Genomic DNA, 57,671 nt, shown 5'->3' on the forward strand with positions numbered 1-57,671 from the left:
CACTTTGATAAAAACGGTCGTAATCCTGCAGACTTGCCAATTCAATGCTGTAATGCTCTGGCGTGTATGTCTGAAAAATCACCTCACCAGTCAATTCATGCCTGCCAGCCCGTCCGCTTACTTGGGTTAAAAGCTGAAATGTTTTTTCAGATGACCGGAAATCAGGTAAATGAAGCATGGTATCTGCTGAAAGCACACCAACTAGAGTGATTCTAGGGAAGTCCAACCCTTTTGCAATCATTTGTGTGCCAAGCAATATGTCGGCGTTTCCGTCTTGAAACTCTTTGAGCAGCTTTTCGTGTGAGCCCTTGCGGCTAGTCGTATCAACATCCATGCGAATAACTTTTGCTTCTGGAAGGACTTTCGTAAGCTCTTCCTCCACCTTTTGCGTTCCTGTACCGAAATAGCGGATATGCTCACTATTGCATTCTGGACACTGCAGCGGTGTCTGGTCCTCATATCCACAGTAATGGCATTTCATTTGGTTGCTATAACGATGGTATGTCAGGCTAATGTCACAATGTGGACATTTTACCACATAACCACAATCACGACACATGACAAAAGAAGAATGTCCGCGTTTATTCAAGAATAACACCGTTTGCTCTTGTTTCTCGATCCGATCCTTCAGTTTTTCAAGGAGGACTCTTGAGAACATGGAGCGATTTCCTTCTTTAAGCTCATCTCGCATATCGACGATTTCCACTTCCGGCAATGGTCTGTTATTCATTCTGCTTGGAAGGGACAATAACGTATAAACTCCCTTATGCGCCCTTGCAAAGCTTTCAAGGGCAGGTGTTGCACTTCCAAGGACAACCGGACAGTTATGAATTTTTCCTCTTTCAATGGCTGCATCTCTTGCATGATATCTTGGATTTTCCTCTTGTTTATATGTCATCTCGTGCTCCTCATCAATGATGATGATTCCAAGATTTTCAAATGGAGCAAATATAGCCGATCTGGCACCAACTACTACCTTCACTTCTTTGCGCTGAATTTTTCTCCATTCGTCATATTTTTCTCCGACAGATAAACCACTGTGCAGGACAGCTACCTGATCTCCAAAGCGACCTTTAAACCTGTTTACCATTTGGGGAGTTAACGCAATTTCCGGAACTAAAACAATTGCTTCTTCGCCTTTTTCGAGCACGTTTTGGATGGACTGCAGGTACACCTCTGTTTTACCACTACCTGTTACGCCGTATAGTAGAAAAACTTCATGCTTCTCATTTCTAATGGCTGCATGAATGGGAGCAATCGCTGTAGATTGTTCACCTGTCAACGGCAGCGGTTCTGTTTTGGCAAACTGTCTCTGTTCATATGGGTCACGGTATATCTCAAGATTTTTTTCAGCAAGAACCTGCCTTTCCACAAGGCCTTTAATGGCAGAGCTTGAAATATTCAAGCTTTCAAGCAATTGCCTTTGTTCAATCGGTTCCCTGTTATGGACAAAATACTCAATCACCTGTTTTTGCTTACTTGCTTGTTTGGTCAGTGACTCAGCATAGCTCAGCATTTCCTTTGCACTCATTAGCGGAATTATATGCTTTGTTTTTTTCTTTTTCCCTTTTGATTGAACTTCATAATGGACTTCTACAACGCCATCTTTCACCAGCTTTTGAATGGTATGAATAGAAGCAAGCTTAACCGCCTCATCCCATTGTACCGATCGCTCACTAGCAAAAAGCTGCTTTAGCCCATCTGGCAGCATGAAGTTAGCATTCTCGCTAACAAGCTTAAGCTTTCGTTCATATTTGGCCTTTAATGCAGGCGGCAGCATTGCTTGATAGGCAGAGATTTTATAGCATAATGTCGTTTTAGAAAGCCAATCTCCAAGTAGTAGCAGCTCTTCATTTAATACAGGTACAACATCCATCGGTTCACTGACTTTTTTTAAAGATTTAAAAGATGACGTTGCCCCGACAGATTCTACAAAGCCTTGCACCTTCCGCGGTCCGAACGGGACAATAACGCGCATTCCCGGTTGAATGACTTCTTCTAAATGCTCTGGTATTAAGTAGTCGAATGGCCTGTCCGTTTGCTTTGCAGGTACGTCCACAATTACCTTTGCAACACTCATACCTCATTTTCCTTCAATAAATAAGCTTGCTCAAGGATTTTTTCTGCTACTTCATCCTTCGTCATAAGCGGCAGCTCTACTTTTTTGCCATCGCGTTTAAAGATTGTCACAATATTTGTATCTGTGCCAAACCCTGCTCCGTCAGCACTGATATTGTTAGCGACAATCATATCGGCATTTTTTCGTTTTAGCTTGTCTTGCGCATACTTATCAATATCTTTAGTTTCAGCAGCAAAACCAACCAGAATTTGCTTTGTCTTGTGCTTGCCTAATTCCATCAAAATATCTTTTGTTCTAGTAAATGCAATTGTTTCTGCTCCATCCGTCTTTTTCACTTTATGCTCATGTGTCAAAACTGGCTTATAGTCGCTCACAGCTGCTGTTTTCACAATAATATCGGCAGCACTGCTGAATTGCATTACCTTTTCATACATTTGCTCAGCACTTTCCACACGGAATACTTCCGCTTCTTTCGGTGGTGTCAAATGTGTTGGACCTGTAACAAGAATAACTCTTGCTCCCATTTTGGCTGCTTGCTTTGCAACACTATAGCCCATTTTCCCTGTAGAATGATTGGATACAAAGCGTACAGGATCTATTTTCTCTCTTGTCGGTCCTGCTGTCACTAATACTGTTTTCCCTTCAAGCAGCTTCTTTTCTCCTCTGAAATGGGCTTCCATATGCTCGATGATTATTTCAGGCTCCTCTAGTCTGCCTTTTCCAACATAGCCACATGCTAAATAGCCTTCTCCCGGATTAATGAAGCGGTACCCGTAGTCATATAATACGGATATGTTTTTTTGAACAGCTGGATGGTCATACATATGCACATTCATGGCCGGGGCAATCCAAACATCAGCGGTTGCCGCAAGCAAGGTAGTTGAAATCATATTATCTGCGATGCCGTTCGCCAATTTCCCAATAATATTAGCAGTCGCAGGTCCCACCAAAATTAAATCAGCCCAGTCAGCAAGATCAATATGTGCAATTACTTTTGGATCCTTTTCATCAAAAGTATCTGTATATACCTCGTTCTTCGACAGCGCCTTAAATGTGAGCGGGGAGACAAATTGCATAGCTGATTCAGACATAATAACCTTAACATCAGCGCCTTTTTGGGTCAGCTTGCTAGTTAATGCACACATCTTATAAACAGCAATTCCACCTGTCACACATAATAGAATCTTTTTCCCTTCTAACAATTTGCATCCACTTCTTTCTCTCTTTAGTACTCTTATTATGCAAGAAAACAAAAGAATTTTCACCTTGAGAAACTTAAGATTAATAATGCTTATTCATCCCATGAAAAAAGACCGATCTGTTGAGATCCAGTCTTTTCTCTTGTAAATATTCACTCTTGTATGTGAACCAATTAAGCCTTCAAGTAAATATTATTCATTATCCGCTGAATCGATTACACGGTATGTCAGCTGATCTTGATTGATTTCCTCTAATGCTTTTCCTACGTTTTTATGGGAAATATACTTATCCAATTGAAGCTTTTCGTTTAACTGAAGCTTTCTTGCTCTTTTTGCCGCAACAGACACTAAAGAATATTTAGAATCAATTTTTGTCAACAATGAATCAATAGATGGATTTAACATGTTTAATTAGCCTCCAGCATTTTTTTGTATTTTGGCTCTACTCTTTCTCTTCTGCAATGCTCTGCAACAATGATAGCTTTGATTTTTTCGCATGCATTTTCAACCGTATCGTTTTCGACAACATAGTCATATAAATGCATCATTTCTATTTCTTCTCTTGCCACATTCATACGGTTATTAATGATTTCTTCCGTTTCTGTGCCTCTTGTCACAATGCGGTTCTTCAACTCAGACAAGCTTGGCGGGCTTAAGAAAATAAACAGGCCATCAGGGAATTTTTCCCTTACTTGCCTAGCGCCTTCCACTTCAATTTCTAAGAAAACATCTTTTCCATTATTTGTAGTCTCTCTCACATAATCGACTGGCGTACCATAATAGTTGCCAACGAATTCTGCGTACTCCAGCAGTTTCCCCTGCTCGATTAATCCTTCAAATTCTTCTCTAGACTTGAAGAAATAATCAGTTCCATCTACTTCACCAGTACGGGGAAGCCTTGTTGTCATGGAAATAGAGTATTCAAAAGAAGTATTCTCTTGAGAAAATATCTCCTTGCGGACCGTTCCTTTACCTACACCAGAAGGCCCTGACAAAACAATTAAAAGTCCTTTATCTACCAAAACTTTCTCCTACCCTTCATCCAAAATTTCATCACGGTCATTTAATCGATGTGCAACCGTTTCAGGCTGAACAGCTGAAAGGATAACATGATCGCTATCCATTACAATTACAGCCCTTGTTCTCCGACCATAAGTTGCATCAATAAGTGAGCCTCGATCTCTAGCATCTTGAATAATGCGTTTAATTGGAGCTGATTCAGGACTGACAATCGAAATGATCCGGTTTGCAGAAACAATATTACCGAAACCAATATTAATTAGCTTGATGGACATTACTCTACCCCAATCATATTGTATTATTTTTGACGAGTTAGACTTAATCTAAACGTTCCTTATTCAATGTTTTGAACTTGCTCCTTCATTTTTTCCAAGGAGCTTTTCAGGTCGACTACGGCCGAAGCTATATCTGCTGCATTGCCTTTTGAACCAATGGTATTAACTTCCCTGTTCATCTCCTGCAAAAGAAAATCAAGTCTTCTGCCAACAGGTTCAGATTCTTCTATTATAGAAGCAAATTGATGGATATGGCTATACAAGCGCACCAATTCTTCATTAATATCGGCTTTTTCGGCGAATATCGCCACCTCTGTCAACAATCTGCTTTCATCAACGAGTCCTGAAGTATAGCTTTCAAGCTTCGCCTTTAATTTATCTCGATATGACTCAGCCACCTTTGGAGCAAGATGATTTACCTTGTCTGTAACTTGATGGACGCTCTGCAGGAGTGCAAGGATATTTGTCTTTAATTCCCTGCCTTCTGCTTCTCTCATCGCTGCAAGCTGGATTGCTGCTTCCTTAACGGCTTCTAGAAGCATCGACTCAATCTCTTCCACATTTACAGGATCATCCACTAGTTGAAAGCAATCTTTGTTTTCCAATAGCTCACTTACCGATACCGGTTCCTTAATTGTGAACCTTGCTCTCATTTCCTCAAGCACCCGATAATACTCATCAAGCAATTGCCAGTCAACCACCATCTTTTGATTTTTGGCTTTATCGCCAACAATCGTAATGAACACCTCAGCCCTGCCTCTATGTATATATTGCGAGATTAACTTTTTCACTGCATCTTCCAGTGTCAAATATTGCTTAGGCATTCGAACAATCTGTTCGCAAAACCGATGATTGACTGTCTTCATTTCAGCAATAATGGAAATACCATTACCCTTTCGTGAACCTGCTCCATAGCCTGTCATGCTTTTCACCATATATTAACACATCCAATTTAATTGGCAATAAGTTTTAAAGTTAGTACAGCTGCCATGTAATCCGTTGCTATTTTTAGAGATATCCGCATAAAAAAACAAAAGGCATAGAGTTATCTCTAGTACCTTTTGGATTATAACATATTTTATTTTGATTTACTTAACAAAAATGATCCTGCTAGTAAAAAAGTTGGAACAGAGGCTAATCCTAATATCATCAGCCAATCCTTCGGCTGAATGGCAACAGTATGGAAAATGCCTTGCAGTGCTGGTACATAAATAACAACAAGCACTAACAATAGGGAGGACAGGACAGCCCAAACCAAGTACATGTTTCCAAATGGATTGCGGGACAAAATTGATTTTTCACTGCGGCAGTCAAATACATGGATGAGCTGCGCTAGTACAAGTGTTGCAAAGGCTACGGTTTGTGCATAAGCAAGATTATCTGGATTATCATTATATGCCAGTATAAAGGCAGCAATTGTTGACAGCCCGATCAATATTCCTCTTGAAATGACCTTCCAGCCCAGACCTCTTGCAAAAACACCTTCATTCGGACTGCGCGGATCACGCTTCATCACATTATCTTCCGGTCTATCAAGACCTAAAGCCATCGCTGGCAGTCCATCTGTCACTAAGTTGACCCAAAGTATTTGGATCGGAACTAATGGCAATGGCAGCGCCAAAATCATCGCAAATAGCATAACCAGAATTTCCCCTACATTTGATGCGAGCAAATACCTGATGAATTTACGGATGTTTTCATAAATATTTCTTCCTTCTATAATTGCTGCTTTAATGGAAGCGAAGTTGTCATCCATTAATACAAGAGATGAAGCTTCTTTGGCAACATCTGTTCCTGTTATCCCCATAGCAATTCCTATATCTGCTGTTTTAATAGCTGGTGCATCATTGACACCATCACCTGTCATTGCGACAATATGGCCTCTGTTTTGGAATGCCTGAACAATTTTAAGCTTATGCTCTGGTGAAACCCTTGCAAAAACAGAAACATGATCAACGACATCCTCTAATTCTTGCACACTCATATTAGCAAGCTCTTTACCTTCAAGGACTTTTGACTGGTTGTTAGCAATGCCAAGCTGCTTGGCGATTGCTTTGGCAGTGATAACATGGTCACCTGTAATCATAACCGTCTTAATTCCAGCTTCCTTACACTCTCTAACAGCTTGTTTCACTTCTGGACGCGGAGGATCAATGATACCTTGCAGTCCGATGAACACAAGCTCGCTTTCTGCTTCCTTTTCCTGCAAGATGATTGTATTGGCTGAAATTTCTTTATAGGCAATCGCAATCGTTCTTAATGCTTGGGATGCAAGTCCATCAATTGCAGCTTGTACCGTATTTTTTTCTCTGCTGCCGATATTCTCTGCTCTATTCCCCATTAAGATTGTTTTACTTTGTCCAATCAAGACATCTGGCGCACCTTTTGTGACAACAAACTGTCTGCCTGTAGTATCTTTAACGATGACACTCATCATTTTTCTTGTAGAATCAAACGGAAATTCATTTACTATTTCAAACTGGCTCAACAATTTGCTTCTTGTAAACCCGGCCTTCATCCCGGCTACAATCATCGCACCTTCTGTTGGATCACCATTTAAAACATATTCACCTGATTTCTGTTCGATTTCTGCATGATTGCACAGCATGCCAAATGTTAGGAGCTGCTGTAATACTTTTTCATTTTTAGGATCAATAGCTTGATCGTTTTCATAATATTTCCCTTGCGGCTCATAGCCTGTACCGTCTACAGACCATGTTCGGCCACTGCTCCACACCTTTGTTACAGTCATCTTGTTTTGTGTTAATGTCCCTGTCTTATCAGAGCAGATTACAGAGGCACAGCCAAGTGTCTCTACTGCCGGAAGCTTACGGACAACGGCATTTTTGCGGATCATTTTCTGTACGCCAAGGCTCAATGCAATTGTTACAATTGCTGGTAGTCCTTCTGGAATGGCTGCAACAGCCAATGACACCCCAGCAAGCACCATTGTGTACAGATCATTACCTTGAAGCACACCGATTCCTACAACGAGAACAGTCAAGGCCAATGCTGTCACAATCAGGATTTTCCCGAGCTGCTCAAGCCTGCGCTGCAGCGGGGTTATTTGTGATTCTGCATTTTGCAGAAGGTCGGCAATTTGGCCCATAGCGGTCTTCATTCCTGTAGCAATGACAACACCCATCCCGCTACCTCTGGAAACCATCGTACCCATAAAGCCCATGTTCTCCATATCGCCCAAAGTCAAATTTGGGTTAATAATGGACTCTGTCATTTTTTGAACAGGAACAGATTCACCTGTTAACGCTGACTCTTCTACCTCTAAGCTACGTGATTCAATAATCCGGACATCCGCACCGATTCTGTCACCGCTTGAAAACTTAATAACATCACCTGGTACAAGCTCTTTTGACAAGACTTTCTCCCATGTGCCGTTACGAAGGACTTGAACCTGCGGCTGTGATAGCTCCTTCAATGCGGACAGTGATTTTTCCGCTCTTCTCTCCTGGTAAAACCCAAGAAAACTATTGAGAATGATGATTGCAATTATTGCAATCGCATCGATATATTCGCCTAATAACCCTGAAATCAATGTTGCCGCCAAAAGCACCAAAACCATAAAATCCTTGAATTGGTTAAAGAACAAGAGCAAAGCACTTTGCTTTTCTCCTTCCTCCAATTCGTTTGATCCGAATTGCTTTACGCGCTTGCCGACATCTTCATCAGACAATCCAGCCGAAAAATCAGTATTCAATGCTTCTTCCACTTGCCTCTCATTCATTTCATGATAGTTCATCCGGCCCTCACTTCCCCCTTTTTTAAAAAATCAGGCTCGCCACTTAAAAAGGCGAAGAATTATAGTCGCAGAACATCTACAGCATAGTTGTCCCACACCACTATACAGAAATCATATTCACTTGAATGTGAAATAATGCTATTAATATTAGAAAAGCATCCAAGGGTTTGTTAAGCACATTTACTCCTTAATTCTTGCAATATATAGTTGACGCTTTATATTAGTAGAAAATTAATGTACATTAATAGAAGAACTTATGTTTTTATTCGTAAAGAAAAGGAATGTTTATTATGTCATTTGATGGTTTATTTACTAGAGCAATGGCTTCGGAAATCTCTGCAAATCTTAAAGGTGGGAGGATAAATAAGGTACAGCAGCCTTTTTCTAATGAAATTGTCTTGATTGTTCGGGCGAACGGCAAAAATCAGAAGCTGCTCCTTTCTGTCCATCCAAGTTATGCAAGAATCCAGCTTACTCAAGAAACTTACGAAAATCCAAAGGAACCGCCAATGTTCTGTATGCTGCTTCGCAAGCATTTAGAAGGTTACTTTATTGAAAATATATACCAGATTGAAAATGAACGGATGATTGTCCTTGAAGTAAAAGGACGTAATGAAATCGGTGATATTTCTTATAAAAAACTGATCATTGAAGTAATGGGAAGACATAGTAATGTCATCTTAGTGGATCAAGAGAAAAACACGATTTTGGATAGCATTAAGCATGTTTCCTATGCCGTTAACAGCCATCGGGCGATATTGCCGGGGTACGAATATATCGCACCGCCTGCACAAGAAAAAATGAATCCGCTTGAGGCAACAGAAGAGGATGTTTTAAAAACGATTGATTTTAATGGCGGGAAGCTGGATAAACAGCTAGTTCAGCATTTTTCTGGATTGTCACCACTATTTTCTAAAGAAATAATCTATAAATCAGGGTTGGCGAACAGATCGACATTGCCTGCTGCTTTTGCTGCAGCAATGAAGACTGTGAAAAACGAACAATACGCTCCTGCCATCATGATCACAGAGAATAAGGAATACTTTTATTTCGTTCCGATCGAGCATGTCGGCGGTGAGGTAAAAAACTTTCCTACATTAAGCGAGATGCTCGACCGCTTTTATTTCGGAAAGGCAGAAAGAGATCGGGTTAAACAGCAAAGCAATGATTTAGAACGCTTCATTCAAAATGAACGGGATAAAAACAGCAAAAAAATAAGCAAGCTTGAAAGAACCTTATCAGAAGCTGAAACAGCAGATCAATATCAGCTCCTTGGCGAACTGCTGACTGCTAATTTATATGCGGCAAAAAAGGGGATGGAAAAGCTTGAGGTCATTAACTATTATGACCCTGAAGGAAGCAGTATGGAAATTGAGTTAAATCCAAGACTGTCACCGTCTGAAAATGCCCAAAAATATTTCACACGTTATCAAAAGGCAAAAAACTCAGTTGATATTATTAAGGAGCAAATTAACCTTGCAGAAACAGAGCTTGAGTATTTTGAAGCATTGTATCACCAAATCTTGACAGCTTCTCCTAAGGATATTCAAGAAATTCGCGAGGAGCTTATAGAGGAAGGCTACTTAAGAGAAAGACAGAAAAAACAGCTCAAAAAATCACAAAATGCGAAGCCTGTTCTTGACCAGTATACTTATGATGACACAGAAATATTAGTTGGCAAAAACAACAAGCAAAATGATTATTTGACTAATAAAGTAGCGGCAAGAGATGAAATTTGGCTGCATACGAAGGATATTCCCGGTAGTCACGTTGTTATTCGCAGCAAAAATCCAGCAGAGGAAACCATTCTTCAAGCAGCAAAGCTTGCGGCCTATTTCAGTAAGGCTAGACAGTCTAGTTCTGTGCCAGTAGACTTTACACTCGTCCGCCATGTAAAAAAACCGAGCGGGGCAAAGCCAGGCTTTGTTATTTACGATAACCAGCAAACTGTATATGTTACACCAGATGAAGAAACAGTCATTTCTTTAAAAAAGTAAAAGCATAATCCCGACGAATGGGATTATGCTTTTTTTTGTTTACTTGCCCCACTCTCCAGGGTTTTCCTTCCATGCCTGCAGACTCGCAATATCACTTTCCTTAATATAGCCGTTTTGCTCTGCTACCTCAAGAAGTGCTGTATAGTCTGTCAAAGAATGGCTTTCGATTTTAGCATCTGCAAGCAATTCTTTGCCTTTTGGCAGCTCGTATGTAAAGATCGATACAACTCCAAGCACGTCACACCCAGCTTCACGAAGACTGTTAACTGCTGTGATGACACTGCCGCCAGTTGAAATTAAATCCTCGACAACGACAACCTTTTGGCCTTTTTCTGCTTTGCCTTCAATTTGGTTTCCTTTACCATGCTCTTTTGCTTTCGAACGAACATATGCCATTGGTAAATTAAGCACATCACTTACCCATGCCGCATGAGGGATACCTGCAGTTGCTGTGCCTGCCACTATTTCTGTTTCTGGGAAATGCTCTTTAATTAAATCTGCCAAGCCTTGCGCGATGTCTTTGCGCACCTTTGGATAAGACAATGTTAAACGGTTATCACAATAAATTGGTGACTTTAAACCTGAAGACCACGTAAATGGATCGTTTGGCTGTAGAAATACCGCTTTAATTTCTAATAATTGTTCTGCAATGCTTTGCTTCATAGTGTTACACCTTCCCATTCTGTTTTAAACAATTGATAGCTGTCATACGGGTTTTGCGCACGTGTTATCGATCTGCCGACGACAATGGCCGATACCCCTGATTCTCTTGCTGAGCCTGGTGTTGCTACACGGACTTGGTCTTGTACATCATCTGATGACAGCCTGATACCTGGTGTTACTGTCAAAAAATCCGCGCCAAGACGATCTCGGATCATCCCTGCCTCTAATGGAGAACAAACGACCCCATCCATGCCTGCCTGCTTTGTAATTGCTGCATAATGCGCAACAGACTCAAGTAATGGAAGCTTAATTTGCTGCCATTCCTGCATTTCTTGCTGTGATGTGCTTGTCAGCTGTGTAACAGCTATTGCAAATGGGCGTTTCTGCCCTGCTGGCGTTCCTGCATCAAGACCTTCAAGAGCGCTCTCCATCATGCGGATTCCTCCTGCAGCATGCACATTGACAAGATCTGCTCCAAGGCCTGCAATATTGCGCATCGCGCTTTTTACTGTGTTTGGAATATCGTGCAGCTTCAAGTCAAGGAATACTTGATGACCTTGTTCCTTTAGTTCGCGAACAATATTTGGGCCTTCTTGATAGAAAAGCTCCATGCCTACTTTAACAAACAGCTTTTCGCCATTAAAGCGGTCTAAGAAGTTGAAAACCTCTGTTTTATTTGGAAAATCAAGTGCGATTATAAGCGAGTTGTGCATTCTTTCCCCAGCTCCTTCCAGTACATTCTGAGATGTGATTAATTCCGTATTTGTCCATTAGTGCTGGCAGTTCATCGATGATGGTTGGACAGATGAATGGATCTACAAAGTTTGCCGTGCCGACTGCTACAGCACTTGCACCTGCATAGAAAAATTCTAACACATCCTCTGCACATGAAACACCGCCCATGCCGATTATTGGCAGATTAACATGCTGGCTCACCTCATAAATCATGCGGATTGCAACAGGCTTAATCGCTGGTCCTGATAAGCCTCCAGACTTATTTGCAAGCACAGGATTGCCTGTTCTTAAATCAAGGCGCATGCCAAGTAGTGTATTAATCATAGTCAGACCGTCTGCACCGCCCATTTCTACTGCTTTTGCCATCTCAACGATATTCGTGACATTTGGTGAAAGCTTCACATAAACTGGCTTTTGCGAAACCTCCTTCACCTTTTTTGTTAAGTTTTTGGCTACCTCTGGAATCGTTCCGAAGGCAATACCGCCTGTTTTTACATTTGGACAAGATATATTAAGCTCTAAAGCTGCTACATTTGGCGCCTTGGAAATTTCTTTGGCAACCGCAATATAATCTTCCTCTAGAGAGCCTGCCACATTAGCAATAATCGGCACGTCAAAAGAACTTAACCATGGTAATTCTTCACCCATTACCTTTTCTAAGCCTGGATTTTGCAAGCCAATCGCATTTAACATGCCTGAATTGGTTTCCGCAACCCGAGGTGTTGGATTTCCAAATCTCGGCTCGACTGTTGTTGCTTTAATCATAATGGCGCCTAATTTACTTAAATCATAAAGATTGCTGTATTCACGCCCAAACCCGAAGCAGCCTGAAGCAGGCATAATTGGATTTTTTAAATTTAAGCCTGGCAGCTCGATATTTAATCTGTTCATATGACTACCTCCCCTGCTCTGAATACTGGGCCATCTGTACAAATCTTTTTGTAGGAAATGCCTGTTGGATCATCCTGCATGTGGCATACACACGCAAAGCATGCACCGATGCCGCAGCCCATCCGCTCCTCTAAGGAAATATAGGCTCTGTCTCCTGCAAAATTCTGTTCGAGATTTCGTAACATTGGGGTTGGGCCACATGTGTAAAGAATATCATACTTGAGATTTTCTTGTTGAATGACATCTGTGACAAACCCTTTTTCCCCCAAAGTCCCATCCACTGTTGCGACAAAGGTTGCACCAAATCGAGCGAATTTCTCTTCATAAAATGCTGCTGATGCCGTTTGGAAGCCAAGCACGATAATAACCTTAACTCCGTTTGCAGTCAATTGATGGGCAAGCTCATATAATGGTGGCACACCGATGCCGCCGCCGACTAGCAATGCCGTTTCCCCTTCAGTAGCTTCATCAACAGGGAAGCCGTTTCCAAGTGGTCCAAGCACATCAACAAGCTCATGTGCTTGTTTTTGTGCTAATGCTTTCGTCCCTTTTCCTTCTGCTCTGTAAATCATTGTGAAGGTGTTATCTTCATGGTTTATTTTCGAAATGCTTATAGGTCTTCTTAACAATGGATCAAAGCCGTCTGCAACCTTAACATGCACAAATTGGCCTGGTCCGTTCATTTCATGAACAAGCTCACCTTTTAGGGTGAGCTCCATAATGTTTTCTGCTATTTCTTTGTGTGAAACCACGGTGCATTTTTCATTTTTGATCATGCAAGGACCGCCTCCATTTGTTTGCCTGCTGGTGTCATTGCTTCTGCAGAGAATGTCATTGACTCTACTACTCGAAGAATTGCTTCTGCTGTATCAAGGGAAGTTAAGCATGGAATTCCATTTTCGACTGATTCTCTTCTGATTCTGAAACCGTCGCGTGCAGGCTGGCTTCCTTTTGAGAAAGTATTGATAACAAATTGTGCTTGGCCATTGCGGATAACATCGATTAAGGTTGTGCCTTCGCCGCCGATTTTATCGACCACTTTCACAGGGATATTATTGTTCTGCAAAAATTCTGCTGTTCCGCTCGTTGCCATAAGGCTATAGCCGATATTGACAAATCGCTTCGCTAGCAGCAATGCTTCTTCTTTGTCCTTGTCACCGATTGTCAGAAGAACTGTTCCAAATGTCTGGATCTTCATTCCTGAAGCAATCAATCCTTTATACAAAGCTTTTTCCAACGTAACGTCCTTACCCATAACTTCTCCTGTTGACTTCATTTCAGGACCGAGTGTTATATCAACACGGCGCAGCTTTGCAAAGGAGAATACAGGAACCTTCACGAACACACCTTGCTGTTCTTCTACAAGTCCTGATGTGTAGCCTTGTTCTTTCAAGCTATTCCCCAAAATCACCTTTGTAGCGATTTTCGCCATTGGGACATTCGTAATTTTACTTAAGAAAGGAACCGTTCTGCTTGAGCGCGGATTCACTTCAAGCACAAACACTTCACCTTTTGACACAACATACTGGATGTTCAGAAGTCCAACAATATTTAAGCCTTTTGCTAATCTTGTCGTATAGTCAATTAGTGTTTGCTTAATTTCTGCAGACAAGCTTTGCGGCGGATAGACTGCAATGGAATCACCGGAGTGAACGCCTGCTCTTTCAATATGCTCCATAATGCCTGGAATCACTACGTCAACACCGTCACAGATTGCATCGACTTCAATTTCCTTACCTGTTAAATATCTGTCAATCAGGATTGGCTGACCGGGACTTGCGATAACTGCTTTTTCCATATATGGAATCAGTTCTTCTTCCTTATATACGATTTGCATTGCTCTTCCGCCAAGAACATACGATGGGCGAACAAGAACTGGATAGCCGATCGAAGCTGCAACCTTTACCGCTTCTTCTACTGTCAATGCTGTTTTCCCTTCAGGCTGAGGAATGCCAAGTGTATGCAAGCTTGCCTCAAATTTATCTCTGTCTTCAGCTCTGTCTAAGTCTTCTAAAGACGTACCGAGAATTTTAACCCCTCTATTTGCAAGCTCTGCTGCTAAGTTGATTGCCGTTTGTCCGCCGAATTGCACGACTACCCCTTCTGGTTTCTCTAAATCAATAATATGCATCACATCTTCTATTGTTAGCGGCTCAAAGTATAATTTATCGGATACACTGAAGTCTGTTGAAACCGTTTCTGGGTTGCTGTTAATAATAATCGCTTCAAAGCCTGCTTCCTTGATGGCCCAGACAGAGTGCACTGTCGCATAGTCGAACTCGATTCCTTGGCCGATGCGAATTGGACCGGAACCAAGAACTACGATGCTTTTCTTATCTGTCACAACAGATTCGTTTTCATCCTCATACGTTCCATAGTAATATGGTGTTTCCGATTCAAATTCAGCGGCACAAGTGTCAACCATTTTGTAGACTGGGACAAGCTTGTTGTCTTTTCTCCAGTTATATATTTCGAGCTCTGTTGTGTTCCATAATTTAGCGAGCTGGATGTCGGCAAAGCCTTTCTCCTTAGCTGTTTTTGCATACTCTAAATCAAACGGACGTTTTGTAAGCTCTTTTTCCAACTTGATGATGCCTTCAAGCTTGTGCAGGAAGAACAGGTCAATTTTGCTCCAATCATGGATTGTCTCAATGGAAACCCCTCTGTGCATTGCTTCTGCTACATAAAATAATCTTTCGTCTCCTGCGACACGAATTCTTTTTTCTAATAATTCAGCACTGACATTTTCGCCATCGTTTAATGCAAAGTGGTAAACCTTTGCTTCTAATGACCGGATTGCTTTAAGAAGAGACTCTTCGAATGTTCTTCCAATTGCCATAACCTCTCCAGTCGCTTTCATTTGCGTGCCTAGATTTCTTTTGGCAGATTCGAACTTATCAAACGGGAAGCGCGGGATTTTGCTGACAACATAATCGAGTGCAGGCTCAAAGCTTGCATATGTTTTGCCTGTTACTGGGTTCATCATTTCATCCAGTGTTAACCCAACAGCAATTTTCGCTGCAAGCTTTGCAATTGGATAGCCTGTTGCTTTGCTCGCAAGTGCAGAGGAACGGCTCACCCTTGGGTTTACTTCAATGATATAGTATTGGAAGCTGTCTGGATCAAGTGCAAGCTGAACATTGCAGCCACCTTCGATTTTAAGGGCACGGATGATCTTCAATGATGTATTGCGCAGCATTTGGTATTCTCTGTCGCTCAGCGTTTGGCTTGGCGCTACAACGATGCTGTCACCAGTATGAATGCCGACAGGGTCGATGTTTTCCATATTACAAACAACAATTGCATTATCATTGCTGTCACGCATTACTTCATATTCAATTTCTTTAAACCCGGCAATGCTTTTTTCAAGCAGACATTGTGTTACAGGGCTGTTTTTCAAGCCGCTTGTGACGATTTCGTTCAGCTCGTCATCATTGTTGCAGATTCCACCGCCTGTTCCGCCTAATGTAAAAGCAGGCCGGACAATAACTGGATAACCGATTTGTTCCACAAACGCTTTTGCTTCGTCCATGTTATGGATAATTTCGCTGTCTGGTACTGGTTCTCCAAGCTCATTCATCAAGGTGCGGAACAAGTCTCTGTCTTCTGCTTGTTGGATAGCGGAAAGCTTTGTTCCAAGCACTTCCACACCACATTCTTCAAGGACGCCTGCCTCTGATAACTCGACAGCAAGGTTCAAGCCTGTTTGACCACCAAGTGTCGGCAGGATTGCATCTGGTCTTTCTTTGCGAATGATTCTGCTAACGAATTCCAATGTCAGTGGTTCAATATAGACACTGTCAGCCATTTCTGTATCTGTCATAATCGTTGCTGGATTGGAGTTAACTAGGATGACACGATATCCTTCTTCTTTAAGTGCCATACATGCTTGTGTTCCTGCATAGTCAAATTCTGCTGCCTGGCCAATGATAATTGGACCTGATCCTATTACTAGTATGCTGTTAATATCTTTACGCTTTGACATATGCGGCACCATCCTCTTTATGTGTTAAAATCATGGACATGAATCGATCGAATAAATAGTTAGCATCTTCAGGACCTGGTGATGCTTCTGGATGATATTGTACTGTGAAGGCAGGATACTGTTTATGCTGCAAGCCTTCAATTGTTCCGTCATTTAATGCTAGATGTGTAACTTCTAAGTCTGTCTGTTCAATAGATTTTTCTTCCACTGTGTAGCCGTGGTTTTGTGATGTTAAAGAAACCTTGCCTGTCAGCAAATCTTTAACAGGATGGTTTGATCCTCTATGACCAAACTTCATTTTCTCTGTGTTAGCACCACTTGCAAGGGCAAACAGCTGGTGACCTAAGCATATTCCAAACAGTGGCACCTTGCCGATAATCCCTTTAATCGCTTCAATTGCCTCTGGCACATCCTTTGGATCTCCAGGGCCGTTTGACAGCATTACCCCGTCTGGACTTAAAGATAATATTTCCTCTGCAGTTGCATTATATGGAACAACAATGACATCACAGTCACGCTGATTTAACTCTCTCAGAATTCCGTGCTTCATGCCATAATCAACAAGCACGACACGTTTGCCTCGGCCTGGGCTCGGATAAGCTTTTTTAGTAGACACTTGCTGCACTTGGTCTGTTGGCAAGCTTGATGTTTGCAGCTGCTTGATAACTTCCTCTACATTTTCCTCGATGCTGCAAATAGCTCCTTTTAATGTTCCGTACTTGCGGATAATTCTTGTTAATTTTCTTGTATCAATTCCTGCAAGTCCTGGAATGTTTTTTTGTTTAAAAAACTCATCCAGTGACAGTTCATTTCTCCAGTTTGAAGGGAAATCACACACTTCTTTCACAATGAAACCGTTGATTGCTGGTGCAATGGATTCAAAGTCATCGCGGTTAATTCCGTAGTTGCCGACTAGTGGGTATGTCAATGTTACAATTTGACCGCAGTATGATGGGTCTGACAAAATTTCTTGATAGCCTGTCATCCCTGTATTAAAGACTACCTCTCCAATCGAATTGGATTCTGCTCCAAATCCTTGCCCAATAAATACTGTACCATCTTCGAGAATCAGTTGTTTTTTCATGCGTGTACACTTTCCTTTCTCCAAGCGATTTTTCCAGCTACGATTGTTGTTTCAGGCCAACCTTGACAAACATATCCTGCAAATGGGGTGTTTCTTCCTTTAGATAAGAAGTTTTCTGGATTGATAGTCTCACTATCTTCTAAATCTACAATAACGATGTCTGCTACATGACCGACTGCAAGTGTGCCTGTATCCAGCTTAAATGTTTCTGCTGGTTTATTTGTAAGGAAGCTTATAAGCTGCTGTAAGCTAATGATTCCTTTTTTTACTAAGTTTGTATATAAAAGCGGGAAGGCTGTTTCTGATCCGACAATCCCAAATGGTGCAAGTTCAATCGGCTGTGCCTTTTCTTCTGCAGTATGCGGGGCATGGTCTGTTGCGATGAAATCGATTGTCCCGTCAAGTAAGCCTTCTATTAATGCTGCTCTGTCTTCTTTGCCTCTTAGCGGCGGATTCATTTTATAATTTGTATCGATTCCAGGGATGTCCTCGTCACATAGTAGTAAATGGTGTGGTGAAACCTCTGCCGTCACATTGATTCCTGCTCTTTTCGCATCTCTCACCACGCGGACTGATTCTTTTGTGCTGATATGGCAAACATGGTAATGACAGCCTGCTGCCTCTGCAAGTAAAACATCCCTTGCTATATGTACAGATTCACAGACAGATGGAATTCCATTAAGGTTATTAGCCTTAGAAAACTCTCCCTCATGGACACATCCTTTATTGATAAGTGTGTTATCCTCGCAGTGAGCTACAATCGCCATATCAAGGCTTGCTGCAAGCTTCATTGCTTCAAGCATTTTGCCTGCTTCTTGGATACCAACACCATCATCTGTGAATGCAAATGCGCCAAGTTCCTTTAATGCTTTAAAATCTGTTATGTCTGCACCTAATTGTCTGATTGTAATTGCTGCATATGGGCGAACATGTACATTCGCTGTCTCTTTAATGCGGTTCATCAAGCTTTGGAAATTCTCGACTGTATCTGGAACCGGACGAGTGTTTGGCATATTGGCAATTGTTGTAAATCCGCCTCTAGCAGCTGCCATCGTTCCTGTTGCGATTGTTTCCTTCTTCTCTCCGCCCGGCTCACGTAAATGTACATGAACATCAATGAAGCCTGGTGCAACCAACTTTCCGTTTGCGTCAATGATTTCGTCTGCTGCTGTCTCCAATTGTGGTGCTATTTCAACAATAACTCCGTCTCGAATTAGAATATCTTGTGTAATAAATTCCCCTTTTTCATTAAGCAACTGGCCATTTTTGATAATCATTGACATGTACATTTCCTCCCTTAACTGATTGTAAAGATCTTTTTAACACTGCCATGCGGATATATACTCCGTTTTCCATCTGTTTAAAAATTCTTGACCGTTCGCATTCTACTAATTCGTCGGCAATTTCTACGTCCCTGTTGACAGGAGCAGGGTGCATTATGATGCTGCCTGGTTTCATGCGTCGTTCTCTTTCTTTCGTCAATCCATACATTTGGTGGTATTCTTCACTAGTCCATGAAGTGCTGCCATCATGCCTTTCATGCTGGATTCGCAGAAGCATGACAACATCAGATGTTTCAATCGCTGTATCAATATCCTCGTAATTTGCTTCCTGCAGCATGCTGTCGTCAAACCACTCCTTAGGACCTGAAAAGACTACATTCGCACCAAGCCTTGTGAGAGCATCTGCATTTGATCTGGCAACACGGCTGTGCCGGATATCTCCTATAATGCTTATTTTTAAGCCTTGGAAGGATTGAAATTCCTGTTTAATTGTCAAAAGGTCAAGCAATGATTGTGTCGGGTGATTTCCGCATCCGTCTCCTGCATTAATGACAGGGATGTTGATTTTGCCAATCAGTTCTTGGAAGTAATTATCTTCCTTATGGCGAATCACAACACCATTTACGCCAATGCTTTCCAATGTTCGGACGGTATCATATAATGTTTCTCCTTTAACAACACTTGAGGTAGTCGTTTCAAATGGAATGACTTCAAGTCCCAGCTTCCTTTCAGCTACTTCAAAGCTGCATTTCGTTCTTGTGCTTGGTTCAAAGAACAAATTTGCTAAAAACAGCTGCCTTTCTGGCTTCCATTCCTTTCCCTCTGCAAATGCTTGTGCAGATGTCAGTATCTCCTGTATTTCTGGCACGGTAAGCTCCGAGGTTGTTAATAAGTTTTCCATTATTTATTGCCTCCTTTATGGATTCCGGGCAAAAAAATAGCACCCATTTATCAAAAATGGGTGCTAAAAGTTGAATGTTCGCGAATTTATATCCTGTTTTGAGCCTGCTAAAACAAGCGGATACTTTTCGCCTTAACCTTCAACACCCTTATAAGTCTCTCTGTACTCGTTTAAAAGGTGTACTTTATTTAGTTTCGTCAACTGCTTCTTCTTCAAATAAGTCGTCTGTTGCCTTATCTCTGCCTGGAAGGACAAAGTTCAGGATGATACCAAGAATTGCTGCAAGTGCCATTCCCTCTAGTTTAAAGTCTGAACCGATATGGATGGATGCTCCACCAATCCCTGTAACTAAGATAACAGATGCAATCACAAGGTTGCGGTTTTTTGAGAAATCCATTTTTGCTTCGACTAGAATTCTTAAGCCCGAAGATGCGATGATACCGAACAACAGAATGGATACTCCGCCCATAACTGGTGTTGGAATCGACTGTATTAGAGCAGTGATTTTACCGATAAATCCGAACAGGATTGCAAACACCGCTGCTCCTGCAAGAACATACACACTGTATACTCTCGTAATTGCCAATACTCCAATGTTTTCGCCGTAAGTTGTTTTTGGCGGTCCGCCGATTAGGGAGGAGATTAGTGTTGCACTTCCGTCACCTAAAATACTGCGATGAAGTCCTGGGTCTTTAATATAATCTTTTCCTACTACCTTACTTAATACTAGCTGGTGACCGATATGCTCAGCAAGTGTTACAATGGCAACCGGCACGAACAATGCTAGTATGGCCGTATCTAATGTTAAATCATAATCTCTGAAAGGAAGGATGAAATCCGGCATTGCAATCCATTTCGCGTCGATAACACCTTGGAAATCAACAACTCCTACTAGTAATGCATACAGGTAGCCGACGATAATTCCTGCAAGAATCGGAATGAAGCTGAATACTCCCTTACCGAAAATGGTGAATAAGATTGTTGCAAGCAATGTGACTAATGCTACTGATAAGTACAAAAGGCTATAGTGTTGATCTGGTGAACCGTTATTTTCATACATTGCCTGGCCAACTGCTGTTCCAGCTAGAGCAAGCCCGATAACCATGATGACTGGTCCGACAACAATTGGTGGAAGCAGGTTCATAATCCAGCGGTAGCCGGCCTTTTTAATAATCAATGCGACAATTCCGTACACAAGACCTGCGATGAATGTTCCAATCATCGCTGCTGCCGGTCCGCCAAGCTTTTGTGCGGCAATCATCGGTGCAATAAAGGCAAAGGATGAGCCTAAATAAGCAGGAACCTTAAATTTTGTGATCAGAAGGAACGCTAGTGTTCCTAATCCGCTTGAGATTAAAGCGATAGCTGGACTTAATCCAATTAAGTACGGAACTAGCACTGTTGATCCAAACATGGCGAATAAGTGCTGTAAGCTTAACGTTATCCATTGGGATGCGTTTGGTTTGTCTTTTAGACCGAGTATTGGCTTTGTTTGATTCATTTTGTTCCCTCTTTCCATCTATGGTGCAATTACTAGTTTGTTGTATTTAGTATACGCAATTTCATAAAAAAACCCCTTTTACGCATGGCGAAAAGGGGTTTTTGAGTAGGCGAAACAACGCCTGTATCGACTCCCCCTTCGCAGCCTCTCTGGACTGCCATTAAAAAGGGCTATATTTAATTTTCGTATATATTTACTTCGTCTTGTCCATCCACTTCATTGAGCTCTACAACAATTTTCTCAGAGCTGGATGTCGGAATATTTTTGCCGACATAATCAGCGCGAATCGGAAGTTCCCTATGTCCTCTGTCTACAAGGACAGCAAGCTGTATCGAAGCAGGTCTCCCTACATCCATAAGGGCATCCATTGCTGCACGAACTGTTCTTCCTGTGTACAGAACATCATCGACAAGAATAACCTTTAGATCCTCAATGCTTGTTGGGATATCTGAACCCTTAACGAGCGGCTCTTGGTTTTCTGTTTTTTTGCTTAAATCATCGCGGTATAAGGTAATATCCAATTCTCCTACCGTAATGCTTTTGCCTTCAATTTGTGAGATTTTTTCTGCGAGGCGGTTTGCAATATATATACCTCTTGTGCGGATACCGACCAAAACACAGTTTTCAATCCCTTTGTTCTTTTCAATAATTTCGTGTGCAACTCTCGTTAATGCTCTTCTAATTGCTTGGTCATCAAGGACTAATGCCTTTTGCGACATTTTGCATCACCTTTTTTCTTAAAATAAAAATCCTCTCACCTTATTTGGTGAGAGGACAGACCGATAGCATATACTTTGCTATCTACTAAAAAATCCGATACCTTCTCAACCTCACAGGATTGACTTAAAGGACTTATTTAATTAAGTTAATCTTATTATAAGACTCGAATTTTGTCAACGATTATTTCTGATGTTATCTATCAGCTCTTCAAAATAACTAGGAAGTGGTGCTTCAAATTCAATATATTCGCCTGTTCGCGGATGATTAAATCCAAGTATGCCTGCATGAAGCGCCTGACCGCCAATGTCGAGCGTTTTTTTCGGACCGTACTTAGGATCACCTGCAAGCGGGAAGCCAATATATTTCATATGAACACGAATTTGATGAGTTCTGCCTGTCTCAAGCTGACATTCGATAAACGAAAAATCCTCCATGCGCTCTAAAACGTGAAAATGCGTAACAGCATTCTTACCTCTATCGACAACGGCCATTTTTTGACGGTCCTTCGTGTCCCTTCCAATCGGTGCATCAACTGTTCCATAATCATGTGGAATGCTGCCATGGACTAACGCCTTGTATTTTCTTGTTACTGTCTTTTCAACAAGCTGGTTTACAAGACTTTCATGGGCAGCGTCGTTTTTAGCAACCATTAATAAACCTGACGTATCCTTGTCAATACGGTGGACGATTCCTGGACGCATTACGCCGTTTATTCCAGACAAATCCTTACAATGGGCCATTAACCCATTAACAAGCGTACCTGTTACGTGACCAGGAGCTGGATGAACGACCATCCCTTTCGGCTTATTGACAACAATTACATCACTGTCCTCATAATAAACTTCTAAATTCATTTCCTCAGGTAAAACGTCAAGCTCTGTCGGTTCAGGAATTTCAATTGTAACAACATCATTTAATATCCCTTTGTATTTCGTCTTAACAGTTTTGCCGTTAACCATCACATGGCCATCCTTAATCCATTGCTGCACTTGTGTGCGTGACCAGTCATTATTGATGGTAGAAATGATTTTATCTATTCTTTCACTTACTTGTTCACTCTGAATGATATGTTCCTTTTTTTCCATTTTCTTTCTCCTTCTTTGCTGCTTTTTCCTCCATTAGCATCACAATGATAAGCAATATAACACCAATTACTAAAGATGAATCTGCAATATTAAATATAGGAAAATCATAATTGAAGATATACGTATTAACGAAGTCCACTACATACTGATGTCTGATGCGATCGATAAAATTACCAATTGCTCCTCCGAGGATTAATCCTAAGGAAACTCCATACAACAGCTTGCCTTTTGCACCTTTCTGGATGAAATAAATGATGCCGACAATAACAACAGTTGTAATAATATAGAAGAATGCCATTTGGCCTTCTAAAATACCCCAAGCAGCTCCACTGTTACGATGGGATGTTATATAAAAGAAATTCTCGATTACCGTTATGCTGTCTCCGAGCTCCATCTTTGTTGCAACAAGCCATTTTGTCCATTGATCCAAGGCAATGATTATAAGTGCAATTATGTAATAAAACACTAAAGTTTCCTCCAATTCTCGAGTCTCCTTTAGCATTTTAGCATAAACTACTTAAAAACGATAGCTTGTGCCTTTTGCTAGCTGTTTTTTCTGACTTTTATCTTCTTATTTTTTATTTTTAGTGCAAGGACTTTCTGTAGTAGGATTGCATATATTCCAAGTCTTTTTTTGATTTGATGGTAGGAACCAGCTCTAATATTTCAACAGGAATCAATTCACCGGATATTTCACATGTTCCATATTGGCCATTTTCCAATCTTCGCATGGATGCTTCAACATCCAGCAGCTCTGCTTCAATATAGTGGTTTATTTTTGAAGATCTTTTTACTCTTAATGTGGCTTCTAATTCTATTTGTGTCATACGGAGTTCGGTATAAAGCTTTTCAACGTTAAGGTTCATGGCTAAATTCCTCCGTTTCTATGTTGTTACAAATAGCTTTTCCAAATAGACCAGCAAAAACCGGCTTAACTTTTTACAACCATAACAACAATTTACGGAGGTGGAAGTTTTTTTTAGTAAAAGGAAAAACTCCCTTGAATAAAAAAAAGCATTTCGGCAGATAAGCCGAAATGCTTTTTTGATTAATAATTTTCTGCTACTACACTAGCGCAACGAGCACATAATGTTGGATGTTCTTCTTTAGCACCAACATCTGTTGTTACTGTCCAGCATCTTTCACATGTTTCACCATCTGCTTTTGCCACGAGAATTGCTGCATTCTCTAATTTCACAGCATCCGCTGGCGCTTCGTCATAGCTGCCAGCTACTTCAAAGCCTGAAACGATAAACAATTGCTTTAAGCTTTCTTGAATAGAGTCAAGTAAGTTTTTACCGTCTTCATGTACATAAAGGGAAACTTTAGCCGCAAGTGATTTACCAATCACCTTTTGGTTACGCGCCTCTTCCAATGCCTTAAGAACATCATCACGCAATACCATAAACTTGCTCCATTTTTCTGTTAGTGCTGCACTGTTTTCATATTCCACATATTCTGGGAAGTCTGTCAGTTGAACACTATCTTCCTTAGCAGAAGTTATATGCTCCCAAACCTCGTCAGCAGTATGCGGAAGGATCGGTGCCATCAATTTCACTAATGAAATTAAGCTTTCATACAATACTGTTTGAATTGATCTTCTTTCTTGATTATCAGCTGCTTCAATATAAAGAACATCTTTTGAGAAATCAAGATAGAAGGAGCTTAAATCAATTGTACAGAAATTATTGATATCAGAATAAATAGTAGAAAACTCATACTTATCATAGGATTCTGTCACAGTTTTAATAAGGTTATTCAATTTAACAAGCATATATTGGTCAACTTCGCGCAAGTTTTCATAAGAAACTGCATTCTCTGCTGGATTGAAATCGGCAAGGTTTCCAAGAAGGAAACGGAAAGTGTTTCTGATCTTACGGTATCCTTCTGTTACTTGCTTCAGGATGGCATCAGATACACGCACGTCTGCTTGGAAATCAACAGAAGCTACCCATAAACGCAGGATGTCTGCACCAAGTGTATTCATTACTTTCGCTGGAACCATAACATTACCAAGGGATTTACTCATTTTTCTGCCTTCACCATCAAGAACAAACCCGTGGCTAAGCACGCCTTTATATGGTGCTTTTCCTGTTACAGCAACTGCTGTGGACAAGGAAGAGTTAAACCAGCCGCGATATTGGTCAGATCCTTCAAGATAAAGGTCTGCTGGTCTTTGTAAATCATCTCTTTCCTCTAAAACAGACTGATGGGAAGAACCAGAATCAAACCATACATCCATAATATCTGTTTCTTTCGTAAAGTTGCCGTTAGGGCTTCCAGGATGTTCAAAACCTTCTGGTAGTAGTTCATTTGCACTTCTTTCAAACCAGATGTTTGAACCATGTTCCCTGAACAAATTAGAGATATGTTCGATTGTTGCATCTGTAATAATGCTGTCGCCGTTTTCCGCATAAAACACAGGAATTGGAACACCCCATGCACGCTGTCTGGAAATACACCAGTCACCGCGGTCACGAACCATATTGTACAATCTTGTTTCGCCCCATGCAGGAACCCATTTTGTTTCCTTAACAGCATCAAGTAAATCTTGTCTGAAATCTTTAATAGATGCAAACCATTGCGCTGTTGCACGGAAGATAACTGGTTTTTTCGTTCTCCAGTCATGTGGGTATGAGTGTGTAATGAATTTCAACTTCAATAAAGCTCCCGCTTCTTGTAATGCTTCTGTGATTGGTTTGTTTGCTTTATCATAGAATAAACCTTCAAATCCTGGAGCCTCGTCTGTCATAACACCTTTGTCATCAACTGGGCAAAGAACGTCAAGGTTATACTTTTGACCAACAATAAAGTCATCCTCACCATGACCAGGTGCAGTATGAACACAGCCAGTACCAGCATCTGTTGTAACATGCTCACCAAGCATTACTAAAGATTCACGGTTGTATAACGGGTGAAGTGCTTTAATGTATTCTAATTCAGAACCTTGTACCTCTTGAATAACAGTTGCTTCTTCCCACTCTACTTCTGTTTTCACAGCTTCAAGCAAGTCTTTAGCTACTAAATATTTATTGCCTTTTTCTTTAACTACAACATACGTTAAGTCAGGATGAACCGAGATACCTAAGTTAGCAGGAATTGTCCATGGTGTTGTTGTCCAAATAACAATTTGTACATCTTCTGCAAGCACATCTTTGCCATCCTTTACTTTGAAGCCAACATAAATTGATGGTGATTGCTTGTCTTGATATTCAATTTCCGCCTCTGCTAAAGCAGATTCACTTGTTGGAGACCAGTATACCGGCTTTTTCCCTTTGTAAATATAGCCTTTTTTCGCCATTTCCCCGAATACTTTAATTTGTTGTGCTTCATAAGCAGGATTAAGTGTGATATACGGGTTTTCCCAATCAGCACGAACACCCAGACGTCTGAATTGTTCTCTTTGGCTGTCAATTTGACCAAGCGCATATTCTTCACAAAGCTTACGGAACTCAGCGATTGTCATTTCTTTACGTTTAACACCTTTGTTTGTTAATGCTTGCTCAATTGGCAATCCATGTGTATCCCAACCAGGAACATATGGTGCTTGGAACCCAGTCATAGACTTAAAGCGCACGATAAAGTCCTTAAGGATTTTATTCAATGCATGCCCGATATGGATATCACCGTTTGCATATGGTGGTCCATCATGCAAAACAAACAGGGGACGCCCGCTTGTGCGTTCTTGTACTTTTTCATAAATATTCATTTCATTCCATTTTGATTGAATGTCAGGCTCACGATTTGGCAAGTTTCCTCTCATTGGAAATGCCGTTTTTGGCATGAGCAGTGTTTCTTTATATTCCATTGATAAATCCTCCAATAAATAATCTAAATTCATGCTAACGTTTTAGGAAAAGGTTAAAAAAACATAAAAAACCCCCTCATCCCAAAAAGGGACGAGAAGGTTTAAGACTCCCGCGGTACCACCCTTATAGATAGAAAAACTATCCACTTAAGCATTTTATAACGGCAATGAACCGCCTTTTCTTACTGAATTTCAGAAAAGGACTCAAGGGTGATATTCCAATTTCCGCTTATGCCAGGCTTCCACCATCCCCCGGCTCTCTATTTATAAGCAAACAGCAATTGTACTGTCCCTATCAACGTACACATGAATATTGTTTTGTGTAAAAATTATAGGCTATTTTCAGATGCTTAGTCAAGCTATCTAGAATTATTTCGTTGAGTTCAGCTCAGATGCATCCAACTCATATTCCAGCAGATGATCCCAATCATCATTGTTCAGCAAATCAAGCTGTGCTTCAATTAGCATTTTAAAGCGTGTACGGAACACTTTTGACTGCTTTTTAAGCTCTTCAATTTCAAGGGCAATCTTTCTTGCCTTAGAAAGTGATTCATTAATGATACGGTCCGCATTTTTTTCTGCTTCCTTAATGATCAGCTTCGATTCTTTTTGTGCGTTTCGCTTCACTTCCTCGGCAGCTTCCTGTGCAACAACGATTGATTTGTTTAATGTTTCTTCTATATTATTGTAGTGGCCAATGCGGTCATCAAGTTCAATTAGTCTTGCATCTAGTTCTTTTTTCTCACGAATTATATTTTCATAGTCCTTGATTATTTGATCTAAAAACTCATTTACTTCATCTTCATCGTAGCCGCGGAACCCTTTGCTGAATTCCTTATTGTGAATATCCAACGGTGTTAATGGCATAATGCCACCTCCCAAACTTCAATTTCTTTATGTATTTTTTCGACAGCTTTTTCCTGTTTTCCTGCATTATTTTAAGGAAAACGCCAAAAAAACAGGAAGTAAGACAAATTATACTGTTTGGAAATATTGTAACATAGATAAAGTAAAAATAACTATGGAATTTTGGTATGATATCAAAATTTATCGTGTTTGTTATATAGGACAAATTATTTTAATTTGCCGACCACAACACGCCATTTATCTTTTTTTGTTTTTCCTTCAAGCGATTTAATAACAGATCTGCCATGCCCTCTGACAGAAATAACATCGCCTTCCTCACAAATAAAGGAAGCATTTTCAACAGCAGCCCAGTTTACTTTCACAAGACTTGAAGCAATATAGACTTGGGCCTTTTGTCTGGAAATATTATAAATGGCAGCAATCGTCGCATCAAGTCTTAAGGAGGCAAGTGTCGTGCTCATCTCCACCCATTCCTCTTCAAGAGCGATCACCATATGCTTATCAATCGGTTTTAATTCTACCTTTGCTTTTCCAATCGACTCAAGCTGAAGACGGATATAATCCTCTACTTCTTTGCAGACAATCAGTTGAACATCCCCAGCTTTGATAAGGATATCGCCAAACTTACTGCGGGAGAGACCTAATGACATAATGCTTCCAAGTACCTGTGGATGCTCAAGTTTCACGAATTTTTTTGCGTATTCAATTTCGTATATTGAAAGCTGAAAATCGTCTTCTGTTGGTTCATAATAAGAGGGATACAATAAGGCTCTTTTTCGTTCAGGTGCTTTCGTACCACCTGCAAAAGCAACCTTTACATCACTATTTTGCCCAATTATCGTGTTCACAATCTTTTGTTCGCGAGGATCTAAAAAATCCGTCAATTTCGTTGCATAGGAATCTTCGACATATTGGCGCCAGTTTATGACTTGATCGATAAACTCCTTTTCCTCTGGCCGAAAATGCTGGTATATCGACATACATACGGCTCCTTTTATTTAATGTATATAATATAAATGACTGCATGAAAAAAGGGCTTATGAAAGCCCTGATTTTTAAACCCAGCTGAAAATTTGAAAAACACCCATTCTAGCTAAATTTAATACAAAGATAGCCACGATTGGTGAGATATCAATCATTCCAATTGGCGGGATTATCTTTCTAAACTGCTCTAAATATGGTTCACAAATCCGCGCAAGGAAAGTGCCAATCCATGTTTCTCTTGCATTTGGTATCCAAGACATAAAAATGTAAATAATCAGCGCATAAGAGTAAAAAGTAATTAACTTAGAAACAATTGCCAGGATCAAACCCATCTAATTTTACCACCTCGCATTTTCAAATTCAGTTTCTTGAAGAAGCTGAGAGATATTACCTGAAACTTCCACATTATCTGGTGTGCATAAGAAGATGTCAGTTCCAACCTTCTGGATATCTCCCCCTATAGCATAAACTGTCCCGCTTAAAAAATCGACTATGCGTTTCCCTTGCTCCTTGTCAATTCTTTGCAGATTGACGACAACTGCACGTCTGTTTTTCAATTGGTCTGCAATATCCTGTGCTTCTGCATACACTCTTGGTTCAACCAAAAATACTTTCGAAGCCTTTTGCACACTTTGCAGGCTGACAACGTTTTGCTTTTGCTGTTGCTGTTGAACAGGCTGCTGCTGCTGCTGTTGCTGTTGCTGCTGAAAATAGGACTGAGTTGGCTGCTGTCTCTGGTTTCTCACTGGCTCTTGCTCCTGTTCGTACTCTTCTTCTTCATAATCTTCATCTTCTAAGAAAAAAAATGTTTTAATTTTTGATTTTATACTCAATTTTCTAACCTCCTATTTCTCACTGCCAACGAGTGCTGTACCGATGCGAATCATCGTTGCACCTTCTTCGATAGCAATTGAGTAGTCATTAGACATTCCCATGGAAAGCTCCTGGCATGGTGCATTGCTTAATGAAAGCTTTTGCACCTCTGTCTGAAGTTTTTTTAAGTTTCGGAAGCAATTTCGCAGTAATTCTTCCTCATCAGTAAATGGCGCCATTGTCATTAAGCCAACTATTTCAATATTAGGTAGTACTTCAAGGCTTTTAATAAAATCAATTGTGTCCTCAACTGCTATGCCATGCTTTGATTCTTCTTGCGAAACATTAACCTGAACAAAACACTTGATTTTCTTAACAGCTCGCTTGTTTATTTCTTTCGCTAAAGACAAACGGTCAAGTGAATGAATGTAATCGACATGATCTATAATGCTTTTTACCTTGCGAGTTTGCAAGGAACCGATAAAGTGCCAAACTGGCTCGTCCATCAGCACCTCACGTTTTGCAAGCAGGCCTTCCTCCCGGTTTTCACCAAGATTGATAACACCTGCTTCCAAAGCTTCTTTTGCTCTTTCTATTGTAACATATTTTGTCACTGCGATTATGGTGATATCTTCAACGGATCGATCAGCTTTTTCACAAGCCAATTTCACCTTTTCCCTAATTCCCTCTAAATTATGCTTAACTTGCATCTTTCTTTAAACATCCTCTCTCCAGCCAATAAAACTCATCATTCTTCCTGTCTGCCCTTTATCCCGCCTATGGGAAAAGAAATAGGACTCCTGTTCGCTCGTGCAAAGACTGGTTACTTGAATCTTACTATCCTGTATGCCTGCCTTTATTAACAGCTGTTTGTTGAGCTCTTGCAAGCTCAATGAATATTGATTTGGTGAAACAAGCTTGTATGGCCTATTATCACTTGCATCTAAAGCTTCGTCTACTTTATCAATAACACGGCTGTCGACTATGTATTGCTTATCTGTAATGGACGGACCGATGGCAACTTCCATTTCACCTGGATCAATTCCATGTGATGTAAACACCTTCACCATTTCTATTGCGATTCCTTGTACAGTGCCTTGCCAACCAGCGTGGGCAATACCAATTGCTTTTGTTTTGCTATGAATGAAATATAGTGGAACACAGTCAGCATAGCAAAGCGTAAGTAAAATGCCCTCTTCCCGTGTAAACAAGCCATCTGTATCTGGCAACGCACTTTCATAGTCACAAGCTCCTTTGCCAGCATCAATAGTTGATACTTCCCAAATGGAGTTTTTGTGGGTTTGTTCAGAACCTACCCAATTCGTTAAAGGAAAATCAAGCTTATTCGCAATAATTTGCCTGTTTGCTGTTACCTTCTCCTTTGAATCATTAACATGATAGGCCATATTTAAACCTTTATGGTGTCCTGTGCTTGTGCCGCCATTTTTCGTTGTGAACCCTGCAGTCAAATGAGGGTGGTCTTTACACCATGATTGAATTGTAAAATATTCAGCGTCTTTTAATAGAAAAGGTTCCATTTTTTATAACCTCAGCTTTTTTTTATAGTTTACCATAGACTTGTGCATTGGTCATAAAAAAACCAATAAAATTATCCCTATTCTTCTACTTCAATTAACTCTAATGATTTAGTGTATTTTACTAATATGACATCTTCCCCAATTTTCAAGATATTGCTCCATGGAATAACAATATCAGCCTCTCTGTTAAAGAAGCCCAATACCTTGCCTGGTCCGCCAATAATGATTGCATCAATCTTGCCTGTCTGTAAATTTATATCGATATCTCCTATATTACCAAGCTTTTTTCCATCCGCTACATTGACGACGTCCTTCACTTGAAAGTCAGATATTTTCAGCATTGTTTCACTCCTATATAAATATGATGACTTTTATACGATTTTGTTCCCTTACTGCGTTATGTTTGTATGCAAGGAAAGCCTTACTAAAATTATATGTTGTCCTTATGATAATTAGCATGGGAAATTTGCTATAAAATAAGAAAAACTGCCGAGAATTCGGCAGTTTTCTTATTGGTAATATTAGCTTTGAATGTTTTTATTCATTTGTTTAATAGCAGCTTTTTCTAATCTTGATACCTGAGCTTGCGAGATACCTATTTCATCAGCAACTTCCATTTGCGTTTTTCCTTGAAAAAATCGCTTTCTCAATATAAGTTTTTCTCGATCATTCAATCGTCGCATACCTTCTTTGAGCGCTAGCTCCTCGACCCATTGGATATCCTTGTTTTTTTCGTCACTTAACTGGTCCATGACGTAAATTGGATCTCCTCCATCATTGTATATCGGCTCAAAGAGTGAAACGGGATCTTGAATAGCATCCAATGCGAATACAATATCCTCATGTGGAATATCAAGCTCTTTTGCGATTTCCTCCGCTGTTGGCTCTTTTGATGTTTTACTCATCAATCGCTCCCTGACTTGCAATGCTTTATAAGCTATATCCCTTAAGGATCTGGACACTCTTATCGGGTTATTATCGCGCAAGTATCGGCGGATTTCACCAATAATCATCGGGACAGCATAGGTGGAAAACTTTACGTTTTGACTTAAATCAAAATTATCAATAGATTTCATTAGACCGATACAACCAACTTGAAATAAGTCATCGACAAACTCACCTCTGTTATTAAACCGCTGGATTACACTCAAAACGAGGCGAAGATTACCATTTACGAGACTTTCTCTAGCGGAAATATCTCCCTTATGCATTTGCTTGAAGAGCTCTCTCATTTCTTCGTTTTTTAATACTGGAAGCTTAGATGTATCCACACCGCAAATTTCTACTTTATTTCGAGTCAATCTATTTCCCTCCTCACAGGAGCTGCTGTACAAAAAACAGTATCTCCTTGAGTAGGAAAAATATGCATACGCTATTTCCATCCTAAGCCAAATTATTGGAACTAAATACCTCCTAAAACTATCACGACAATACTTTCCTGCAATAATATTTTTTGAAAAATATTTTTATCACACTTTTAATAAGCAAATAAATATGCCAGCTAATCTTCCCTTCAACGAAGATAACGTCTCCTTGAAAGTTCAAATTTAGCCGACATATTATTTTAAATCACCTTAAACCATTTTGTTAAATTCCTTCTGCAGTCTCTTAATAATTCTTTTTTCCAGTCTTGAGATATAAGACTGAGATATGCCGAGCATATCAGCAACATCCTTTTGTGTCTTTTCCTCACCTGTTCCAAGACCAAAACGAAGCTCCATGATTTGTTTTTCTCTTTTTGATAATTGATGCAATGCTCTGATTAGCAGCTTCTTATCTACACTTGCATCAAGATCCTTTGTAATAATATCTTCCTCTGTTCCCATCACATCTGATAACAGGAGCTCATTTCCGTCCCAGTCAATATTCAGCGGTTCATCAAAGGATACCTCTGATCGTATCTTATTGTTCCTTCTTAAATACATCAAAATCTCATTTTCAATACATCTTGATGCATATGTAGCAAGCTTAATTTTCTTCTCAGGGTTAAAAGTATTGACAGCTTTAATTAATCCGATTGTGCCAATGCTTATTAAGTCCTCAATATTAATACCGGTATTTTCAAATTTCCTCGCAATATAAACAACTAGCCGTAAATTGCGTTCAATTAAAATAGATCTTGCTGCCTGATCACCTTCTGGCAGCTTTTGCAGTAGTTCTTCCTCTTCTTCCTTGCTTAATGGGGGAGGCAATGCTTCGCTTCCGCCAATATAAAAAACTTCATCTGTTTTCAAACCTAATTTTATTAAGAGCTTATACCAGTAGTAGGTTAAGCGAAGCTTTAATTTTTTCATAATTGTCCTCCTTCTAAATGATGTGTCGATAGAGTATAGTATATTAACTGACCATTCCACGTTTGACTTCATTGATTTTGTTGCCTGTCAGCATCTTTGGGTGAACAATGCAAGAAAATGCGTCATCTGATGACAGCTGCTGTCTCGTAAATGAAATTAGCCCTTTTTCCACTAAGAAGCTTCCTTCTTTATTTTCAATGATAAGCTCTTCAGGCTTGATGGCAATCATAAGCTGGTGCTCCTTCCCCATAACTTTATATGGGATAATCCGCATTCTATATTGCCAATCATCATTAAGCTGTACCTTTCCATGAATAATGGAATCAGAATCATCGACAATTTCAATAAGCTCTTTCGGGATATCTGTTGCTTTCATCGCATTAATGGAGACAAACATGACAGGTACCCGCGAAATCGGATCGTACACCTGGTTGCCACTGTCAACAAGCCCTTTTAATGAGAACTCTGTTCCTGCAATTTGAAACTTCACCTGAACAATTTCATCATATTTAATTTTCGTAATTTCCATGCTTTCCACATTCTTTTTAGAAAAATGCCATGCTGCAGGAAAACCAAGCAAAACAAACAGCCAACTGATAGGATCACCAAAGCCTTTAACACTTGCAAGTAGAACAGAAGTAGATAATTGAAAATCAAATTGAATAAAATAATGTGAGCCGATTAAAACTCCGCCAATAAGAAATGTGACAAAATAAAATGTCATTAATCCACTGAGATAATAGCGAAGTCTTTTATAACCAAAAACAGTCAAAACCATAACGCAAGAGAACAATAGCTTAGAGATTGGATGACTTGTATAGATATGATATGGAGTGACAGCCAAGAGGATGATAATTGATCCAATCAGACCGCCGCACAGCACTCTCCACAGCTTTATATCTCTCTTTAGGATGATGGCTGTCAAATAGAGCAGCAAGCTGTCAAACAGGAAATTCAGCAGCCATATTACATCTAAATAAATGGCCAAACATGTAAGCCTCCTTCCTAAAGTTTTATGGCAAAATTTTAGCTTGCTCATCTAACTCTATTAATCTGTTACGAAAAAGTATAACCTACCACATCAGGAAAGTGTGTCACTTCCTGTAATCAAAAAAACAGAAATTTTCCCTATTATCAACAGATTTTGTCACTATTTCTTGCCTTATGCGATGTGTCGTTCTAGCAGTGAAATTGTCAGTTTTTTTCGAGGGGAATGAGAGATGCATAAGAAAGGTTTTAGAGGTAATTTTATTTCCCAGGCTATTAAAAGCAAAAAAAAGCGGGAAATATCCCGCTTTTTTTATCTTCTGCGATTTCGGTTACGCAAAAATGTTGGTATATCTAGTGTATCTTCACCTGATTGAATATTGTTATTGCGAACAGGCTCTTTCACATTGTTGTTTGGAGACTCCTCGCGCTTCACTTCACGTGAACTTCCAGGGCTGCTTGACGGCTTCATATTGTTTAAAGAAGGTCTTGCAGAAGATACCGGCATTGTATCTTGATTGAAACCAGTCGCAATTACTGTTACGACAATTTCATCTTTTAAATTTTCGTTAATAACTGAACCGAAGATCATGTTAACGTCTTGGTCAGATGCAGAAGCGACAATATCTGCTGCTTCCTGTACCTCGTAAAGACTTAGGTTGGAACCGCCAGTAATATTCATCAGCACACCTTGAGCTCCATCAATAGATGTCTCAAGCAATGGAGAAGATATTGCTTTTTTCGCTGCTTCAGCAGCACGATTTTCACCTGACGCTACACCGATACCCATCAATGCAGAACCTTTGTTGACCATGATTGTTTTCACATCGGCAAAGTCAAGGTTGATTAATCCAGGTGTAGCGATAAGGTCAGAAATACCTTGGACACCTTGTCTTAATACGTTATCTGCTTCCCTGAATGCTTCAAGCATCGGAGTGCTCTTATCAACTATCTCAAGCAGACGGTCATTCGGAATAACAATTAATGTGTCTACAGCTTCTTTAAGAGCAGAGATTCCGCTTGCTGCATGTGTAGAACGTTTGCGCCCTTCAAATGTGAATGGTCTTGTGACAACACCGACAGTCAATGCACCAATATCTTTTGCGATTTGCGCAATAACAGGAGCTGCACCAGTTCCTGTTCCACCGCCCATACCTGCGGTAACAAATACCATATCTGCTCCTTTAAGAGCTTCTTCAATTTGTTCTTTACTTTCCTCTGCTGCTTTTTTACCCACATCTGGGTTAGCACCGGCACCTAAACCTCTAGTTAATTTGCCGCCGATTTGCATTTTTATTTCTGCTTTTGACAAGTTAAGTGCCTGAGCGTCTGTATTTACCGCAATAAACTCGACTCCTTGAACACCATGCTCAATCATTCGATTGACAGCGTTGTTTCCGCCGCCCCCGACTCCAATTACCTTTATTACAGCTAATGAATCTATATTTGTATCAAATTCTAACATGACAAATCCTCCTAATTCGTCGATATTCAGCAGTATCGAACTGTCCGCGTCTCAATCTTGGTGATATGGAGTAAACATACCATTTTAATTGTTATAATGTTTTTAACTTAATCGAAAAAGTATCCCATAAATTTCTTTAGTTTTGATGGCCCTTTTTCGACAGGCTGCTTTTCATATGATGCTTTTTGCGGAGCCTGTTTTGGCGCTCTTTTTTCCTTTGGTTCACCAACCGCAACTGGCTCTGCCTGATGGATATTTCCACCTTGCAGCTTATTGTTCTTGTAGGAGAACTTAATTAAACCAACGGCAGTCGTGTATTGAGCTTCCCTAACACCAATATAATCAGGTATTGCAATTCGAACCCGATTTTGGAAAACCTCTTGTGCGAGCTCAAGAATACCTTTTGTGCCAGCCACACCTCCGGAAAGGACAAAACCGCCTGGAAGATCATATACTCCTAATCTTTCAAGCTCGTCCATCACTAAGTCAAACATTTCTTCCAATCTTGCCTCAATGATGTCGGCAAGTTCCAATTGGTTGAACTGCTGGTGCTGGTCGCTCCCGATGATTGGTACACTGAAGACCTCTTCCTCTGATGCATGGTTGTAATAAGCATAGCCGTATTTAACCTTTATTTTCTCCGCATCTTCGGTTGTTGTACGCAAGCCAATGGAAAGATCCTTTGTAATATGATCTCCGCCAATTGGCAAGACGCTTGTTTTTTTCAAGAAGCCATTTTCAAAAACGGCAATCGTCGTAGAACCGCCTCCAATATCAAGCAATGCTACTCCGAGATTTTTTTCATCTTTAGACAGCGCGAAGGAACCAGCGGCAAGAGGCTGTAATGTAATGTCAACAATCTCCAAACCTGCTTTTTCCACACAGCGAAGCGTGTTATGTAGTATCGTCTTGCTGCCTGTAATAATGATTCCTTCCATTTCTAGGCGAACGCCTATCATCCCGCGAGGATCTGTAATTTCATCAAGACCATCCACAATAAATTGCTTAGGAATTATATCGATTATTTCTTTCTCTGGCGGAATGGAAACAACTTGCGCTGCATCCTTTACTCTCAATACATCTTCTATTGTGATTTCACGATTTTCACTTGAAACTGCCACTACTCCATGTGAAGGCTGCAAGCTTACATGATTTCCCGAAACGCCAACAATCACTTGTTTAATTTCTACACCAATCATTCTTTCCGCTTGTTCAATAGCTCTTCGTATGGAATGAACGGTTTCATCTATATCAACAATAGAACCCTTCCTCAACCCTTCAGAAGGTACGATGCCTACTCCAATAATGTTTAAGGACTCATTAATCATTTCGCCAATGATTACTTTCACGCTGGATGTACCGATGTCAAGACTTACATAAAATTCATTGCTGTTCATTCTCGGGCACCTCCTTTTTGCTTTTTAAAAATAAGTGAACAACAGCTATTCTCTTTTAAGCGAATGTTAAGCTTTAATGAATAAAATATCCCTATTAATATATTATTATTAAATAATTCGCCAAAACTAATATATTCCCTTTTTTATGAATGATTTTTTTCAGTTTTTTCTCTTTTATTTTCCCACTTTGTCAAGATGATTCTCCTAATGACTGCGATATTTTGAAACAGCCTTACACCGAAGGCAAATATGGCAGCTAAATATAAGTCTACACCAAGATGAACACCGAGAAAAGCTAAACTTGCTGCAAGGAGAATATTAAAGAAAAAACCTGATACGAATACCTTTTCATCATATATATTTTGCAGGTGGGCCCTGATGCCGCCAAACAAGGTATCAAGTGCTGCAAGCACAGCTATTGATAGATAATTGGCATATTCATCAGGTACCGTTATATCTGTCAGTAGGCCAAGTGAAATGCCGACAATAAGGCCAAATATAGGCAGCCACATCAAGAACCGCCTCCTTCTTCATTTCCAGCAGGCTTTATATATCGAATCCTTAAATTGCCCTCATATGCAGGAATCGTTATTTTTTGCTGTGTTTTTTTTACATCAAGCAATAAGTCTTCAATGAAGAAATCGTCAGCAGACCTAGATACCTTCATGCGATTATAAAGCTGCTCGGCACTGTTTTTGTCTGCTGCTATCACTTTTATTGTCAATGGCAGCCCGTCAACTGGATAGCCATCCATCTTAATCTCCCCATTGATGTCCCTGATGACAGATGTATTTATATATCGATGTTCGGCAATAGAGATTTCCTTTGCACCATACTGGTTCAAATCATTAATCAGCCTTTTAAGCAAATCTGCCGAGATGGAGCCCTGCTCTTCTCCCATAAGCAAATCCGGGCTGACGGACTGAACATTTATGATTATCCCGTAACCGTTTTTTTCTGTCAGGCCTATTTCGTCTTTAAGCTCGTCGATTGTGTCTTGTAGTAGCTCTTCTTTTGTCTGTGAGCTGTCGTTTTTATACTCGTCCACTTTTTGGTTTGCTGTACGAATTTCACTCAACAGCTTAAGCTCCGTTTCCTTTTCCTTAAGAAGCGCTTGTTTCAGTTCCCAAGTATCCCTTGTGTCCCGAACCTTCGGCTTCTTAACTGTCTGAAATTGAACGGCAAGCATAAAACCAATAACTAGTGTAATGATTGTCATAGTGAAAAGTTTTTTATTCACGCCTTCACCATACTTCCATGCAAAATAATCGGCATTTAAACCTTACTTTTCACTTAATTTGTTCTGAGCGCATCCATTTTAATAGTATCCTTTTTTTCTAGTGTAAACTTAATGTTTTCATTTACCAGCGTGTCCTTCACGCCACCTTTAATATTGAGTGCACCTTCCATAACCTCGCTGTCGCCAATTGCTGTCACAACAAACGGAGCAGGATATTGATTGCCATCAATCTCAATGACAGGACCATTGCAAAGAATATAAGAATCATGAGACAGACGCTGACCATTAATGCTAATTGCTGTAGCACCTGAAACATATAGTTCATTCACCACTTGGAAGATGTGGTGTTCATGTACAAGGTAATTGTTCACATTGTCATCATTCGGATTATAGTTTCCGTCTTCCAATGTCACCTGAACCCCTTTTCCTTGAACAGGCATCTTCCCTAAGTACATGCGGTAATTGTTTGCATCTTCTGCCAGATTGTAATAGGAATCAGCCTTAGTGGATAGTTCTTTTTCATAATCCGATAGTTCTTTTTGCGCTTGCTCTAACTCTTTAAAAAGTTGATTATTTTTTTCTTCCTGATCAATTAGCTCGTTTCGCAATGAGAGATCACGGTCGAACTGGCTGTCACTCAACTTATTTTTGTCCTTGTCTGCTTGTGCCACCTGAAAGGCAAAGGCAACAATGAACCCTAATACAAGGAAAACAAACGAAAAGATTACATGACTTCCCTTTCGTCTATTCTTCACTTTGTTCTTCTCCTTCTGTTCCGTATTCCTTGAAATAGGAACCTACCTCCAAATCAATAATCCCTCTTTTCTTAGGATCTAATTGACTGACTATTGACGGGTAATGCTCCATTTTTTCAGCAAATGTACTTAAGGAGGCTGCAACCTCAAACCCATCATTCATGAAGATATTAATGTGGTAAGAATCTGTTTTTTTCGGAGTATAGTGAATCTCAGAGATGGCATTATATACACCAGTCGGAAGTTTTTTCAGTTCCTTGACCGTTTTCTCCAATGCTTTATCATTGTCGAAATCCATAATGAGCGGTGCATCATATGGTGTTGATTCTGAGCTTCTTCCCTCTAGCTTTGCTCCGCTTTCAATAATTGGAATGTATTTACTGCCGCTTACCATATAAGCGATCCGTTTGTACTCTTCCACTTTAATATTTACGATGTTGGGAAGTTTTATCGAAACAGAGGACGTTTTAATCTCAGGCAAGGCATTAAGCTTCTCTTCAATCTTGTCCTTTTTTATTGTCCAAATGTTCGTTGAAGAATTTATACCGCTGATTTTCTCTATTTCATCTTCCTTATACAATATGTTTCCTGTCACGACCGTTTGTTTCACATTGCTTAGTGGTGACTGAAAGTAAATAATGCATCCAATGAGGAGAAAAAAGAGCATGAGCAGAAATATGAGGCGTTTGTTTGCTTTCTTCCTTCGCTGCTGTTTTAATTTAGGAATTCTATCTTCAATGGAAACAATCTTTCCTTTTTCCAAGTAACCACCTCTAATATGAGAATGTCAGCAGAAAATTTCGCCGCCATCTCATAATTACTTATTATATATCGGATTTAACCAGTTTTTTTTCAAGCAAAAAGCAGTATGTTTGAATCATTTTTATTAAACAAAACATAATGTCAAGCTTTTCTGGTTTCATCCATTTGATTATAGCATCCACCAAAAAACTTGAGGAAGAACTGGGGAGAAAGAAACACTCCCACCCAGCGTTATTTTTTCACTACATCCTGCATCACTTTAAACAGTCTCATTGCTGCATCTGGAATACCCAGCTCAAGAGAGGCGTTTTTCATGCTTTGCAGCTTTTCTGGCTGCAGCATTATTTCGTCTATCTCTGACACAAGATTTTCACCATTTAATTCACGCTCTAACAGCAGCTTCGCTGCACCATTGTTAGTAAGTGAATGGGCGTTTTTCTCCTGATGATTATTTGTCACATAAGGACTCGGAATCAAAATGCTTGGAATTCCCAGAGATGTTAGCTCAGCCAATGTTGTTGCACCTGCTCTTGCTACAGTTAAATCTATTCCTGCAAGAACCTCAGGCATATTGTGAACAAATGGCTTTATGATAACATTTTCAGGATTCCCAACCTTCTCCACTTCCTTCCTCACTGCTTCATAATGCACCTCACCAGTGACGTAAAGAACTTGATATGATTTTTTTCCGAATTCAGGAAGCGCAGAAATAACTGCATCATTAATAGGTCTAGCTCCCCTGCTGCCTCCGAAAATCAATACTGCCTGATCCTTTAGCTTCAGTCCTGCAGACAGTTTTCCTTTAATCGCATCCTGATTTAGTACTTCAGACGCACGAGGATTCCCTGTTAAAACTACTTTCTCCTTTGGGAAGAACTGCTCTGCTTCGGCAAAGCATGTTGCTACTTTATCCACATATTTACTTAAAAATTTATTAGTTAAACCAGGTACACTGTTTTGTTCATGGATGATTGTTGCTATGCCCATTTTTGCGGCAGCATACACAACAGGTCCACATACATAACCGCCAGTGCCGATTACAACGTCTGCTTTAAATTCCTTTAAGATTTTTTTGCATTTATTAACACCAGAAATGAATCTCCAAACCGTCTTAAGGTTTTCAGGCGAGAGCTTACGTTTAAATCCAGTAATATGTATCGCTTTAAATGGGATATCTTCACGACGCACCAATTTACTTTCTAAGCCTGCTTCAGTTCCTATGTACAAGAATTCAACATCCTTGACTTCCTTTTGTATTTCACGGATTAAGGCAAGTGCTGGATAAATATGTCCTCCTGTACCACCACCGCTAACCACTATTTTCATATTCCCACCTCATAACACGTACTTGTTCTTGTTGAAAAGCGCTTCATACGATTTCAAATCTACTTTATTATAGCTTTATTTATGAAAAACAGAAACTATCTTCTTTGAAAACTTTGGAGGATTTTCTTAAAGCCCAAACTAGATGTTCCCTATTGTACTATATTTTAAACCTGTTCGTACAATTACATAAAATTGAAAACAAAATGTAATACATTTTTGCAGGATACTGCTTAGCCCATTTTCGATTATTTTTCCGTAATTGTTCTTACTTATCAAGCATTTGAATAAGTGGTTGTCTCCTCTCTCCCCTCCCCTCTTGCAAGTCTTACTGAAATAATTGTTATGAAATGATTATAATAATGAATTGTATGAAGATTTTAAATTGATTTTCTCCCTAAAAATAAAAAAAGGAGGGCTTTAAGCCATCCTCTCCTACGTGTTACTTTTCTCTTTTTTTAATATCGTGAATAACGGCTCACATTCAATAGCACCCCGATTGCTACAAGCATCAATGTTAACGAAGATCCACCGTAGCTTAAAAACGGCAATGTTATTCCGGTAACTGGCATTAAGCCTGTCACCACTCCGATATTAATCATAACCTGAATAGCTACCATTGCAATTATTCCAACGGCAAGCAAACTTCCAAACAAATCTTGTGCACCAAGGGCAATCCTGATACCTCTCCAAAGCAGTAAGGAAAATAGCAGGAGAATAAGTGAACCACCGATAAATCCAAGCTCCTCAGAAAGAATCGCAAAGATAAAATCCGTTTGTGGTTCTGGTAAGTAAAAGAACTTCTGCCTGCTTTCTCCCAGTCCTAATCCAAACAAGCCTCCTGGACCGATTGCATATAACGACTGAATGATTTGAAATCCGCTGCCAAGAGGATCTGACCACGGATCAAGGAATGAAGTGATCCGTTTTATCCTGTAAGGCGCCGAAGCAACAAGGCCTACAAAGCCTGCCAGACCAATTAAGCCAAGAAAAACGAAATGGCGAATTCTAGCACCTGCGATAAAGATCATCACAACACTTGTCCCAACCATAACCGTGCCAGTTCCTAAATCTGGCTGAAGCATAATCATACCAAACGCCAAAAATACGATACCTAAAGCAGGCAATAATCCTTTTTTAAAGGAAGTGATTTTTTTCTGGTTCTCTGAAAGAAATTTTGCCAGGAAAGCAATCATCGCCATCTTCATGAATTCTGACGGCTGAATGGAAAACGCACCAACCCCGATCCAGCTTCGCGAACCATTGCGGACATTTCCAATTCCCGGAATCAATACGAAAACCAACAAGACAAAACACACAATAACGATAATCTTAGCCCATGTTCTCCATGTCCAATAATCAATATTCATGATAAAAAACATGGCGATAATACCGACTCCTGCAAAAAGCATCTGTCTTTTCGCAAAAAAGAAGGAATCATCAAATTTGAAATCCGCCCATACAGCACTTGCACTGTACACCATGATAAGTCCTATCGCTAGTAGTGTAAACGTGATGATGATTAGGAATATATCGGGAGTTGTTTTTTTTGTCGGCACCTTTACCACACCTCGAGTTGCAAGTATTTGGGCTTGCTTCAAACCGAGAATAACGGTTGACTGATTTCTCCCCACAAGGAGATTATTAATCCCCTTTAGAATCATCATTTTCAATTGAAACGATGAATGTAAACAAGCCCTTATTTAAGCTTATGCACCGCTTCTATAAAAATGTCTCCTCTGACTTCAAAAGTTTTGTATTGATCCCAGCTTGCACATGCTGGTGACAGAAGGATGACATCGCCCTCCTCAGATAGCTGGAAAGCAGCCGGTACAGCTTTGTCCACATTATCGACACGTTGGATCGTTTTTATTCCTGCTTCGACTCCGATTCTTTCAAGCTTGTCGGCTGTTTGGCCAAATAGAATCATTGCCTTAACATTTTTTAAGGAAGGAATCAGTTCATCAAATTCATTTCCTCTGTCTAAACCTCCAGCAAGAAGGATTGTCGGCACTTCAAACGCTGCAAGAGCATTTTCTGTAGCAAGAATATTCGTTGCTTTGGAGTCGTTATAAAAACGTCTGCCTTCAATTTCATCGATGTATTGCAGTCTGTGCTTCACTCCTTTAAATGTACTTAAAACACGATGAATGCTCTCATTGTCAACTCCTGTCAGCTTTGCAGCAGCAACTGCGGAAAGAATGTTTTCTAGGTTATGCGCACCTGGCAGGACTATATCCTTTACATCCACTACTTTTTCATCATGGAAATAGATTGCCCCTTCTTTTACAAATGCACCAAATTCCAGTGGCTTGGCTGTTGAGAAGGGGATGATAGTCGCTTTGCTTCTGCGTGCAATATTCATAACCTCTTCCTGCTCTACATTTACGATTAAGTAATCAGCTGCATCTTGATTTCTTGTGATATTCCCTTTAGCTGTTGCGTATTCTTCCCTTGTGCCATGGTAATCAAGATGGGCATCATAAATATTTGTGATAATTGCTACTTTTGGTTTGAATTGATCAATACCCATAAGCTGGAAGGAAGAAAGCTCAATAACAATTTGATTGTCCTTTTCAGCCGTTTGAGCAACATCTGAAGCTACTGTGCCGATGTTTCCAGCAATCAATGGCTTTTTGCTTGCTTCTTCAAGCATGTCAAACAAAAGGGTAGTTGTGGTTGTTTTACCATTTGATCCAGTAATAGCTAAGAAAGGAGCTTCGGAAACCTTATATGCAAGTTCTACCTCAGTAATAACTGGGATTCCCTTCTCAACAGCTCTTTCTATCATTGGGTTAAAATATGGGATTCCTGGGTTTTTTACAATTAATTGAAAGCCTTCATCCAAAAGCTCAACAGGATGACTGCCGCAAATAACAGTAATACCTTGTTCTAGCAAGCCTTGTGCCTCTGGGTTTTCGTCAAGAGGCTTGCTGTCATTCACTGTTACAAATGCACCTAATTTGTGCAAAAGCGAAGCGGCGCTAACGCCACTTTTTGCAAGACCTAAAACAAGTATTTTTTTATGATGATATTCTGTGATATGTTTCATTGTTTATAACCACACCTCAATATAAATTCCTAGTGCTGCAAATAGTAAACCTACACTCCAAAATGTTACCACTACTCGCCATTCAGACCAGCCTACCAGCTCATAATGATGGTGCAGCGGGCTCATTCTAAATATTCTTCTTCCTGTTGATTTAAAGGAGATAACTTGAAGAATAACAGATAATGTTTCAATAACAAAAACTCCACCGATAAGAATCAATAATATTTCCATTTTAGTCAATATCGCAATAGCGGCTATTGCTCCTCCTAGTGCTAACGAGCCTGTATCGCCCATAAATACCTTCGCAGGATGGGCGTTAAATACTAGGAAGCCAAGGACTGCACCGACAATCGCAACAGAGAAAATACTGATTTCAAACTGTGACTGACTCCATGCAAGAACAGCAAATGCACCAAAGCTGATTGCGGAAGTTCCAGATACTAATCCGTCTAATCCATCTGTCAGGTTGATCGCATTTGAGAAGCCTACAAGCCAGAACACGATAAATACGACATAAAACCAACCAAGATCGAAGGATTTATCAATCAGCGGGATAGTAATGCTTGTTGAAAAATCATTTTGCATTAACACAAAATAAAAGATGACAGATATGACAATTTGGCCTAAAAGCTTTTGTCTTGATGTCAATCCTAAGTTCCTTTTCATAACGACTTTAATAAAGTCATCCAAGAAGCCTAATAATCCGAAGCCTAACATAACAAAGAGCAGCATATATGTCTTCATTGTCGGCTCTGTGAATTTATAAGTCATTACCAATGTTGTAACAACAACAGATAATAGAATCATCAAACCTCCCATTGTAGGAGTACCTGATTTTTTTTGGTGAGATTTTGGGCCTTCCTCCCTAATGCTTTGTCCGAATTTCAGCCTTCTCAAGAAGGGAATAAAAACGGGAGATATGAGAACCGTAATTAAAAAGCCTAATATGATCGTAAAGAATATTACTTTCTCCATCATGCTCGTTCCCCTCCCTTCTCATCATTTGCTAACAAGTTTTTGATTACAGCTCCATCGAATGTTTCTATAGCTGTTTTATTTGAATCTTTTGCGTAAATAAATTTTGCGTGCTGTTGTCCATTTAAGTTTTGTTCGTATAGTTCAATCATTTTATATAAGCCCTTCTTTATATCATTTGTATAGAATATTGGAAAATGGTTTGGTGTATAGGATGGTATTACTTCATTTTTGTCCCAAATTGCCCCTATTGCACCATTGGCGATTGCTGATAACAAATCACCGGAATCTTTGCCATACACAGGTGCAAACAGTCCTTTCGCCTGCTTTTCATCACTGAAAAATGAAACGGTCAAAAAGCTGATGTCTTCATTTGCATATCCTTTTGCTTCAGGAATTACCTGCAAAATGGTTTTATAGGACAGCGTCATTTTTTCACTCCTAATATAGCCTCTTTTGCAACAAGGCGGTCATCAAAGTCAAAAGTTTGTGCTCCTACTTGCTGATATGTTTCATGCCCTTTTCCAGCGATTAAGATGACGTCTTTAGCATTTGCGTTTTTAACCGCATAATCAATCGCTTCTTTCCTGTCGGCAATCACCTTATATTCCTTGCCGACAACTCCTGCTTCCATATCCTTCAATATTTGCAGCGGATCCTCACTTCTTGGATTGTCACTTGTAAATATCGCATGTTTTGCATATTTACAGGCAATATCAGCCATTAATGGGCGCTTCGTTTTATCCCTGTCCCCGCCGCAGCCGACAATTACATAAATATCGCCTTCAGCGAACTCCTTAATCGTTACAAGCGCATTTTCAAGACTGTCAGGTGTATGTGAATAGTCAACGATAACAGAAAAATCCTGGCCAGCATCCACTGTCTCAAATCTTCCAGATACTCCTTTAACAGATTCAAGTGCTGTAATAGCCGTTACCATTGGTATCCCGCTCACGAATGCTGCAGCAATGCTTGCCAATGCATTATAAACACTGAATTTACCAACCATTTTCAATGCAACAGGAAAACTTCCAGCAGGTGTTATTAATTGAAACGCTGTCCCGGCAGAGGTGATATGTATATCCTTCGCCATAATGTCTGCTTCTTTATCAATCCCATATGTGACGACAATTGCAGCTGTCAGTCTTTCATACTCCTCACTTGCTGCATCATCTTTGTTCAAGACAGCAAATTTCGGATTTTCTTGCGAATAGACATTTCCTAGTCTTGTAAAGAGTAAGCCTTTTGCTCGTCTATACTCATCCATTGTGCCGTGGAAATCAAGATGATCCTGTGACAGATTAGTAAACACGGCAATATCAAAGTCACAGCCAAACACTCTTCCCTCGTATAATGCATGCGAAGAAACCTCCATAACAGCAGTTTCAACCTTTTTCTCTGCCATTTGGTGAAAAATCTTTTGCAGTGTGACTGCTTCTGGCGTCGTGTTTTTCGTCTCTTGAATCTCATTGTCAATCTTTGTATACATTGTCCCAATGATGCCTGTTTTCTTATTAGCCTCTTGCAGGATTGTTTCAATCAAATGACTTGTAGTCGTTTTGCCATTTGTTCCTGTAATACCAATTAAACGAAGCTTTTGTGTAGGATGATCATAGAATGCGTCTGCAAGGATGCTGCTCGCCTTTTTTGTATCCTTCACGATAACAACAGGTATAGACAGGTCTATTGCTAACTCTCTTTCTGCAAGAATAGCTGCGGCACCTGCTTCAAATGCCCTTTGCGCAAAATCATGACCATCTACTGTGAAGCCTTTAATGCAGATAAACAGACTTCCCTGAACCACTTTTCTGTTATCATTTTCAATAGAAGTGATTTCTGCATCTTTTCCATTATATAAAGCATATGGCCCTAAGCTTTTTAATAGTTTTTTTAACTGCATGGTTTTAAATCCTCTTTTCTGTAAATCCATATGTATTCATTTTATTCATAAATACTAATATTATATCAAATGCATAACCATCTTTTGAATTGCATTTTTTCTTAGCGTTTATATTTTACATGATAAAAAGGAATTGCGCCATGGTGTTCCTATTTTTCTGCCATATAACAAAAAATAAAGGCGGCGCAAGTGCCGCCTTTATCAAAAAAAGGTTTGGTCAATTATTATAGTACAAACGGATAGTAGAGCCATCCTTTACTTTTGTTCCTGGTTCAGGAGACTGCTTGATAACAGTATCCCCACTGCCGCTCGGCTCAATTTTCAGATTAAGAAAAACTTCACTAATTTCTTTTTTCGTAAGCCCGACTAAGTCAGGAACTTCAATGAGCGGATTTTCTGGGTATTTGTACTCTTTTTCCAATTGTCCCTTCCGCTCCTTCACTCCTAATGCACGAAGACTGTCACCCATAATGCTGCCGACAATTGGAGCTGCAACAACTCCACCAAACTGCACTGTACCCTTTGGATTATCTACAGCGACATACACGACTAGCTCAGGATCATCAGCAGGAGCGAAACCAATGAATGAAACAATGAAATTATTTTCTAAATATCTTCCGCCAGAGGCTTTTTGGGCTGTCCCTGTCTTACCGCCGACACGATATCCTTCCACAAAGGCTTTACCTCCTGAGCCTTGTGCAACAACACTTTCTAAAGCTTCTCTGATTTTTTTGGAGGTAGCTTCAGAGATTACCTTCCTTTTTGCCACAGGCTCTTTCTTCATTACGACCTCACCTGTGCTTGGATTAATCAGCTCGCTTGCCACATATGGTGTGTATAAGGTGCCGCCATTTATGGCTGCTGATAGTGCTGTCACCTGCTGAATAGGCGTTACAGCAACACCTTGTCCGAATGCTGTTGTGGCAAGCTCGACAGGTCCGACCCTATTTAGATTAAAGAGAATTCCCTTTGACTCCCCTTGAAGATCAATGCCTGTTTTCTCTCCAAAACCGAAATTCTTTATATATTTAAATAATGTGTCTTTGCCAAGCTTTTCTCCCAATGATACAAATCCCGGGTTACAGGAGTTTTGGACGACTTCCAAAAATGTCTGTGCACCATGGCCGCCCCGCTTCCAGCATTTCAGCTTTGTTCCATCAACATCTGCATAACCTGGATCATGGAACGTATCCTTTTGCAAGTCTACTTTCCCTTCCTCGAGTGCAGCTGCTAATGTGATAATCTTAAATGTTGAACCTGGCTCGTACGCGCTCCATATTGGCAGGTTTCTGTTATAAACCTCTGATGAGACATTTTGAAAATCTGCCGGGTCAAAGCCAGGTCTGCTTGACATCCCAAGTATTTCGCCTGTTTTTGGATTCATTGCAATGGCGATAATACTGTCTGGATCATATGTCTGTTCGGCAATATCAAGCTCCCGCTCCATAATAGTCTGCACTTTCGTGTCAATGGTCAGCTTCAGATTATTACCATTTACTGGCGCTTCATAATCATCTGCCATATCATTCATTCTTTGTCCTTTAGCGTCAGAATAATATTGCACAGATCCTTTAGATCCTTTCAGTTCATCATCATATTCTAGTTCCAGGCCAATTAAGCCTTGATTGTCAATCCCAGCAAATCCTAATACATGTGACAGATAGTTTCCATACGGATACGATCTTTTCGAATCCTCGCCAATATAAACACCGTCAATATCAAGTGCTCTTACCTTTTTCGCCTTTTCATGAGAAATTTTTCTGCCTTCAGGCAATCTTACGCTCATTTCCTTTTGAATCAATTCCTTATATATTGTCTGCTTGTCCGCTTCTAGCACTGCTGCAAGCTGCTCTGCTGCTGTTGCAGGGTCCTTAATTTGCCGTGGCACAACGTATACTGTCGGAGCACTAATATTCGTTGCTAACGCTATACCATTCCTGTCGACAATTTCACCTCTTTCAGGTTCGAAGGAAATTTGTCTGCTCCATAGGCTTTTCGCTTTACTCGTCAATTCATCTCCAAGAAAAAACTGTACATAACCTAGCCTCAAGTCAATAATCAGAAAAATAGCAATACCCGCTATTAAAGCAATCGTCAACCGCTTTCGAACGGTCACGTTTGAAACTCGCATGAATTTGGAACCTCCTTTTTCTATGGCTCGTTCCAATATATGCTTGTACACATGCAATTAGAATTAAATCTATTGAGGTTGCTTATCATTTACCGTACATTTACATAAAAAACAGGCCCGCCTTAAACGGACCTGCTTCCTATTATTCTGGTTTTTTCAATGTAATGGTTAATGTGTCATTTTCTTTAACCGTTTTACCCGCTTTAATGCTTTGTTGTGTAACATAACCGTTACCATTCGTTTTCAGCTTCAACGACTGAAGATCTGTCACTTTTAAAATATCACGCATTGACCAGCCCTTCATATCTGGCACTGTCCCATTACCATCTGTCTTAACGACGATTTTTTCACCTTCCAGATAGCTTTCACCTTTAGCAGGGAGTTGATCTACAATCGTATTCCCATCTCCTGTAACAACCAAATCCAGCCCTGACTTCTTGAGCTCCGCTTTCGCCTCAGATGTGCTTAAACCAGTTAAATTAGGAACTTCCACTGTTTTAAGAGAGCTGTCAGCAGTCGGCTGGATCTCCATGTACTGAAGACTGCTTTTCATAACAGATGTGAAGATTTCTGCAACAGGATCAGAGCCTGTTTGTGTTTCCTTCAGCTCTGGCTGCTGTACAGCAACATACATCACAAGCTCTGGGTCATCTTTTGGCGCCATGCCCATAAAGGAGAATACGTAGTTGCTGCTGCCAGTCAAATAACCGCCGCCGCTTTTCGGAATCGAGGCTGTACCTGTTTTTCCAGCAACACTGTACCCATCAATACCGTACTTTTTATAGCCAGTTCCATTCGGACTTGTTATAACAGTTTCCAATATGTCACGAACTTCTTTAGCCGTATCAGCTGAGATCGGTGTGCCGACAACTTCTGTTTTCACTTGTTTTATCACTTTGTTTGTATTTGGATCGACAATCTTGTCGATTACATGTGGTTTGACCATTTTACCATCATTAGCAACTGCAGTCACCGCTTGGATTTGCTGTATAGGCGTAAGTGCCGTTCCTTGACCATAAGCTGTCGTTATTTTTTCGACAGGCCATGTGAAGGCAATCGAGCTGTTTGCTTCATGTGGCAAATCAATGCCTGTTTTTTGATCAAGTCCAAATTTCGTAATGTATTCCCTTAGATTCTCAAAACCAAGCTGTTCTTTCGCTATTTTCGCAAAAGCGACATTAGATGAACGCTGAACACCTTCTAAATAGGTGATAGATCCCCACCCAACCCCATTATGGTCGTGAATTGTTTGCGAATTTTTTGTTACCTTGTAGGAGCCTGAATCATATTCGGCATTAGCATTGAACTTTCCCTCTTCTATCGCAGCTGCCAGTGTGAATATTTTCATCGTGGAGCCTGGTTCATAGGAGGTTTCAATCGCTTCGTTATGCCATGTTGAATTAATTCCCTCCAACGTTTCTGGATCAAAGCTTGGACGTTGACTCATTGCTAAGATCTCACCGGTTTTTGGGTTTGCTACAATGGCAATCATTTTTTTCGGATTATATTTATCCTGCACCTTTGACATCGTATCTTCTAAAAAGGATTGGATTTTCTTATCTAATGTTAAATAAACATCATCACCATTTTGTGCAGGCGTTATATCTTCCTCTGAATCTGGGAGGATATATCCCCAAATATCTCGTTTATAATTAAGTGTACCATCTGTTCCAGTAAGAAGATTATTTAAGGTTTCTTCAATTCCGAGTTTTCCTGTTGCCGTGTATTTCCCTGTTGCTTCATCTTCCTTTTCCTCCACATAGCCAATCACATGTGAAGCGAATGTCCCGTTCGGGTAGAAGCGTTTTTTCCCTTCTACAATCAACACGCCAGGGAGCTTTAAGTCTTCAATCTTTTTCTTCGTTTCATACGAAAGGTTTTTTCCGGCATTTCCAAATTCAACCTGCTTTGCCCCTTCCTTTGTCAGGATTCTATAAATATCTGATTCTTCCAAATCAATATATTTAGCAAGCTCAGCCGCTGTTTTTTCCGGATTATTCACATGCACTGGATGTTTAGGATCATTTTTGCTCAATGAGCTGTCTGTTACTGCTACAAGCTTATAAGATGAAGCATCCTCTGCAATCACGTCTTTATTTCTGTCATAAATCGTTCCTCTTGATGCTTCCAGTACCATGGAGGAGCTGTATTTCTTTTCTGCTTCCTTTGCCAGCACCTCACCAGACACTTTTCCTGTTGATTGGATAACAGCAAACCGAACGAACAAAATAAAAAAGAGCAGACAGAAAAATAAAAACAAGATGGCTGCTCCAAGGTTAATATTCTGCTGCTTTTTTAACATTTTTTATTGCACAACCTTTACATTATCTTTGCTGAAATCAAGGCCAAGTTTTTCTGCGACATCCCTAATTCTTTCAAAGCTGCTCAAATCCTTTACTTCTATATCCAATTCCTTATTGGACTTTTCAAGCTTGGAAATAGAGCCCTCTGCAATCTGGATGTCCTTGTTCACTTGATAGATTTCTGCTTGGTTGCTGACAATCTTCACACCGCCAAAACACAGCAATGCGACGAAAGCAACCCCAATTAGCTTTTCTCCAGGAGATAATAATGATTTAGTCTGCTTTAATACCTTTTTAACTGTTTGTTTTTCTTCATGCTGAAACTCTTCCTGCTGAAGCTTTCGCGCTAAATTGCTCATTCGTATACCTCCTAAAGTTTTATAATTTTTCTGCTATGCGAAGCTTCGCAGATCTTGCTCTATTATTTTCTTCAAGCTCTTCGTCAGACGGAACGATCGGCTTTCTAGTAACAAGCTTTAGTTCTGGCTGAAACTCAGCTGGAATGATCGGTAGTCCTGGCGGTAAATCAGGCAAATCACTCGCCTTTTTGAAAGCAGCTTTACAAATTCTATCTTCAAGGGAATGGAAAGTGATGACGCTAATTCTTCCGCCTTGGTTTAACAAAGATATAGCTTGTCCAATAGAATCCTCAAAAACGCCAAGTTCATCATTTACTGCGATTCTTATCGCTTGAAAAACTCTTTTAGCTGGATGTCCGCCTTTTCTCCTTGCAGGAGCGGGAATAGCATCCTTAATTAATTCAACAAGCTCACCTGTTGTTTCAACAGGCTTTGTTTCTCTTGCCGCTTCAATCTTGCGTGCAATTTGCTTGGAAAACTTCTCTTCCCCATAACGGAAAAATATTCTGACTAAATCCTCGTATTTCCAATTATTCACAACTTCATATGCAGAAATATCCGCATCACTGTCCATTCTCATATCGAGAGGAGCATCATGATGATAACTGAAGCCTCTTTCTGGTGTGTCGAGCTGTGGAGAGGAAACACCTAAATCGTAAAGAACACCATCCACATTTGTAATACCTAAATTATGTATTTCTTCTTTAAGATTACTGAAGTTGCTTTTGACGATTGTCAGCTTGTCCTTATAACGCTCAAGCTTTTTCTCAGCATTCATAATCGCTGTCTCATCCTGGTCAAATGCAATAAGTCTGCCTTTGTCGGATAGTTTGGATAGAATCAGCTCACTATGACCTGCTCCACCAAGTGTACAGTCGACATAAATGCCATCTGGTTGTATATTTAAGCCGTCAACGGCCTCATTCAGCAATACTGTAGTATGTTTAAACATGTTGTCCACCTGTCTATAGATTTTTCAAAAAACGTTTCTAAATATCAAAGCCAATCATATTTTCTGCAATTTCTGCAAAAGAATCCTCAGATTCGGAAAAATAATCTTCCCATAGGGATTTGCTCCAAATCTCGATGCGATTAGACACGCCTAGAATAACACATTCCTTCTCTAGCTTTGCATATTGCATTAATGGAGAAGCAATATTGATGCGCCCTTGTTTATCAAGCTCGCAGTCTGTGGCCCCTGAAAAAAAGAACCTTGTAAATGCCCGAGCATCCTTCTTTGTTAAAGGAAGGGCTTTTAATTTCTCTTCTATTATTTCCCATTCTGAGAGTGGGTATCCGAATAAGCATTGATCAAGTCCGCGGGTTAAAATAAAGGTTTCACCTAAATGCTCCCTAAATTTTGCAGGTACGATCAAACGACCTTTAGCATCAACATTATGATGATATTCGCCCATAAACATACCTGTTACCCCCACTTTCTAACCTCAATGTACCACAATCCCCCACTTTCCACCACTGATAAATAAATTCTATCTGGATTATTCATTTCCTGCAAGAGATATCCTAGTTTTTTTACAAGCAAATTTTGCATATTCGCCTTTTATTTCGGCAGTTTTACTTATAAATTGAAGTAAAATGTTTGATTATGCCTGATAAACGCAGAAAAAGCTGCCCTATTTAACAGGACAGCTTCAAATATTACATTTTAACGACCTTATGTGTGCCATCAAACTCCATTGGCAGCTTAAGAACGTCTTCAAGGAAATCTAAACCAAAATGATTTAAGAAGTAGAATATGTTCCACACACGTTCCTGAGGTATACCATCAGGTCTTATACATCGTTCAATGCGATGAAACTTGTTTAAAATTACTTCATGCTTATTCTTAAGCTCCAATTCTACCTTCTTAGCAAGAAAATCAACTTGATTTTGCAGTAGACCTTCATTTTTTTTAAGAATTGGAAGCAAGCCTTTCATATCACTTTCCATCTCAGCCTGCAAATCCGTATATTTATCAGCAATATCCTTCTTAAGCTGTGTGAGCAGTAAATCCACTTTATCATTACTTACAGATGCCAAAAAGGTACTGCAGGCTTCTTCTGTACCTGATTTAATTACATCTGATAATTCTAACCCTAGCTCCTCCAAATCAGCCTCTACGCATCTTTCTAACAAGGTAATGTTAAGACGTGGGACAATCGGCGGCATTTTTATGTTCATTTGTTCAAATGCTTGTTTTAATTCAGCCCAATAAGCAATTTCACCAGGACCACCTATAAATGCTAATGTCGGAAACAGCAAATCCTGCATAATTGGTCTTGTTACCACATTATTGCTGAGCTTATGGGGAAATTCACTCGCGATTTCCTTCAGCTCAGCCATAGTGAAATGCACCGATTGATCCTTACCAACAAACTGATGCTTTTCTTCATCATATGTAAGCAGAATTCTCTCTGAATTGTCCTCATCATAATAAAATAAGTTGACTGGATTTTCACTCATCTCAATAACAGTTGCATAGCCGCTTTCCTTAACAAATGATTGCTGCTTGCTGACTGCTTCACCAATTTCTTTAAATTGACTGATTTGATTCAAGAATATTTCTTTCTCAAGCATCCGTAAATCTTTATTTCCTGAATCAACAATAAGCAAACCAAATTTAGAAAATAGCTGCATCACTAAATAACTGAACACATCGACAAATGTCTCAGAAGCTTCTGCCGCTTCCTTAACTAGTGCAAGCAAATCATTTGAATGCGTTGTTTCCCCGTCAGCCATAATAAGCTTCTCGGCCCACGCATGAAAAACTTCCTTATCTAATTCAATGTCCGAAGCCATCTTTTTTTCGATTACCCTTTGCGGGTATGTTTTTCTCACCATTTTTTCACTGCCTGGTACAAATACATGATTTACTTCTAAGTAATCATGGTCCTCCCCAGCAATCCAGAACACAGGAATGACAGGAATGCTCAAGTCTTTTTCCTTTTTGTCTGCAAGCAGTATAATGCTGATAATTTTATGTATGGAATATAAAGGCCCTGTAAGAATACCTGCTTGCTGTCCCCCAATAACAACAACACTGTTGTCCTCTCTCAAGCGAGCAATGTTTTGCTGTACTTTGTCTGATTGAGGAAATGCTCTCATATAACCAGCAATATGATCTGCCAATTCATTTCTCATGAATTGCCTTTTCTCCAGTTCCTTCACCCTTTGTATATAGCTCTCATTATCACTATAAGTATAATGATAAAAATTCTTCACTTTATCGACCTGTGATAAATAATCTGTCGCAAACTGATTCCCCGCTGGTAACGAGAGATTTACCATCTCCATTTATGTACTTCCTTTCTTAACAAAAGTTTCAATTATTATTCGTTTAATAAAGTCCATTGTAATAATCATTGTTTATATAATAACCCAATCTTTACATACATAGAGAGTATAGCACTCTCCATAAAAAAAAGAAAAAGACTTTGCTTAAAAATTGTCTTTTTCTTTTCTATATGCATCTGTGTTATATGCCGAACTGTTTCATTACATAGTAAACGAGGCCGTATGCCATCAAAAAAAGGTAAGCACAAAAAAAGAGCAGGAAATTAATTCGCCAAAATCCTCGAAAGACTTTTCGATAGACAATCTCCTGTTTTATCTTCCAATGAAGGATAACAATGAAAACACCTATAAATAGGATAACTAGTAATATATAAGATAACAGCGATTTCCCCCAAATAGAAACGATTAAGAAATGGACAGAGATAATAAAAAAAAGTGTGCTGATATCTAATGCAAAGTTTACAGACAGTCTGTGCTTTTTCGTAATTTGTTTACACAGGATAAAAATAAGAAGATAGCATATGATGGGAAACGCTACGAAAAAACTGATGACTGCTGAAGTGAATTGAAACATCAAATCCCCCCTTTCTTTTCTTGTTCCTTGCCTTTAAGCATTTCATAAAATGCTGCTGATAATGGTGCATGCTTGTCCTTCTTTGCAGCTAGTGCCAACACATATCCTAAAATAGCATCAATTTCTGTTTTTCTCCCCGACTCAAGGTCCTTTAACATGGAGGATTTATTTGCACCTGTTTGCTTAATGACTTGCCAAACATACTGCTTAATAACTGCTTTTTGGTCATTACTCCATTCAAAAATTTCCGTAATTTCCTCCATAAATGGCATGAGAAGGCGTACATAATGCTTATTTTCAATAAGCTTCCCATTATTGATTTCCAAGATAGTTGTCAACGTATTGACCAAGCAATTCACAACCAGTTTTTTTTGCATCATCCATAATAGGTCTGTCTGCATTTGCAGCTCAAAATTCGGGATACTGGTCTCTGTTAGCCTTTCTCCTATCTTGCTTGAACGAGTCTTACCGTAAAAAGGTAGACTAGCAATTTGGATAGGACCAACTCCAGCATGCCTTATATTCGCTCCATCAAGCTTCATCACGCCGTGCTCTACTATACCAACATATAATTCTTCCACAGTTAGTTCTTCTAATGCTTGTAAATGTCCCATCCCATTTTGAAGGAACAAAAGTGCACGGATATCATCAGACAACTTCTTCACCTGTTTCATGACAGGCTCTAGTTGATACTGTTTAACAGTTATAATAGTGAGGTCACCTGAACCATCCCAATTTTCAAAAAGTTCTACACTGAAGTGATGCTTTTCCACCTTATCTCCAAGTGAAATAGATAGTCCATTTTCTCTTAATTGGTCTCTTTGGCTCGCTGTTCGAACATACACGGTCACTTTATGTTTTGGTGCTAGATATGCTGCACAAAGCAGGCCGATAGCACCGCCGCCGATAATGCTTATTTTCATTTCAACACCTTTTTCCCCTGTATACTTAATTGATCTGTAATATTATCTTAACATTTTCTAGCTAAATTAGTAGCAATTAAGGTAAAAGTACCTATAAATATCCTATGTTAACCGTTTCAAGCAGGTATATGGGATACAAATTAGCTATTTAACGCAATATGTTTCACCCTATTAAAAGACGGACCACCAATATAATAGCTTATTAAACGGGAGTGAGTTAAGACAAATAAACCCCTTTAAACATTTTATGTACAAAAGTTTAAAGGGGTGGATTTATTATATGCATGCTAGGCGTTTTGTTGTTTTTCCTCTTCTTTAAATACAACCATTTTTCGGGCTTTTTCCATCAATTCCACAAGAGCTTTATATGCTTCTTCGATTGTTTGCAGTTCCTTTTGTAGCTTTTGGTTCTCATTATATAGTTCACTATATTTGGCCTCAAGCTCTGCAGATTTTTCTTTTACAGCATCATCATTGTAATGCTCCTCATACTTTAACGATTTATCATAAATACTTTTCAAATATTGCAAAATCTCTTCAAAGTCTTTATCCTCTTTAAATTCAGCAGTACTTTCTTGCACAGAAACTTCTTCAACCGGCTCTTCCACGAGAATAAAGCCTTTTTTCAGCTGTTTTCGTTGACTTTTCGCTAACTCTATAGCTGGTTTATATTGTTTTCGCACATAAGAGTTCCACCGAAACCCGCATGCAGCACTTGTTCTTGATAACAGCTTCCCTACTTCCTCAAACG

At 39.8% G+C, this 57,671-nt stretch carries 53 protein-coding genes and 1 other annotated feature (2 of these 54 only partly in view); of the genes, 1 reads left to right on the forward strand and 52 read right to left on the reverse strand.

All coding sequences use genetic code 11. From position 1 onward, the window contains the following. From priA to CEQ21_RS25785, 7 genes are all read right to left on the reverse strand, one after another. Positions 1–2,080: the 5' portion of a primosomal protein N' gene (gene priA / locus CEQ21_RS25755; RefSeq protein ID WP_185766996.1), read on the reverse strand. 335 nt of this gene lie to the left of the window's left edge; only the first 2,080 of its 2,415 coding nucleotides appear in the window; it begins with the start codon at positions 2,078–2,080; the stop codon falls past the left edge of the window. After that, positions 2,077–3,282 (reverse strand): bifunctional phosphopantothenoylcysteine decarboxylase/phosphopantothenate--cysteine ligase CoaBC, encoded by a 1,206-nt coding sequence (gene coaBC, locus CEQ21_RS25760; protein WP_185766997.1) that lies wholly within the window; start codon positions 3,280–3,282, stop codon positions 2,077–2,079. The genes priA and coaBC overlap by 4 nt, the downstream gene beginning before the upstream one ends. Positions 3,283–3,471: 189 nt before the next feature. Then, positions 3,472–3,684, reverse strand: a complete 213-nt coding sequence (rpoZ, locus tag CEQ21_RS25765) for a DNA-directed RNA polymerase subunit omega (protein ID WP_185766998.1) — start codon at positions 3,682–3,684, stop codon at positions 3,472–3,474. Between the two features lie 2 nt (positions 3,685–3,686). Then, a complete protein-coding gene (gmk, locus tag CEQ21_RS25770) occupies positions 3,687–4,301 on the reverse strand; it encodes a guanylate kinase (RefSeq protein ID WP_185766999.1) in 615 nt (204 codons plus the stop codon). A 9-nt stretch (positions 4,302–4,310) separates the two neighbouring features. Beyond that, a complete protein-coding gene (gene remA / locus CEQ21_RS25775) occupies positions 4,311–4,574 on the reverse strand; it encodes an extracellular matrix/biofilm regulator RemA (protein ID WP_101576563.1) in 264 nt (87 codons plus the stop codon). Between the two features lie 59 nt (positions 4,575–4,633). After that, positions 4,634–5,509 carry a YicC/YloC family endoribonuclease gene (locus CEQ21_RS25780; RefSeq protein WP_185767000.1) on the reverse strand — a complete coding sequence of 292 codons (876 nt, stop codon included), beginning with the start codon at positions 5,507–5,509 and terminating at the stop codon, positions 4,634–4,636. A 143-nt stretch (positions 5,510–5,652) separates the two neighbouring features. Next, positions 5,653–8,331 carry a calcium-translocating P-type ATPase, SERCA-type gene (locus CEQ21_RS25785; RefSeq protein ID WP_185767001.1) on the reverse strand — a complete coding sequence of 893 codons (2,679 nt, stop codon included), beginning with the start codon at positions 8,329–8,331 and terminating at the stop codon, positions 5,653–5,655. A gap of 290 nt (positions 8,332–8,621) precedes the next feature. On the opposite strand from CEQ21_RS25785, the gene CEQ21_RS25790 reads away from it, so the two are divergent. Further along, complete coding sequence (locus CEQ21_RS25790; protein ID WP_185767002.1) at positions 8,622–10,328, forward strand: Rqc2 family fibronectin-binding protein; 1,707 nt, start codon at positions 8,622–8,624, stop codon at positions 10,326–10,328. A gap of 39 nt (positions 10,329–10,367) precedes the next feature. On the opposite strand, the gene pyrE is transcribed toward CEQ21_RS25790, so the two are convergent. The 45 genes from pyrE to CEQ21_RS26015 all read right to left on the reverse strand — a co-directional run. Further along, complete coding sequence (gene pyrE / locus CEQ21_RS25795) at positions 10,368–10,991, reverse strand: orotate phosphoribosyltransferase (protein WP_185767003.1); 624 nt, start codon at positions 10,989–10,991, stop codon at positions 10,368–10,370. Next, positions 10,988–11,704, reverse strand: coding sequence for an orotidine-5'-phosphate decarboxylase (gene pyrF, locus CEQ21_RS25800; RefSeq protein WP_185767004.1), 717 nt, complete (start codon positions 11,702–11,704; stop codon positions 10,988–10,990). Before pyrF ends, pyrE begins: the two co-directional genes overlap by 4 nt. Next, entirely contained in the window at positions 11,676–12,617 is a 942-nt protein-coding gene (locus tag CEQ21_RS25805) for a dihydroorotate dehydrogenase (protein ID WP_185767005.1), read from the reverse strand. The genes pyrF and CEQ21_RS25805 overlap by 29 nt, the downstream gene beginning before the upstream one ends. After that, positions 12,614–13,393 carry a dihydroorotate dehydrogenase electron transfer subunit gene (locus tag CEQ21_RS25810; protein WP_185767006.1) on the reverse strand — a complete coding sequence of 260 codons (780 nt, stop codon included), beginning with the start codon at positions 13,391–13,393 and terminating at the stop codon, positions 12,614–12,616. Before CEQ21_RS25810 ends, CEQ21_RS25805 begins: the two co-directional genes overlap by 4 nt. Continuing rightward, positions 13,390–16,602 carry a carbamoyl-phosphate synthase large subunit gene (gene carB, locus CEQ21_RS25815; protein ID WP_185767007.1) on the reverse strand — a complete coding sequence of 1,071 codons (3,213 nt, stop codon included), beginning with the start codon at positions 16,600–16,602 and terminating at the stop codon, positions 13,390–13,392. The genes CEQ21_RS25810 and carB overlap by 4 nt, the downstream gene beginning before the upstream one ends. After that, the gene (locus CEQ21_RS25820; protein WP_185767008.1) at positions 16,589–17,686 is read right to left on the reverse strand and encodes a carbamoyl phosphate synthase small subunit; all 1,098 of its coding nucleotides are present in this window, start codon (positions 17,684–17,686) and stop codon (positions 16,589–16,591) included. The genes carB and CEQ21_RS25820 overlap by 14 nt, the downstream gene beginning before the upstream one ends. Beyond that, entirely contained in the window at positions 17,683–18,969 is a 1,287-nt protein-coding gene (locus tag CEQ21_RS25825) for a dihydroorotase (protein ID WP_185767009.1), read from the reverse strand. Before CEQ21_RS25825 ends, CEQ21_RS25820 begins: the two co-directional genes overlap by 4 nt. After that, positions 18,935–19,870, reverse strand: a complete 936-nt coding sequence (locus CEQ21_RS25830) for an aspartate carbamoyltransferase catalytic subunit (RefSeq protein WP_185767010.1) — start codon at positions 19,868–19,870, stop codon at positions 18,935–18,937. Before CEQ21_RS25830 ends, CEQ21_RS25825 begins: the two co-directional genes overlap by 35 nt. Before the next feature lie 184 nt (positions 19,871–20,054). Continuing rightward, positions 20,055–21,371, reverse strand: coding sequence for a solute carrier family 23 protein (locus CEQ21_RS25835; protein WP_185767011.1), 1,317 nt, complete (start codon positions 21,369–21,371; stop codon positions 20,055–20,057). Between the two features lie 176 nt (positions 21,372–21,547). Beyond that, the gene (pyrR, locus tag CEQ21_RS25840; RefSeq protein WP_144452371.1) at positions 21,548–22,090 is read right to left on the reverse strand and encodes a bifunctional pyr operon transcriptional regulator/uracil phosphoribosyltransferase PyrR; all 543 of its coding nucleotides are present in this window, start codon (positions 22,088–22,090) and stop codon (positions 21,548–21,550) included. Between the two features lie 174 nt (positions 22,091–22,264). Beyond that, a complete protein-coding gene (locus CEQ21_RS25845) occupies positions 22,265–23,176 on the reverse strand; it encodes an RluA family pseudouridine synthase (protein WP_185767012.1) in 912 nt (303 codons plus the stop codon). Next, positions 23,145–23,678 carry a signal peptidase II gene (gene lspA, locus CEQ21_RS25850; protein WP_185767013.1) on the reverse strand — a complete coding sequence of 178 codons (534 nt, stop codon included), beginning with the start codon at positions 23,676–23,678 and terminating at the stop codon, positions 23,145–23,147. The genes CEQ21_RS25845 and lspA overlap by 32 nt, the downstream gene beginning before the upstream one ends. Before the next feature lie 82 nt (positions 23,679–23,760). Next, positions 23,761–24,042 (reverse strand): hypothetical protein, encoded by a 282-nt coding sequence (locus tag CEQ21_RS25855; RefSeq protein WP_185767014.1) that lies wholly within the window; start codon positions 24,040–24,042, stop codon positions 23,761–23,763. A 182-nt stretch (positions 24,043–24,224) separates the two neighbouring features. Continuing rightward, positions 24,225–26,984 (reverse strand): isoleucine--tRNA ligase, encoded by a 2,760-nt coding sequence (gene ileS / locus CEQ21_RS25860; protein WP_185767015.1) that lies wholly within the window; start codon positions 26,982–26,984, stop codon positions 24,225–24,227. 84 nt (positions 26,985–27,068) lie between these two features. Next, positions 27,069–27,292, reverse strand: a binding site (T-box leader). A gap of 61 nt (positions 27,293–27,353) precedes the next feature. Then, entirely contained in the window at positions 27,354–27,851 is a 498-nt protein-coding gene (locus CEQ21_RS25865; RefSeq protein WP_185767016.1) for a DivIVA domain-containing protein, read from the reverse strand. A 206-nt stretch (positions 27,852–28,057) separates the two neighbouring features. After that, positions 28,058–28,831 (reverse strand): YlmH family RNA-binding protein, encoded by a 774-nt coding sequence (locus tag CEQ21_RS25870; protein WP_185767017.1) that lies wholly within the window; start codon positions 28,829–28,831, stop codon positions 28,058–28,060. Positions 28,832–28,906: 75 nt separating this feature from the next. Further along, complete coding sequence (locus tag CEQ21_RS25875; protein WP_144452366.1) at positions 28,907–29,167, reverse strand: YggT family protein; 261 nt, start codon at positions 29,165–29,167, stop codon at positions 28,907–28,909. A 6-nt stretch (positions 29,168–29,173) separates the two neighbouring features. Then, positions 29,174–29,668, reverse strand: a complete 495-nt coding sequence (locus CEQ21_RS25880) for a cell division protein SepF (protein WP_185767018.1) — start codon at positions 29,666–29,668, stop codon at positions 29,174–29,176. 12 nt (positions 29,669–29,680) lie between these two features. Then, positions 29,681–30,358: a YggS family pyridoxal phosphate-dependent enzyme gene (locus CEQ21_RS25885; RefSeq protein WP_185767019.1), complete on the reverse strand. Its 678-nt coding sequence runs from the start codon at positions 30,356–30,358 to the stop codon at positions 29,681–29,683. A gap of 6 nt (positions 30,359–30,364) precedes the next feature. Beyond that, the gene (pgeF, locus tag CEQ21_RS25890; RefSeq protein WP_185767020.1) at positions 30,365–31,186 is read right to left on the reverse strand and encodes a peptidoglycan editing factor PgeF; all 822 of its coding nucleotides are present in this window, start codon (positions 31,184–31,186) and stop codon (positions 30,365–30,367) included. A 77-nt stretch (positions 31,187–31,263) separates the two neighbouring features. Next, positions 31,264–31,527: a YlmC/YmxH family sporulation protein gene (locus tag CEQ21_RS25895; RefSeq protein ID WP_185767021.1), complete on the reverse strand. Its 264-nt coding sequence runs from the start codon at positions 31,525–31,527 to the stop codon at positions 31,264–31,266. Between the two features lie 180 nt (positions 31,528–31,707). Then, positions 31,708–32,487 carry an RNA polymerase sporulation sigma factor SigG gene (gene sigG, locus CEQ21_RS25900; RefSeq protein ID WP_127734777.1) on the reverse strand — a complete coding sequence of 260 codons (780 nt, stop codon included), beginning with the start codon at positions 32,485–32,487 and terminating at the stop codon, positions 31,708–31,710. Between the two features lie 273 nt (positions 32,488–32,760). Beyond that, positions 32,761–33,480, reverse strand: a complete 720-nt coding sequence (gene sigE, locus CEQ21_RS25905) for an RNA polymerase sporulation sigma factor SigE (RefSeq protein ID WP_185767022.1) — start codon at positions 33,478–33,480, stop codon at positions 32,761–32,763. Between the two features lie 43 nt (positions 33,481–33,523). Then, positions 33,524–34,468, reverse strand: a complete 945-nt coding sequence (spoIIGA, locus tag CEQ21_RS25910) for a sigma-E processing peptidase SpoIIGA (RefSeq protein ID WP_185767023.1) — start codon at positions 34,466–34,468, stop codon at positions 33,524–33,526. Positions 34,469–34,780: 312 nt separating this feature from the next. Then, positions 34,781–35,932 carry a cell division protein FtsZ gene (gene ftsZ, locus CEQ21_RS25915; protein ID WP_185767024.1) on the reverse strand — a complete coding sequence of 384 codons (1,152 nt, stop codon included), beginning with the start codon at positions 35,930–35,932 and terminating at the stop codon, positions 34,781–34,783. Positions 35,933–36,039: 107 nt separating this feature from the next. Then, positions 36,040–37,329 carry a cell division protein FtsA gene (gene ftsA / locus CEQ21_RS25920; protein ID WP_185767025.1) on the reverse strand — a complete coding sequence of 430 codons (1,290 nt, stop codon included), beginning with the start codon at positions 37,327–37,329 and terminating at the stop codon, positions 36,040–36,042. Positions 37,330–37,472: 143 nt separating this feature from the next. Next, the gene (locus CEQ21_RS25925; protein ID WP_127736638.1) at positions 37,473–37,841 is read right to left on the reverse strand and encodes a small basic family protein; all 369 of its coding nucleotides are present in this window, start codon (positions 37,839–37,841) and stop codon (positions 37,473–37,475) included. Beyond that, complete coding sequence (locus tag CEQ21_RS25930) at positions 37,841–38,569, reverse strand: DUF881 domain-containing protein (protein ID WP_235907335.1); 729 nt, start codon at positions 38,567–38,569, stop codon at positions 37,841–37,843. Before CEQ21_RS25930 ends, CEQ21_RS25925 begins: the two co-directional genes overlap by 1 nt. A gap of 53 nt (positions 38,570–38,622) precedes the next feature. Continuing rightward, a complete protein-coding gene (locus CEQ21_RS25935; RefSeq protein ID WP_185767026.1) occupies positions 38,623–39,324 on the reverse strand; it encodes a DUF881 domain-containing protein in 702 nt (233 codons plus the stop codon). Continuing rightward, a complete protein-coding gene (locus CEQ21_RS25940) occupies positions 39,314–40,087 on the reverse strand; it encodes a cell division protein FtsQ/DivIB (protein WP_185767027.1) in 774 nt (257 codons plus the stop codon). The genes CEQ21_RS25935 and CEQ21_RS25940 overlap by 11 nt, the downstream gene beginning before the upstream one ends. Before the next feature lie 230 nt (positions 40,088–40,317). Next, complete coding sequence (gene murG, locus CEQ21_RS25945; RefSeq protein WP_185767028.1) at positions 40,318–41,412, reverse strand: undecaprenyldiphospho-muramoylpentapeptide beta-N-acetylglucosaminyltransferase; 1,095 nt, start codon at positions 41,410–41,412, stop codon at positions 40,318–40,320. Between the two features lie 455 nt (positions 41,413–41,867). After that, the gene (spoVE, locus tag CEQ21_RS25950) at positions 41,868–42,968 is read right to left on the reverse strand and encodes a stage V sporulation protein E (protein WP_185767428.1); all 1,101 of its coding nucleotides are present in this window, start codon (positions 42,966–42,968) and stop codon (positions 41,868–41,870) included. 140 nt (positions 42,969–43,108) lie between these two features. Continuing rightward, positions 43,109–44,461 carry a UDP-N-acetylmuramoyl-L-alanine--D-glutamate ligase gene (gene murD / locus CEQ21_RS25955; RefSeq protein ID WP_185767029.1) on the reverse strand — a complete coding sequence of 451 codons (1,353 nt, stop codon included), beginning with the start codon at positions 44,459–44,461 and terminating at the stop codon, positions 43,109–43,111. A gap of 3 nt (positions 44,462–44,464) precedes the next feature. Further along, the gene (gene mraY, locus CEQ21_RS25960; RefSeq protein ID WP_185767030.1) at positions 44,465–45,439 is read right to left on the reverse strand and encodes a phospho-N-acetylmuramoyl-pentapeptide-transferase; all 975 of its coding nucleotides are present in this window, start codon (positions 45,437–45,439) and stop codon (positions 44,465–44,467) included. After that, positions 45,436–45,867 (reverse strand): hypothetical protein, encoded by a 432-nt coding sequence (locus CEQ21_RS25965; RefSeq protein ID WP_185767031.1) that lies wholly within the window; start codon positions 45,865–45,867, stop codon positions 45,436–45,438. The genes mraY and CEQ21_RS25965 overlap by 4 nt, the downstream gene beginning before the upstream one ends. Continuing rightward, entirely contained in the window at positions 45,864–47,336 is a 1,473-nt protein-coding gene (locus tag CEQ21_RS25970) for a UDP-N-acetylmuramoyl-L-alanyl-D-glutamate--2,6-diaminopimelate ligase (RefSeq protein WP_185767032.1), read from the reverse strand. The genes CEQ21_RS25965 and CEQ21_RS25970 overlap by 4 nt, the downstream gene beginning before the upstream one ends. A gap of 217 nt (positions 47,337–47,553) precedes the next feature. Further along, the gene (locus tag CEQ21_RS25975) at positions 47,554–49,467 is read right to left on the reverse strand and encodes a stage V sporulation protein D (protein ID WP_185767033.1); all 1,914 of its coding nucleotides are present in this window, start codon (positions 49,465–49,467) and stop codon (positions 47,554–47,556) included. Between the two features lie 142 nt (positions 49,468–49,609). Further along, complete coding sequence (locus CEQ21_RS25980) at positions 49,610–51,769, reverse strand: penicillin-binding protein (protein WP_185767034.1); 2,160 nt, start codon at positions 51,767–51,769, stop codon at positions 49,610–49,612. 3 nt (positions 51,770–51,772) lie between these two features. After that, a complete protein-coding gene (ftsL, locus tag CEQ21_RS25985) occupies positions 51,773–52,129 on the reverse strand; it encodes a cell division protein FtsL (protein ID WP_185767035.1) in 357 nt (118 codons plus the stop codon). Positions 52,130–52,148: 19 nt separating this feature from the next. Beyond that, positions 52,149–53,081 carry a 16S rRNA (cytosine(1402)-N(4))-methyltransferase RsmH gene (gene rsmH, locus CEQ21_RS25990; protein ID WP_185767036.1) on the reverse strand — a complete coding sequence of 311 codons (933 nt, stop codon included), beginning with the start codon at positions 53,079–53,081 and terminating at the stop codon, positions 52,149–52,151. A 37-nt stretch (positions 53,082–53,118) separates the two neighbouring features. Beyond that, positions 53,119–53,550 (reverse strand): division/cell wall cluster transcriptional repressor MraZ, encoded by a 432-nt coding sequence (mraZ, locus tag CEQ21_RS25995; protein WP_127734829.1) that lies wholly within the window; start codon positions 53,548–53,550, stop codon positions 53,119–53,121. A gap of 238 nt (positions 53,551–53,788) precedes the next feature. Beyond that, positions 53,789–55,423, reverse strand: a complete 1,635-nt coding sequence (gene bshC / locus CEQ21_RS26000; RefSeq protein WP_185767037.1) for a bacillithiol biosynthesis cysteine-adding enzyme BshC — start codon at positions 55,421–55,423, stop codon at positions 53,789–53,791. 181 nt (positions 55,424–55,604) lie between these two features. After that, entirely contained in the window at positions 55,605–55,997 is a 393-nt protein-coding gene (locus CEQ21_RS26005) for a DUF3397 domain-containing protein (protein WP_185767038.1), read from the reverse strand. Beyond that, a complete protein-coding gene (locus CEQ21_RS26010) occupies positions 55,997–56,920 on the reverse strand; it encodes a 2-dehydropantoate 2-reductase (protein WP_185767039.1) in 924 nt (307 codons plus the stop codon). The genes CEQ21_RS26005 and CEQ21_RS26010 overlap by 1 nt, the downstream gene beginning before the upstream one ends. Positions 56,921–57,207: 287 nt before the next feature. Further along, on the reverse strand, positions 57,208–57,671 hold the 3' portion of the coding sequence (locus CEQ21_RS26015) for an RsfA family transcriptional regulator (protein ID WP_185767040.1). Its footprint extends 100 nt past the window's final position; the window shows 464 of its 564 coding nt (coding positions 101–564); its start codon lies beyond the right edge, outside the window; it ends in the stop codon at positions 57,208–57,210.

It is taken from the genome of Niallia circulans (assembly GCF_007273535.1).
GTDB lineage: Bacteria > Bacillota > Bacilli > Bacillales > Cytobacillaceae > Niallia > Niallia circulans_B.

Coding starts and splice junctions, on each gene's coding strand:
- CEQ21_RS26010 (WP_185767039.1), bottom strand. CDS start 56,920: ATGAAAATAAGCATTATCGGCGGCGGTGCTATCGGCCTGCTTTGTGCA.
- bshC (WP_185767037.1), bottom strand. CDS start 55,423: ATGGAGATGGTAAATCTCTCGTTACCAGCGGGGAATCAGTTTGCGACA.
- CEQ21_RS25820 (WP_185767008.1), bottom strand. CDS start 17,686: ATGAAAAAACAACTGATTCTCGAAGATGGTACAGTATTTATTGGGCAA.
- CEQ21_RS25975 (WP_185767033.1), bottom strand. CDS start 49,467: ATGCGAGTTTCAAACGTGACCGTTCGAAAGCGGTTGACGATTGCTTTA.
- rsmH (WP_185767036.1), bottom strand. CDS start 53,081: ATGTTTAAACATACTACAGTATTGCTGAATGAGGCCGTTGACGGCTTA.
- CEQ21_RS25790 (WP_185767002.1), top strand. CDS start 8,622: ATGTCATTTGATGGTTTATTTACTAGAGCAATGGCTTCGGAAATCTCT.
- mraY (WP_185767030.1), bottom strand. CDS start 45,439: ATGATGGAGAAAGTAATATTCTTTACGATCATATTAGGCTTTTTAATT.
- mraZ (WP_127734829.1), bottom strand. CDS start 53,550: ATGTTTATGGGCGAATATCATCATAATGTTGATGCTAAAGGTCGTTTG.
- CEQ21_RS25825 (WP_185767009.1), bottom strand. CDS start 18,969: ATGTCAATGATTATCAAAAATGGCCAGTTGCTTAATGAAAAAGGGGAA.
- CEQ21_RS25835 (WP_185767011.1), bottom strand. CDS start 21,371: ATGAATCAAACAAAGCCAATACTCGGTCTAAAAGACAAACCAAACGCA.
- lspA (WP_185767013.1), bottom strand. CDS start 23,678: ATGCTAAAGGAGACTCGAGAATTGGAGGAAACTTTAGTGTTTTATTAC.
- sigE (WP_185767022.1), bottom strand. CDS start 33,480: ATGAAAAAATTAAAGCTTCGCTTAACCTACTACTGGTATAAGCTCTTA.
- CEQ21_RS25785 (WP_185767001.1), bottom strand. CDS start 8,331: ATGAACTATCATGAAATGAATGAGAGGCAAGTGGAAGAAGCATTGAAT.
- CEQ21_RS26005 (WP_185767038.1), bottom strand. CDS start 55,997: ATGTTTCAATTCACTTCAGCAGTCATCAGTTTTTTCGTAGCGTTTCCC.
- ftsZ (WP_185767024.1), bottom strand. CDS start 35,932: ATGTTAGAATTTGATACAAATATAGATTCATTAGCTGTAATAAAGGTA.
- CEQ21_RS25830 (WP_185767010.1), bottom strand. CDS start 19,870: ATGGAAAACTTATTAACAACCTCGGAGCTTACCGTGCCAGAAATACAG.
- CEQ21_RS25805 (WP_185767005.1), bottom strand. CDS start 12,617: ATGAACAGATTAAATATCGAGCTGCCAGGCTTAAATTTAAAAAATCCA.
- CEQ21_RS25885 (WP_185767019.1), bottom strand. CDS start 30,358: ATGCAAGTTAAGCATAATTTAGAGGGAATTAGGGAAAAGGTGAAATTG.
- CEQ21_RS25810 (WP_185767006.1), bottom strand. CDS start 13,393: ATGATCAAAAATGAAAAATGCACCGTGGTTTCACACAAAGAAATAGCA.
- ileS (WP_185767015.1), bottom strand. CDS start 26,984: ATGGAATATAAAGAAACACTGCTCATGCCAAAAACGGCATTTCCAATG.
- pyrR (WP_144452371.1), bottom strand. CDS start 22,090: ATGTCGCAAAAGGCATTAGTCCTTGATGACCAAGCAATTAGAAGAGCA.
- ftsL (WP_185767035.1), bottom strand. CDS start 52,129: ATGAGCAATTTAGCGCGAAAGCTTCAGCAGGAAGAGTTTCAGCATGAA.
- CEQ21_RS25970 (WP_185767032.1), bottom strand. CDS start 47,336: ATGCAGTTAAAAAAACTATTAAAAAGCTTAGGGCCATATGCTTTATAT.
- carB (WP_185767007.1), bottom strand. CDS start 16,602: ATGTCAAAGCGTAAAGATATTAACAGCATACTAGTAATAGGATCAGGT.
- CEQ21_RS25845 (WP_185767012.1), bottom strand. CDS start 23,176: ATGGAAAAAAAGGAACATATCATTCAGAGTGAACAAGTAAGTGAAAGA.
- pgeF (WP_185767020.1), bottom strand. CDS start 31,186: ATGGAACCTTTTCTATTAAAAGACGCTGAATATTTTACAATTCAATCA.
- CEQ21_RS25855 (WP_185767014.1), bottom strand. CDS start 24,042: ATGAACCTTAACGTTGAAAAGCTTTATACCGAACTCCGTATGACACAA.
- rpoZ (WP_185766998.1), bottom strand. CDS start 3,684: ATGTTAAATCCATCTATTGATTCATTGTTGACAAAAATTGATTCTAAA.
- ftsA (WP_185767025.1), bottom strand. CDS start 37,329: ATGAACAGCAATGAATTTTATGTAAGTCTTGACATCGGTACATCCAGC.
- CEQ21_RS25965 (WP_185767031.1), bottom strand. CDS start 45,867: ATGACGCTGTCCTATAAAACCATTTTGCAGGTAATTCCTGAAGCAAAA.
- pyrE (WP_185767003.1), bottom strand. CDS start 10,991: ATGAAGCAAAGCATTGCAGAACAATTATTAGAAATTAAAGCGGTATTT.
- murG (WP_185767028.1), bottom strand. CDS start 41,412: ATGAAAATAGTGGTTAGCGGTGGTGGTACAGGAGGACATATTTATCCA.
- CEQ21_RS25895 (WP_185767021.1), bottom strand. CDS start 31,527: ATGCTGAAAATATCTGACTTTCAAGTGAAGGACGTCGTCAATGTAGCG.
- remA (WP_101576563.1), bottom strand. CDS start 4,574: ATGTCCATCAAGCTAATTAATATTGGTTTCGGTAATATTGTTTCTGCA.
- pyrF (WP_185767004.1), bottom strand. CDS start 11,704: ATGCACAACTCGCTTATAATCGCACTTGATTTTCCAAATAAAACAGAG.
- CEQ21_RS25870 (WP_185767017.1), bottom strand. CDS start 28,831: ATGTCGATATACCAGCATTTTCGGCCAGAGGAAAAGGAGTTTATCGAT.
- CEQ21_RS25875 (WP_144452366.1), bottom strand. CDS start 29,167: ATGGGTTTGATCCTGGCAATTGTTTCTAAGTTAATTACTTTTTACTCT.
- CEQ21_RS25780 (WP_185767000.1), bottom strand. CDS start 5,509: ATGGTGAAAAGCATGACAGGCTATGGAGCAGGTTCACGAAAGGGTAAT.
- CEQ21_RS25925 (WP_127736638.1), bottom strand. CDS start 37,841: ATGTGGCTGCCTATATTTGGCCTTATTGTCGGCATTTCACTTGGCCTA.
- murD (WP_185767029.1), bottom strand. CDS start 44,461: ATGAAACATATCACAGAATATCATCATAAAAAAATACTTGTTTTAGGT.
- CEQ21_RS25865 (WP_185767016.1), bottom strand. CDS start 27,851: ATGCCATTAACACCGTTGGATATTCACAATAAGGAATTCAGCAAAGGG.
- CEQ21_RS25980 (WP_185767034.1), bottom strand. CDS start 51,769: ATGTTAAAAAAGCAGCAGAATATTAACCTTGGAGCAGCCATCTTGTTT.